Origin of the sequence: Staphylococcus lugdunensis, assembly GCF_002901705.1 — a bacterium.
GTDB classification, from domain to species: Bacteria; Bacillota; Bacilli; order Staphylococcales; family Staphylococcaceae; genus Staphylococcus; species Staphylococcus lugdunensis.
Genome location: NZ_PPPV01000016.1, coordinates 392722 through 450392 on the forward strand (window position 1 = coordinate 392722; position 57671 = coordinate 450392).

Annotated in this window: 51 protein-coding genes and 2 pseudogenes (1 of these 53 running past the window's edge); 18 read left to right on the plus strand and 35 right to left on the minus strand. The window is 34.4% G+C overall.

The genetic code is table 11. From position 1 onward, the window contains the following. Both CD041_RS12330 and srtA read right to left on the minus strand, forming a co-directional pair. Positions 1–3759, minus strand: a 3759-nt coding sequence (locus tag CD041_RS12330; protein ID WP_258027220.1) for a YSIRK-type signal peptide-containing protein, incomplete at its 3' end; no start/stop codon positions are given. 199 nt (positions 3760–3958) lie between these two features. Then, positions 3959–4564, minus strand: a complete 606-nt coding sequence (gene srtA, locus CD041_RS08745) for a class A sortase SrtA (protein ID WP_070648312.1) — start codon at positions 4562–4564, stop codon at positions 3959–3961. A 150-nt stretch (positions 4565–4714) separates the two neighbouring features. Between srtA and CD041_RS08750 the strand changes: the two genes are divergently transcribed. Further along, the gene (locus CD041_RS08750; RefSeq protein WP_080606501.1) at positions 4715–5209 is read left to right on the plus strand and encodes a GNAT family N-acetyltransferase; all 495 of its coding nucleotides are present in this window, start codon (positions 4715–4717) and stop codon (positions 5207–5209) included. 130 nt (positions 5210–5339) lie between these two features. On the opposite strand, the gene CD041_RS12335 is transcribed toward CD041_RS08750, so the two are convergent. The 10 genes from CD041_RS12335 to pgsB form a co-directional block, all read right to left on the minus strand. Then, positions 5340–5516 carry a hypothetical protein gene (locus CD041_RS12335; RefSeq protein WP_014533217.1) on the minus strand — a complete coding sequence of 59 codons (177 nt, stop codon included), beginning with the start codon at positions 5514–5516 and terminating at the stop codon, positions 5340–5342. 196 nt (positions 5517–5712) lie between these two features. Next, the gene (sdaAA, locus tag CD041_RS08755; protein ID WP_002460448.1) at positions 5713–6609 is read right to left on the minus strand and encodes an L-serine ammonia-lyase, iron-sulfur-dependent, subunit alpha; all 897 of its coding nucleotides are present in this window, start codon (positions 6607–6609) and stop codon (positions 5713–5715) included. A 13-nt stretch (positions 6610–6622) separates the two neighbouring features. Beyond that, the gene (sdaAB, locus tag CD041_RS08760; RefSeq protein WP_002460450.1) at positions 6623–7303 is read right to left on the minus strand and encodes an L-serine ammonia-lyase, iron-sulfur-dependent subunit beta; all 681 of its coding nucleotides are present in this window, start codon (positions 7301–7303) and stop codon (positions 6623–6625) included. 2 nt (positions 7304–7305) lie between these two features. Next, a complete protein-coding gene (locus CD041_RS08765) occupies positions 7306–8349 on the minus strand; it encodes a PTS sugar transporter subunit IIC (RefSeq protein ID WP_070648314.1) in 1044 nt (347 codons plus the stop codon). 485 nt (positions 8350–8834) lie between these two features. Then, positions 8835–10322 carry a xylulokinase gene (gene xylB, locus CD041_RS08770; RefSeq protein ID WP_070648316.1) on the minus strand — a complete coding sequence of 496 codons (1488 nt, stop codon included), beginning with the start codon at positions 10320–10322 and terminating at the stop codon, positions 8835–8837. Between the two features lie 276 nt (positions 10323–10598). Further along, positions 10599–12197 carry a gamma-glutamyltransferase gene (locus CD041_RS08775; protein WP_002478613.1) on the minus strand — a complete coding sequence of 533 codons (1599 nt, stop codon included), beginning with the start codon at positions 12195–12197 and terminating at the stop codon, positions 10599–10601. A 2-nt stretch (positions 12198–12199) separates the two neighbouring features. Next, entirely contained in the window at positions 12200–12361 is a 162-nt protein-coding gene (locus CD041_RS12165; RefSeq protein ID WP_002478612.1) for a hypothetical protein, read from the minus strand. Next, positions 12354–13418: a CapA family protein gene (locus CD041_RS08780; protein ID WP_002478611.1), complete on the minus strand. Its 1065-nt coding sequence runs from the start codon at positions 13416–13418 to the stop codon at positions 12354–12356. Before CD041_RS08780 ends, CD041_RS12165 begins: the two co-directional genes overlap by 8 nt. A gap of 23 nt (positions 13419–13441) precedes the next feature. Then, positions 13442–13894: a poly-gamma-glutamate biosynthesis protein PgsC gene (gene pgsC / locus CD041_RS08785; protein ID WP_002460457.1), complete on the minus strand. Its 453-nt coding sequence runs from the start codon at positions 13892–13894 to the stop codon at positions 13442–13444. A gap of 1 nt (position 13895) precedes the next feature. After that, positions 13896–15053 carry a poly-gamma-glutamate synthase PgsB gene (gene pgsB, locus CD041_RS08790; protein ID WP_002478610.1) on the minus strand — a complete coding sequence of 386 codons (1158 nt, stop codon included), beginning with the start codon at positions 15051–15053 and terminating at the stop codon, positions 13896–13898. A gap of 506 nt (positions 15054–15559) precedes the next feature. On the opposite strand from pgsB, the gene CD041_RS08795 reads away from it, so the two are divergent. Further along, on the plus strand, positions 15560–15886 hold the full coding sequence (locus tag CD041_RS08795; RefSeq protein WP_070648321.1) for a hypothetical protein: 327 nt from the start codon (positions 15560–15562) through the stop codon (positions 15884–15886). A gap of 29 nt (positions 15887–15915) precedes the next feature. Here the strand turns inward: CD041_RS08795 and CD041_RS08800 are convergent, their stop codons facing one another. Then, positions 15916–16887 (minus strand): alpha/beta hydrolase fold domain-containing protein, encoded by a 972-nt coding sequence (locus tag CD041_RS08800; RefSeq protein WP_037545355.1) that lies wholly within the window; start codon positions 16885–16887, stop codon positions 15916–15918. Between the two features lie 298 nt (positions 16888–17185). Here CD041_RS08800 and CD041_RS08805 point away from each other — a divergent pair, with 298 nt between their 5' ends. After that, on the plus strand, positions 17186–18151 hold the full coding sequence (locus tag CD041_RS08805; RefSeq protein WP_002492388.1) for an L-lactate dehydrogenase: 966 nt from the start codon (positions 17186–17188) through the stop codon (positions 18149–18151). 355 nt (positions 18152–18506) lie between these two features. Here the strand turns inward: CD041_RS08805 and CD041_RS08815 are convergent, their stop codons facing one another. Both CD041_RS08815 and CD041_RS08820 read right to left on the minus strand, forming a co-directional pair. Then, on the minus strand, positions 18507–18839 hold the full coding sequence (locus tag CD041_RS08815; RefSeq protein WP_002492415.1) for a thioredoxin family protein: 333 nt from the start codon (positions 18837–18839) through the stop codon (positions 18507–18509). A 35-nt stretch (positions 18840–18874) separates the two neighbouring features. Then, positions 18875–19279 carry an acyl-CoA thioesterase gene (locus CD041_RS08820; protein ID WP_002478605.1) on the minus strand — a complete coding sequence of 135 codons (405 nt, stop codon included), beginning with the start codon at positions 19277–19279 and terminating at the stop codon, positions 18875–18877. Between the two features lie 212 nt (positions 19280–19491). Between CD041_RS08820 and CD041_RS08825 the strand changes: the two genes are divergently transcribed. Further along, on the plus strand, positions 19492–20547 hold the full coding sequence (locus CD041_RS08825; RefSeq protein ID WP_002460465.1) for a zinc-dependent alcohol dehydrogenase family protein: 1056 nt from the start codon (positions 19492–19494) through the stop codon (positions 20545–20547). 178 nt (positions 20548–20725) lie between these two features. On the opposite strand, the gene CD041_RS08830 is transcribed toward CD041_RS08825, so the two are convergent. The 4 genes from CD041_RS08830 to cidR all read right to left on the minus strand — a co-directional run bounded on the left by CD041_RS08830 (position 20726) and on the right by cidR (position 24691). Continuing rightward, complete coding sequence (locus tag CD041_RS08830; RefSeq protein ID WP_002460466.1) at positions 20726–22465, minus strand: pyruvate oxidase; 1740 nt, start codon at positions 22463–22465, stop codon at positions 20726–20728. Between the two features lie 51 nt (positions 22466–22516). Beyond that, a complete protein-coding gene (locus tag CD041_RS08835; RefSeq protein WP_070648324.1) occupies positions 22517–23209 on the minus strand; it encodes an LrgB family protein in 693 nt (230 codons plus the stop codon). Then, positions 23206–23595 carry a CidA/LrgA family protein gene (locus CD041_RS08840; protein ID WP_002478601.1) on the minus strand — a complete coding sequence of 130 codons (390 nt, stop codon included), beginning with the start codon at positions 23593–23595 and terminating at the stop codon, positions 23206–23208. Before CD041_RS08840 ends, CD041_RS08835 begins: the two co-directional genes overlap by 4 nt. 217 nt (positions 23596–23812) lie before the next feature. Next, positions 23813–24691, minus strand: coding sequence for a cidABC operon transcriptional activator CidR (gene cidR, locus CD041_RS08845; RefSeq protein WP_002478600.1), 879 nt, complete (start codon positions 24689–24691; stop codon positions 23813–23815). 171 nt (positions 24692–24862) lie between these two features. Between cidR and CD041_RS08850 the strand changes: the two genes are divergently transcribed. Next, entirely contained in the window at positions 24863–25078 is a 216-nt protein-coding gene (locus tag CD041_RS08850) for a sterile alpha motif-like domain-containing protein (RefSeq protein WP_002478599.1), read from the plus strand. A gap of 310 nt (positions 25079–25388) precedes the next feature. Continuing rightward, positions 25389–25823: a CHAP domain-containing protein gene (locus CD041_RS08855; protein WP_002460471.1), complete on the plus strand. Its 435-nt coding sequence runs from the start codon at positions 25389–25391 to the stop codon at positions 25821–25823. Positions 25824–25954: 131 nt separating this feature from the next. On the opposite strand, the gene CD041_RS08860 is transcribed toward CD041_RS08855, so the two are convergent. Further along, entirely contained in the window at positions 25955–27244 is a 1290-nt protein-coding gene (locus CD041_RS08860) for a hydroxymethylglutaryl-CoA reductase, degradative (RefSeq protein ID WP_070648326.1), read from the minus strand. Positions 27245–27246: 2 nt separating this feature from the next. After that, positions 27247–28401, minus strand: a complete 1155-nt coding sequence (locus CD041_RS08865; protein WP_002460473.1) for a thiolase family protein — start codon at positions 28399–28401, stop codon at positions 27247–27249. A 120-nt stretch (positions 28402–28521) separates the two neighbouring features. Here CD041_RS08865 and CD041_RS08870 point away from each other — a divergent pair, with 120 nt between their 5' ends. Continuing rightward, on the plus strand, positions 28522–29691 hold the full coding sequence (locus tag CD041_RS08870) for a hydroxymethylglutaryl-CoA synthase (protein ID WP_002460475.1): 1170 nt from the start codon (positions 28522–28524) through the stop codon (positions 29689–29691). 206 nt (positions 29692–29897) lie between these two features. Here the strand turns inward: CD041_RS08870 and CD041_RS08875 are convergent, their stop codons facing one another. Next, positions 29898–30461 (minus strand): TetR/AcrR family transcriptional regulator, encoded by a 564-nt coding sequence (locus CD041_RS08875; RefSeq protein WP_002460478.1) that lies wholly within the window; start codon positions 30459–30461, stop codon positions 29898–29900. Between the two features lie 140 nt (positions 30462–30601). Between CD041_RS08875 and CD041_RS08880 the strand changes: the two genes are divergently transcribed. The 5 genes from CD041_RS08880 to CD041_RS08900 all read left to right on the plus strand — a co-directional run bounded on the left by CD041_RS08880 (position 30602) and on the right by CD041_RS08900 (position 33391). Beyond that, entirely contained in the window at positions 30602–31333 is a 732-nt protein-coding gene (locus CD041_RS08880) for an ABC transporter ATP-binding protein (RefSeq protein WP_002460479.1), read from the plus strand. Next, positions 31330–32415 carry an ABC transporter permease gene (locus CD041_RS08885; protein WP_070648330.1) on the plus strand — a complete coding sequence of 362 codons (1086 nt, stop codon included), beginning with the start codon at positions 31330–31332 and terminating at the stop codon, positions 32413–32415. Before CD041_RS08880 ends, CD041_RS08885 begins: the two co-directional genes overlap by 4 nt. Before the next feature lie 470 nt (positions 32416–32885). Beyond that, positions 32886–33017, plus strand: coding sequence for a beta-class phenol-soluble modulin (locus CD041_RS08890; RefSeq protein ID WP_037545387.1), 132 nt, complete (start codon positions 32886–32888; stop codon positions 33015–33017). Positions 33018–33066: 49 nt separating this feature from the next. Next, positions 33067–33198: a beta-class phenol-soluble modulin gene (locus CD041_RS08895; RefSeq protein WP_002478595.1), complete on the plus strand. Its 132-nt coding sequence runs from the start codon at positions 33067–33069 to the stop codon at positions 33196–33198. 61 nt (positions 33199–33259) lie between these two features. After that, positions 33260–33391, plus strand: coding sequence for a beta-class phenol-soluble modulin (locus CD041_RS08900; RefSeq protein WP_002460486.1), 132 nt, complete (start codon positions 33260–33262; stop codon positions 33389–33391). Between the two features lie 79 nt (positions 33392–33470). Here the strand turns inward: CD041_RS08900 and CD041_RS08905 are convergent, their stop codons facing one another. From CD041_RS08905 to CD041_RS08920, 4 genes and pseudogenes are all read right to left on the minus strand, one after another. After that, on the minus strand, positions 33471–33992 hold the full coding sequence (locus CD041_RS08905) for a methylated-DNA--[protein]-cysteine S-methyltransferase (RefSeq protein ID WP_070648331.1): 522 nt from the start codon (positions 33990–33992) through the stop codon (positions 33471–33473). Between the two features lie 32 nt (positions 33993–34024). Then, positions 34025–34978: a CorA metal ion transporter family protein gene (locus CD041_RS08910; RefSeq protein WP_070481619.1), complete on the minus strand. Its 954-nt coding sequence runs from the start codon at positions 34976–34978 to the stop codon at positions 34025–34027. A gap of 29 nt (positions 34979–35007) precedes the next feature. Further along, positions 35008–35487: a hypothetical protein gene (locus tag CD041_RS08915; protein WP_002478592.1), complete on the minus strand. Its 480-nt coding sequence runs from the start codon at positions 35485–35487 to the stop codon at positions 35008–35010. Between the two features lie 478 nt (positions 35488–35965). Then, positions 35966–38120 (minus strand): annotated as a pseudogene (locus tag CD041_RS08920) (MMPL family transporter); the annotation flags it as partial. A gap of 150 nt (positions 38121–38270) precedes the next feature. Between CD041_RS08920 and CD041_RS08925 the strand changes: the two are divergent. After that, positions 38271–38822 (plus strand): TetR/AcrR family transcriptional regulator, encoded by a 552-nt coding sequence (locus tag CD041_RS08925; protein WP_002478590.1) that lies wholly within the window; start codon positions 38271–38273, stop codon positions 38820–38822. Positions 38823–39065: 243 nt separating this feature from the next. Here the strand turns inward: CD041_RS08925 and pruA are convergent, their stop codons facing one another. Continuing rightward, positions 39066–40610, minus strand: coding sequence for an L-glutamate gamma-semialdehyde dehydrogenase (gene pruA / locus CD041_RS08930; RefSeq protein WP_062078133.1), 1545 nt, complete (start codon positions 40608–40610; stop codon positions 39066–39068). A gap of 285 nt (positions 40611–40895) precedes the next feature. Here pruA and CD041_RS08935 point away from each other — a divergent pair, with 285 nt between their 5' ends. Further along, positions 40896–41834 carry an NAD-dependent epimerase/dehydratase family protein gene (locus tag CD041_RS08935; protein WP_070648333.1) on the plus strand — a complete coding sequence of 313 codons (939 nt, stop codon included), beginning with the start codon at positions 40896–40898 and terminating at the stop codon, positions 41832–41834. Between the two features lie 46 nt (positions 41835–41880). Here the strand turns inward: CD041_RS08935 and CD041_RS08940 are convergent, their stop codons facing one another. After that, positions 41881–44388 carry a glycosyltransferase gene (locus CD041_RS08940; RefSeq protein ID WP_070648335.1) on the minus strand — a complete coding sequence of 836 codons (2508 nt, stop codon included), beginning with the start codon at positions 44386–44388 and terminating at the stop codon, positions 41881–41883. A 269-nt stretch (positions 44389–44657) separates the two neighbouring features. Next, complete coding sequence (locus CD041_RS08945) at positions 44658–45236, minus strand: sugar O-acetyltransferase (RefSeq protein WP_002478587.1); 579 nt, start codon at positions 45234–45236, stop codon at positions 44658–44660. 219 nt (positions 45237–45455) lie between these two features. Between CD041_RS08945 and cwrA the strand changes: the two genes are divergently transcribed. The 3 genes and pseudogenes from cwrA (at position 45456) to copZ (ending at position 48330) form a co-directional block, all read left to right on the plus strand. After that, on the plus strand, positions 45456–45641 hold the full coding sequence (gene cwrA / locus CD041_RS08950) for a cell wall inhibition responsive protein CwrA (protein WP_002460500.1): 186 nt from the start codon (positions 45456–45458) through the stop codon (positions 45639–45641). A 233-nt stretch (positions 45642–45874) separates the two neighbouring features. After that, positions 45875–48049, plus strand: a pseudogene (locus tag CD041_RS08955) (heavy metal translocating P-type ATPase); the annotation flags it as partial. A 74-nt stretch (positions 48050–48123) separates the two neighbouring features. After that, a complete protein-coding gene (gene copZ / locus CD041_RS08960) occupies positions 48124–48330 on the plus strand; it encodes a copper chaperone CopZ (protein ID WP_002478585.1) in 207 nt (68 codons plus the stop codon). Between the two features lie 422 nt (positions 48331–48752). Here the strand turns inward: copZ and CD041_RS08965 are convergent, their stop codons facing one another. The 5 genes from CD041_RS08965 to CD041_RS08985 all read right to left on the minus strand — a co-directional run bounded on the left by CD041_RS08965 (position 48753) and on the right by CD041_RS08985 (position 56354). After that, the gene (locus CD041_RS08965; RefSeq protein WP_070815493.1) at positions 48753–49751 is read right to left on the minus strand and encodes a D-lactate dehydrogenase; all 999 of its coding nucleotides are present in this window, start codon (positions 49749–49751) and stop codon (positions 48753–48755) included. Positions 49752–49767: 16 nt separating this feature from the next. Continuing rightward, on the minus strand, positions 49768–50931 hold the full coding sequence (locus CD041_RS08970) for an aminotransferase class I/II-fold pyridoxal phosphate-dependent enzyme (RefSeq protein ID WP_176746682.1): 1164 nt from the start codon (positions 50929–50931) through the stop codon (positions 49768–49770). A gap of 647 nt (positions 50932–51578) precedes the next feature. Further along, positions 51579–53387, minus strand: a complete 1809-nt coding sequence (locus CD041_RS08975; RefSeq protein ID WP_012990709.1) for an acyltransferase family protein — start codon at positions 53385–53387, stop codon at positions 51579–51581. Between the two features lie 300 nt (positions 53388–53687). Next, positions 53688–54389, minus strand: coding sequence for a transglycosylase SLT domain-containing protein (locus tag CD041_RS08980; protein WP_002460510.1), 702 nt, complete (start codon positions 54387–54389; stop codon positions 53688–53690). Positions 54390–54932: 543 nt separating this feature from the next. Then, positions 54933–56354 carry a polyphosphate--AMP phosphotransferase gene (locus CD041_RS08985; protein WP_002478581.1) on the minus strand — a complete coding sequence of 474 codons (1422 nt, stop codon included), beginning with the start codon at positions 56352–56354 and terminating at the stop codon, positions 54933–54935. Positions 56355–56497: 143 nt separating this feature from the next. On the opposite strand from CD041_RS08985, the gene CD041_RS08990 reads away from it, so the two are divergent. Next, positions 56498–56854 (plus strand): DUF488 domain-containing protein, encoded by a 357-nt coding sequence (locus CD041_RS08990; RefSeq protein ID WP_002478580.1) that lies wholly within the window; start codon positions 56498–56500, stop codon positions 56852–56854. Positions 56855–56889: 35 nt separating this feature from the next. Here the strand turns inward: CD041_RS08990 and CD041_RS08995 are convergent, their stop codons facing one another. Beyond that, positions 56890–57671: the 3' portion of a PTS sugar transporter subunit IIC gene (locus CD041_RS08995; protein WP_002460513.1), read on the minus strand. It continues 274 nt past the right edge of the window; 782 of the gene's 1056 nt are visible here — the last part of the coding sequence; the start codon falls outside the window, past its right edge; its stop codon occupies positions 56890–56892.

Below are 57671 nucleotides of genomic sequence, written 5' to 3' on the forward strand. Positions count from 1 at the left end.
AACATCACCTGTTACTGTATTGATGTATTTATCGCCATCTTTACCTTGACTTGATTGTGGATCAACTTTGCCATTCAGAACATCTTTTCCATCTCTACCGTTTTGACCATTCTCACCTTTGTCACCTTTTGGTCCTTTGATATTTCCACTTGGAACCCATTTTCCGTTTTCTTTTTTATAAGTGTCGCCAGTGTTAGTGTCGATATACGTATCGCCATTTAGACCATCACTATCTGTAGGAGGTGTTATTCCACTTATTAATTCAGTACCTTGTCGCCCATTTCGACCATTTTGACCGTTTTTACCATCAGCAATGAAGCCAGATGAAATTTCTTCATCACCTTCATCAAAAATACCGTTGTTGTTATTGTCATAATAGAATTTGACTTCATGACCTTTATCAGGATTCGCGGTAGCTGTGGCAGTTCTAAACGTTGACACACCACGTAAAATTTTCTTAATATCTACCGTTGGGGTACGACCATCTTTGATAACAGCTGTGTCGACTACGATGTCTTTGCTTGCATCAAAGGCTTGATCGCCATCTTGGTCGTAATAGAAGGTCAATGTTGTTTCATGTTTTTGATTATCACGGCTACTTGATACTCGGATAGATTTTCCATCTACACCGTTAATGCCTTGCAGACCTCTCTCACCACGTTCACCATCAGCTACGAAAGTTTTAATTGGCGTACCACCATTTGCAGGGGTAATCGTGATTTCCACACCATCTTTTCCATCATGTTGCGTACGTGTAGCTGTCACGGTTGGACTCGCACCATCAGCACCTTTGTCGCCTTTTTCACCTTTGTCACCTTTTGGAATTACCATGGTTCTATTATCAGTAAATGTTACTAATTTATCGCCATTTGCTTGTGGCGTAATAGACTTGATTCCAATTGATGTACCATCTTGACCTTTTGGTACTGTCATTGTTTTGCCATCTGTAAAATGAACGACTTTATTACCTGCTGCGTCTGTATCAATTTGGGTAATACCTATTGATGTACCATTGTCGCCTTTTTCACCTTTGTCGCCTTTTGGAATTACTACGGTAGTGTGATCTGAGAAGACAATTTTACGATCACCATTTGGTTCTACCGTATTGCTTGTAATTGTAATTGAATGACCATCGGCACCTTTTGGACCAGCTTCACCACGATCACCTTTCGCACCTTTTGGTATTGTCATTGTTTTACCATCTGTAAACGTTACAACTGTATCTCCATTTGCTTGCGGCGTAATTGTACGTATTCCTACTGAAGTACCATTACGTCCAGGCGTACCTGCTGGAATGATAATAGATGAATTATCACTAAATTGAACTGTTGTATTTCCTTGTGAATCTTTAGATATGTGTTTGACAGTAATAGATTTACCTGCTGGACCTTGGTCACCTGTATCACCTTTTGGTCCTTTAGGAATTTTAAGAGTTGTGTTATCACTAAATCTTACAATTGTATTACCATCTGCATCCACAGTTGTACTAGTAATTGTTATTGATCTACCTGCTGGACCTTGAGCACCTGTATCACCTTTGTCTCCTTTTGGTCCTTTAGGAAGACGAATTGTTCGTCCGTCACTAAATTGAACGACTCTTTCTCCAGTACTTGGATCTAAATATTCATTTGTAATAGTAATAGAACGACCATCATTACCAGGTAAACCATCTGGTACAAAGAATCGACTTACTTGTTGACCAGTTGTCGCATTCGTAATTGTTACCCAACTACCTGGTTTATTTTGATCTTGTCCACGTTGAACTGATGTAGTAAGGTTAGGTGTTCTACCATCTCGAGGAATAATAATTTTTCCAGGTTTACTTGTTTTACCTTCAACAGTTGCTACGGCTGAAATGTGGTCTCCTTCTTGCAATGTATAATTTGGCAATTGGAAATTAAATCGACCTGAATTATCAGATGTCGTTTGATAGTTTCTTCCTCCTACTGTTATTGTTACGGCAGCATTAGGACTTGTTTCACCGCTAACAATATTTGTACCAGAAAGTTGTGGTTCAAGAATTGGAGGTAATGGTCCACTGATATTAGAATCATTTACAGCACCAATACCAATTTTAATAATTTTATTAACTGGTGGTATATTGTATGTTTCTTTAACAAATCGTCCAATTGTTTGGTTATTAAATTTAACAATTGAATAAAGTGTACCGCGTTTACCTACTTGACCTTCTCTTTGAACTTCTTGTTGACCTACAGGTAAGTCTTTAGAAACCACGTATTCTATTTGGAAAGGAATATTTTCAACTTCTGACGTATCATCAGTAGTGATAATATGACGATCTGGATTATTATCTCCCTGGATGTTCATTTCGTCATAGAAGTAGTTATCATTTGAATTTGGGTTCATTACACCTTGACCAACAAGAGTAACGTTGTTGTCGAACATTAGAACCTTACCATTAAAGCTTAAATCACCATTCCAATCACGTACTGGAACACTAAAATGATATTCTACACGTCCACCACGTTGAACAAAATATCTCGTAATTGTTGGTCGACTACTCAAACCATAACCAGCTGGATAACTAGGGTGTGGACTTTTAATCATATCTAAATTATTTGAGATTGTATTACCACCATATATATTAAAACGACCGTTAATACGTTCTGGCACATTATATCCTGAACCAAAGTTAAAGCCACCTAAATCAGCGTCATGCCCAGATGCAGAAGCTGATGGATTAACTTTCCAAGTTACAGTAAAGTCCATTTTATTTGTTCTTTTATTAGGTTGAACATGTACTGTATAGTTTGCAGGAGATTGGCCTTGAGAAGTATATCCTTGACCGTTAACTGTTAAGCCTTTATTTGGATCTATATAAATACTACGCTTTAACTCTGCTACCGATCCAATTTCTGTGTTATTAACATTTACACCATCACCAGGTATAGTAGCATATGTTGTGTATAATGATGTTTGTTCTTTAGCATATTGAATACCAGCATACATTATCGCTTGAAATGCTTTTTTAGCATCTGTCTTATTAAAGTCTATATTTAAGCGATTAACAATTGCTCTAACGTCTGTTTCACTGTATGATTCAGCTAATAAATCATGCACTAATTGACTTCTATTTGTTGATTTATTGTATTTATCAATAAATTCTGCTGATGGCTCTGCATTTTCAGCAGCACTAGCATCTGAGTCGAGACTACTAGCAAGTGGTACTGAAGTTGCAGCACGCGCACGTGTCGTATCATACACTGGGGTAGTGATATTAGAGTTTGTATCTACACTATCATCAGTTTTATTTTCATCTGTTTCTTTTGAAGTCGCTTTATCATCTGAATCTTCTGATGCTTTTTTGCTATCAGAAGCTGCTTTTTCTTCTGTTTTTGCTTGTGTTTGTGCAGTTTCTTTTTTAGATTCTGTTTGCGTAGCTGTTTGATTTTGCTCTTTCTGTGGTGCTACGTGCTTAGAATCTGTTTGATTATTGTTAGAGTTAACCTCTGTAGTAGGTGTTGCTTTATCTTGCTCAGGTGCAGTTTGAACGTTTTGAGCATTAGAAGCTGCAGTTTGTTGACTGCTATCTGCCTCTTGAGAAGTCGATGCTGACTGTTCAGTTGCTACCTTATCTGATACCTTTGCTGAACTATTGCTTTGGGCGTGTGCTTCATTACTCAAACCAAAAATCAATGTTGTCCCAACAAGAATAGAAGCAGTACCAATTGTAAATTTTCTAATCGAATAATTGTTATGTCGATTGAGAAATTGAGCTGGTTTTTTGTTTGATTTCACTTTTTGTCACGTCCTCGTTGTATAATCTTGATGTATTTATCTACACTAAGAATATCAGATAATTTAGCGTATAACAATACTATTATTTTTTTATATCATTTTTTTGTGCTTTGAATTTTGCTTAAAATCATATTGTGAGAGAAAATAAAAAACACTTCAATCTATTAGTTAATAACTAACGGATCAAAGTGTTCTACAATTATTTAATCTGTTCTGCTATAAATATTTTACGCTTTTCCCAAACACCCGTCTTTTCATTATAATCATCACAAGTAATTAAAGTTAGGCGGTTTTTATCCCCTCTATGCTCATCTAGCACATCGATTTCGTCTGGATTCACATCTCGTATAGTTGTCATTTTATACTCTCTTGTTTCATTTCCCACTTTAAAATAAACCTTGCTACCTTTTTTAGCTGCTTTTAAATTTGTAAATTGATAATGTGGGCGGCCAATATATGTATGACCTGCAATTGCAATATTTTGATCATCTAAAGATTCCTGTTCTTCGGCAAAGCTAACTCCACGGTTTAATTGTTCAGGTGTCGCTGGTCCAGGGTAAACAGGTTCATTAATATCAGCATCTAGAATACGGAGATAACCAGCCATTTCTGCCTTGTCTTTAGGGATGGTTGGCTTATCATTTTTATTTGCTTTACTAACTGTTTTATCATAGTTTTCTATTTTATCGCTATTATCTTTGTCATGTAAATAACTATCAATATGAGGTTTGGCAAATAGGTAAATGGCAACTAATATAAGTATAACTCCAATAATGGTCATCAATTGGTTTGTCCATTTTTTCATGCAGTATTTCTCCTTTAAACCGTAAAATTGTTTGATAATAGTATAGCATTGATTGCTTTTTTTACCTACGACAAGTTTGTCATATTTTATTACATAAATTTGAAATCAATAGTTGAACACTATACAATAAAAAATAAAAAGGTGAGACATATGATTAGACACGCAGAACGTCAAGATTTACCGGCCATTCTATCTATTTATAATGATGCTATTATCAATACGACAGCTGTTTATAGCTATGAGTCACAAACAATAGAGGAACGTGAAGAGTGGTTTGAGAGAAAAGTTATAGCCGGAGAGCCTATTCTCGTATTTGAACAACATCAACAAGTCGTTGGGTTCGCTACTTATGGTTCATTCCGAGATTGGCCTGCTTATCTCTATTCAATAGAACATTCAATTTATGTAGATTCAGCCTATCGCGGCCATGGTATTGCTTCACAATTACTTAGTCAACTAATGCAAATTGCTAAAGATGAAGGCTATCGTACAATGGTTGCAGGTATTGATGCTTCAAATGAAGTAAGCATTCATCTACACGAAAAAATTGGTTTTATTCATGCAGGTACAATTAATAATGTTGGTTACAAATTCAATCGTTGGTTGGATTTTGCATTTTATCAAATTGATTTATTAACTAAATAATTCAAATATTAACATTTAAGTCTAATAAATTTTGTCATCACTTTGATATTAATTTATAACCGTACATAGACTCGTTACTATAGCAATAAAAGCGCTCAAGTTTCATTTCCCGAGCGCTTTTATTATTCAACTATGTCATTTTTTTAGCTTTCTTAATAAATTGGAAATAGTAAAAGAAAAATACGATTATCATACTAAGCGACATGCATTGCAATAGAAGATTCTCCCATGTACCCTCCGTTGTCAAATAGTAGGTCATCGTTGTGTTAATCGTAAAGGCTAAAAAAATCCCAAATAACCTTCGCATAACATCAACCCCTTTTGGATATTTTATAATCAAAGTTGTAAATTTGCAATATAAGATTTTAAATTTTCGGAAAATTGACTCCACTTCTATGTAATCAATTGTGGTAAATATCCATGAAAAAGGGGAGCAGGACAGAATTCATTATGAATTCGTAGTCCCACTCCCTAAAATGTTATTATCTAGGTTTTCGTAGAATTTAATTATTGACTTTTTTTTCAGCGTCTCCGAAGATTTTACGTTTAATCGCTTCTCCTGTTGGTGTTCCAGCTAAGCCACCAAGTCCAGTTTCTCTTAGAGATGCTGGTAAGTTTCTACCAACTTTATCCATAGCTTCAATAACTTCATCAACAGGAATTCTACTTTCAACACCTGCTAATGCTAAATCTGCTGAAATTAATGCGTTACCAGATCCTATGGCATTTCTCATTACACATGGAATTTCAACTAAGCCTGCAACTGGGTCACAAACTAATCCTAATAAGTTACTAATTGCTAATGCCATAGCATGTCCAGATGCTTCTGGTTTACCTCCAAAAATGGCTACAGCTGCCGCAGCTGCCATTGCTGATGCTGATCCTACTTCGGCTTGGCAACCACCCGTAGCACCTGCAACACTGGCGTTATTTGCAACAACACGGCCAAACAGTGCTGAAGTAAACAAGAAATCAATCATTTGATCTTCAGTTAAATCGTGTGTTTTTTCTAATTTAAAAAGTACGCCCGGAATCGTTCCGGAGGAGCCAGCTGTTGGAGTTGCACAGATGATACCCATTGCTGCGTTCACTTCATTTGTCGCAACAGCTCCTTTAACCGCTTCAATCATCTCATGCCCAGATAAAGCGTGTTGTGATTCATTGTATTTATTTAATTTGATTGCATCTTGACCTGTGTAACCTGTAACACTTTTTACGCCTTCACCAGTTGTGCCCTTTTCAACTGCTGCGCGCATTACTTCAAGATTTTGTTTCATAATTGCTCGAACGTCTTCACGTGATTTGCCTTGAAGTTCCATTTCTTCATTGATCATGATGTCAGCAAATGACATATCATTTTCTACTGCATAATCAATTGTCTCTCTAATTGAATCAAACATTATAAATCCCCCTCTAATTTATATAGGATACGTTTAAGTCACTATATTTCTCTCTTATTTGTTCTAACGCTGATTCTGACAATGCTTTAGATAAAGGTAATACTACTAAACATTGGTTGTCTTTCATTTCAGTCATTTCTTTGTCAATTGCAGCACCGGCTTCACTGGCAAAGTTAATGAAATGATTGACTGTGGATTTATCAGTATAACCATCCATCACTAAAATAGGTAATCCATGATTGAAGTTAACTTCTAGCCCTTCAACGTTAATACGTTTTAGTTTAATTGTTCCGCCACCAATTGAGTTACCAATTACTTCAATATGGCGACCATTTGCTTCAGCTTTAATATACGCACAGTTTGGATGTTCTCCCAAGCTTTCGCCTCTGTCTTCAATGATATCTACTTTGATACCTTGACTTTCAGCAATATTTAAAGCATCTTTAATACGGCTATCAAACGTGCTATAGCCCATCGCACCACCTATAACTGCGACATCTGTGCCATGACCTTGATGAGTTTCAGCAAATGATTCGTAATAACGAATTTCAATTTTCTGAGGTGTAACACCAAGTACACTTCCTGCTGAGTTACCGATTTTAACGGCACCAGCAGTATGAGAACTTGATGGTCCCATCATAACTGGCCCAATAATGTCAAATGCGCTTTGATAATCATAGGATTTTTTAGCCATTATTAAACACTCTCCTTAACTTGGTTGTTTTGTCCAGGAATCGTGATGTCTGTTTTTGTAATATTTAATTTGCTAATCAATTTACCAAAGATATACGCTAAAATAATACTTACAACTGCAACCACAATAATTGTAATAACTGATGGTAAAGGTTTATTAAAGCCAAACAATACAATGGCACCAGCGATTGGTGTTGCCATACCAGTTACATTTATCACTAGCCCTGCAAATGTAACGATACATGCGTTGACCACACCGATAATCGCATTCGTACCATAAAGTTGTAATGGATACTGTGCGATTAAGTCAATTTGGGTAAGTGGTTCAATACATACCGCAAATGCTTTTGATGGTCCACCAATTTTCAATGTTCTAAATAAGACAAAGTTAACAAATGAGCTGCCCATACAAGTTAATGCACCGATTGCCATTGGCACACCAGTGAGTCCTAATAAACTAGTTAAAACCATAGAGCTTAAAGGTGTCATTCCTGTAACTGGAATAACAAGTCCTAATATAATTGCTAATGCGTATGGGTTGTTATCTCCAACTGAAGTAACAGCGCCACCAATTTGTCTTAATACTGCCATAACCCCTGGTGAAATAATATGTGCTAAACCAAACGTAATAGCAGGTGCAACTAGAATGACAACAATTAAATCTAAACCTTCTGGAACTTTTTTCTCAATAAGCTTAATTCCAAAAGCCATAATGTACGCAGCAATAAATGCAGGTAATAATTTGTAATCATGTAAGACTAGCCCTACAATCACCGCAAAAACAGGTGATATATTTAATTTCAAACACGTTAAAATACCTACAGCTACGCCGCTAAGACCGCCGACTAAATCACCAATCTCTTTTAAAAATTCAATGTGAAATACGCCGCCAATAGCGTAACTCAGGAATGCTTGTGGTAAAAATGTAGCACAAGCAGCTCCGGATAAAGCTTGTAGTCCTTGTTTACCGTACGGTGCATACTTTAAAAACAGTGTCATCACTGCTAACACCAATACGAGTGTACCTACGCCTAGAATAATGTTCATTTCCCAAAACCTCTTTTCAATTTTTTCTAGCCATAGTCATCGTACACCCCTAAGAAAACGATTTCAATATAAAACAAAATTTTATTTAGTCTAAAATGTGAATATATTCACAATATGCAAATTTTCGCGTTTCTAAAATTGTGTTATTTAAATTATTGTAACGATTAAATTTATTTTTTAACATTTTACACCATGAAGAACTTGATTGCAACAAGTAAAATTTTATACATAATTCTTCATATATTTACACTAACTTTACATATCTTTATCGTAACGTATACTTAAATATTTTTGTTTTAAAATGCTCACGATTTAATCACAAAAAAGGAACGGGAGAGAATTCATTATGAATTCGTCGTCCCGCCCCGGCAAGGTCGACTAGAATTGAAAAAACTTAGTATAAGCGTATTTTCAATCCAGTCAACTGCTACCAATATAGAGTTTAGAACATAAATCATAATGATGCCCTAGACTCTTACTTAATTTTATATTTCTAAAGTCAATAGTTGTTGTGTAATCGTTCTTGTTTGTGCATATACCTGTTGATATACTTGATAAAATTGCTCGTATTGACGATGCCGTTCTGGATTAGGACGAAATTCTGCAACGATATCTATAAATGCATCGACACAGTCTTCAATACTCTCAAACCAATTTAGACCTACTGCTGCTATCATAGCAGCTCCCATGCTAGGACCTTCTTCGTGTTTTAACTTTCTTACAGTCGTATTAAAGACATCTGCTTGAAGTTGTAACCAGAACTCACTTTTAGCACCTCCGCCAATAGAAGTGACATGCGTTATTTCTTTACCCGCCGCTCTCATTAACTGTATTGAATCATATAAAGAATACGTCACACCTTCAATAACTGCTCGAGAAAAATCCTCCTTTTTATGGCTGCCACTTAAACCAATAAAACTTCCTCTAATAAAGGCATCTCCATGTGGTGTGCGTTCACCTGCTAAATAGGGAGTATAAAGTAGACGGTTCGCACCGATAGATGATGAGGCTGCTAACTTAATCACATCATCATAACTATCCGCTGCAAAAAACGTATGTTTCAACCAAGAAAGACTGTAACCTGCTGCTAATGTTACTCCCATTGCATAATAAGTATTTGGCACACTATGATTAAAGAAGTGAATGTTGTTTTGATATTGTGTATGTTCATCCTTTTCAACATTGACAATCACGCCAGACGTCCCAATGCTACATAAAGTGTCATTATCATTAACTACACCAGCACCAATTGCACCACACGCATTGTCTCCGCCTCCAGCAAATACTTTGACATTTGATGTTAATCCTAGTTCTATGGCTAATCCTGACTTAACATTACCGACGTAACCATGCGATGGTATTAATGGTGGATAAATCTCACCTAAACCAAAGGCATCTCCAATTTCTCTTGTCCACTCATGCGTTGTTGGATTAAGTAATAATGTACTTGCTGCATCAGAGTATTCCATATGTATCTGACCGGTTAAACCGTAACGAATATAGTCTTTAGGTAATACAAACGTATCCACATGTTTCCATAGCTCTGGCTCATGTTGTTGCATCCATAACATTTTAGGTAAAGTAAAGCCTTCAAGAATTGGATTACCATTTAAACGTTGCCCATAGCGCGCGATGATTTGTTCACATTGTGCTGAATTACGCGTGTCATTCCATAAGATTGCATGCCTCACAGGCCAACCATTTTTATCCAAAGGAACCAAGCCATGCATTTGTCCAGAAAATGATATCCCTTGAATTGTATGATGCTTAAGACTGTCATGCTGTGTAACGCGCTTAATCCCTTGCTTTACCGCATCTAGCCATTCATCTGGATCTTGTTCATTATATCCCGGCTGTTGCTGAATCAATGTTAAAGGCTCGCTAATTGTTACTAATACCTGTCCTTCTTTATCTACTGCGATGATTTTCACTGCACTCGTACCTAAATCAATACCTAATACGACTTCTTGCATAAATGGCCACCTTCTCTCACAAAATTAATTGTCTATCATTCCGTGTCCTCACATAGTCATGACTGTTATCATTATATAACGACATAATAAAAATGATAATATATTTTTCGCGTAAAAGATAAAATAATAATACAACTATTTTTCATCCTGACATGTGCTCATTTCTGTTATTACTTTGTATACTAATAGAAATGTAACACATGACAAATAATACAGAAAAGCTGCCGTCATTGTTTACAACAATAAACGACAGCGAATAACGATGTTATCAACATTTTAACGGTTTCCTACATCAGATCCCACTTCTACTTTTTTACTATTTTTATTGTAAATAGCTCCTTGAACACTACCAAAGTTTGGATCATTTCGTTTTTCTTCCACATTAAAGCCTAATGATTTAAACGCCTGAATGTCATCGTCACTTGTTGCATTTTCATAATAGATTGTTGAACCATCATTATAGAATCTTGGTTTATTGATTGATTCTTGCAATGTGCCATTACCTTTTAAATAATCTACGATGACCTCATTAAGCATCGTTGGAATTTTATTACCACCTGGCGTACCGATTCCCATATAAAAGTCTGGTCCTACGATGATTGAAGGTGAAGTATAAGAACGTGGCGCCTTATGCTTTTCACCGAAGTTCGGACTATTGGGATCACTTGAGAAGTTTGTTAAAGAGTTATTCATATAGAAGCCTTCTTTAACGTATTTTCCTGATCCAAAGAAACTAGACAACGTATTTGTGGTACTGACAACCTTGCCATTTTTATCTATAACAACAAAATGTGTGGTGCTCGTATTGTCCACTTGATTCTTATTAAAATTACTTGAATCAATATTAATACCATTTAATTTTTCTAGTAAATAATCTTTAGATAAGTATTGTTCATTACTGGCTTCTTGACCATTAACAATATCTCTATTGCGATACATTAAGTCTCTAGATTTAAGAATACTGCTAATATAGTCTATACGATTGTCTTCATTTTGCTGACCAGGATTGTTGCTCTCTTCAAGCACTAAGCCTTGTAACATCAGTGTTCCACCTAATGGGTTAGAGGCTGAATAAACTTTGTTATTCAAATAATTCGTACTTACAGGTTCTTTTTCTTCTGTTTTAAACGTTGAAAAGTCTTTTTCAGTCAATTTATCATCCACTTGCTTTGAAATGCTTTTACCAAGATCTTCATAAAAATAATCAGGTCCTTTGTCTTGGATACCTTTCAATGTTTTTGTCAAAGCTTCCTGTTTTACGACATCTCCTTCTCTCACCGTTTTGCTTCCTTTAAAGAATGGTGAGTCACGGTCGATATCGGAACCATAAATTTTCAAACTACGCTCTAACTCTGAATCTACTTCAAAGCCATCTTGGGCTAACGGAATGACATAATCTAATATTTTCTTTTCATCCATTTTCCCTTCTCTTTCATGCATATCATGCATGCCTCTTACAAATCCTGGTGTCCCTATCTGATCTCCTTTTTTATAATCATAAGAGGAAAGTGTTTTATATTCATACATTTTTGGAACTTCTCCATCTTTACCATTATATGTAAGCGACGCACCGCCACCGCCAAGTCCAGACGAATGTGGTTCGGTGATTGCCAAAGCATAAGATACGCCAATAGCCGCATCAACTGCATTTCCACCATCTTGCAAAATCTTTTCTCCGACCCGCTTCGCGATATAGTTGTTTGAAGCAACCCCATAGTCTTTTTTATCTTTAGGTGTTTTATGATCAGCTATTTTATTTTCATAGAGCGCATCTTTATTGGGGTTATCCTCTTTTTGAAAAAGATAAAATGTAAAGGATACTGCAATTGTTGCAATCAAAATGACAATCAAGGTCATTTTATTGTATATATTCATAGTTAGCTTGCTCCTTTTGAAAGATATTGCTCTGTGCCATTCTCTAACTCTTGCTTTTCAAATTTATCTAAACCTTCATTCGCTCTTGAAAATGTAACCATGATTAAAATAAAAAGTACAATAAGGACAACTGTTATAGCAACATAATGTTCTTTTTTATTCAAATGAATAACCCCCATCTTTTTCGGCTTTTAAATTGACATGCTCGCCTTTAATGTTGTTATAAAATTTGCGTTGTTCCATTTTACTCATTAAATCTCTAGTTATCTTACCATCGGAAGATTTAATAGGCGTCAAATGGAAACGACTTGCTTTACCAGTCCAATCTTGCTGCACAATCATACCTTTATGATTTTTTGATAGAAATTCATCTGATGTTGTATTGCCTAAACTATAGAATATGGGTTTATTTTTGTACTTATCTATTTCTTGGATGACCGAATTATGTCCGATAATAATGTCAGCTCCTGAATTTATTAAAGCTTTCGCATATTCACGTTGTCGTTCTGTAACGTTGCGTTCGTTTGGAATACCCCAATCTACATTAACAACGACGTAGTCATTATTTTGTTTTAATTTTTTTAACAGTGGCATAAAAATATTAGGATCCAGACTAATGGATGTTGTATTTTTCAATGGCCCTGTGTAATTTGACTCGACATCTGTAAACGATACATTGGCAATTTTTTTATTTTTAATTGTTTGTTGAACCGTTTTACTATTAATAGGATTAGAGCCATTACCAGTTAAAAAGTTATATTCTGTTTGGGCCTCCACTTTTTTACTTAAATCTTGAGCTTGTACATTATCAACTTCGTTATTTATAAGATTGACACTTTTAATATTCTGATCTTTTAGAAATAAAATATTTTCTAAATTCTTTTTCAAATTCTCATCACTTTTATCTGAAAAGTGATTTACATGCAGTGATGCCGTTGAAAAATCACTTTGCTTTAATGGTTGTTTTAAACTAGCGAACACATCATTGAGATTGATATTACGTATATGTGAGTTAAGGTTAATGTTGCCTAGATAAGTCATGCGAATATTATTTCCAGATTTAGGGATACTATCTACTGGCTCAACCTTTTGCGAGCTAATTGCCACAACTAATAACACAAGCGTAATTACCAGCACAATTAATGTATATAAAAAGTTACGTCGTTTATGTCGTTTTGCTTGTTTTAACAACCACTCACTTGCTGTTAACTTCTTTTTCATGATTTTGCGCTCCTTGCTCGTAATTAATTAATAAAGCTATATAAGAACAAGATGACATAAGTGATACAAGTTAATAACATTGTCGTTGATAAGGTAATTACGACACCTTGTTTTTGAATTGTATTCGCAATTATTCCTGGTATAACAACACCTATGCCTGATACTTCTACGACTTCAAACGGGGTTATTGGATAAATTAAATCAAAGATAAATTTTAATACCATTCCCGTTAAAATCATCGCTGCAAATTTTCGTCTACCATATAAAATGACCCATTTGCTTATGCCAAATGTCACAATAAAATAAGTTAAGCAGCTAATGACGAGCACTGATAATAACATGATGGGCTCATCAAAGATAAGTGCTAGGTAGCCTGGTACAACAAGCCCTGCTGGATTAATTCCAAATTTTTCAGCAAAAATCAAACTAAGCACAATTCCTACAAATAAGGAAAAATATAATTCTGAACCTATCATTTTATTCTATCCCTTCTATAAATTCTGCTATTCTTCCACCTGGTCCATGAATGTTGCCGACACAAAATACAAGGGCATGTTGTGATTCTTTAAGAATCGTTCTTTCTATGTCTGCAAACGGGGCACCTTCTAAATTCAAATAGCGTTTATTAGGTTGTGATTGCATCTTATCTGTCACCATTTGCGTACTCTTTCCAGTGCAAATGAGTGTGTCATAATCTACTTCAGCAATAAAGTTTTCAACGAATTGTCTCGTTCTATCCACTCTGTCTGAGCGACAGTTTAAAATTACAATCTTCTTGCTGTATGGATAATCGTAACTTTCCACTTTATTTAAAATCGCTTTCGTAGATTGTGGTTCGTTAGCGGCAAATGCATTAACAAAGACGTTTGTTGTGCTATTTGCTTGGAAATATTTAATTTCTACCGCACCAGGATCAGGTGGTGCGTTAAGCATACCTTGCAGTGCTGTTTGTTGATCAATACCTAATGCCTGGGCTACACCTAAAGTAATCGCCACATTATCTGGAAAGACAAGATAGTCAAATTTTCTCAAATAAGACTCTGGTACTTTTTCTTTATCAACAACAATTAACTCTGTTTTGCGCTTGCGTGCTTCTTTAGCAAAAAATTTAGTATACTTATCTTGCATTACGACTAATTTGCCGTTATATGGAATTGTTGCAGTGAAAGCTTGCGCCACATCTTGCAACGTTGGTCCTAAAACATCCATATGGTCTTCCATAACATTAACAATGACACCAATATTGGCCATAACTAAATCATTTTGAAACGTGATTTGATAATCTGGATTAACTGCCATACATTCATTAACAAGTGCCGTTGCACGTTGTTTTACCACTTTACGGATAATGTCTCTTTGTTCCCCAATATTAGCTCCTTGTGGCTTTCGAATGACTGGATATTCTTTATCTGTAAACCAATACAGCATTCTGGCATCCGTACCAGTTGTCTTACCTACAACTCTAATGTGATCTTCACGTAGAACACTGTAAACCATCCGTGTGATTGTTGATTTACCTCTTATACCGTTAATATTAATTCGCACTGGAATTTTATTAAGTCGGTTGGTATGACGCCGTTTTTCTTTAATTCCTAACCATAATATAAGCGAGACGCAAATTATAATGAGAATCAATATTATGTACCTCTTTCCTTGATTTTCTACTAGCTGTAATAAATAGGTAGATAAGTGAAAAGGCGGTCATAACTTCGACGATGTTTTTCACTTCGTACATTCCCGTTATGCCACCTATGCTGTTTTTAGTGTGTTGAACAAGTCACAACACTCTATCTCAATATGTATAGATCAACTTAATTTTCTTTTAAGATGAAAACATCTTGCATTAAGAACCCTCCCAATACGCCTAATATTATCAAACGGTTGTTGAGCGCGTTTTAAAAACTTTAATTTTTTGTTAAGTATAAATTAATATTTGTAAATTTTCAAATAAAATCGTTTCTATTTAAATTGTTTTTAAGTAAAAACTACAAAGATAACTTTTTTAATATAGTAATTAATCAAATAAAAAATATTTACTTAACCTTTACATTATCTTAAAGATGATATGTTACGTTAAACATGAGTTAAATGGGATTAGAATGATGACTTAAATTTAAGGATGAAATCTTAGGAGGAACAAAATGGCTAAGTCTAGAAAAATAGTGATTAGCATTTATCTAGGGACCGTTTTTATCGCATGTACAACTTATCTTGCATTAATTCTCATTGGTAGTTTACAAGGAAATGATATGAGCAATTCTGTACTTGATACCGATCATCGCTATATTAATCATTACAAAGAGGCAGCAAAATCTGATACATCTAATGGCACTTTTAATCACTCTCTAAATCACAGTAATCAAAACAATTGGCTTTCTCACACTATGATATCCCAAATCAATGATGATAATACCTTCAAATTAATTACCCAACCTAAAAAAGCAACTTCTTCTTATCTTGATAACTGATAGGTTGAAGTTGCTTTATAATTACATGTCTATTTGATAATTGTTTTCACTTGTGCAAAGAATTTTTCTCGTTCAGGAATTGGAAAAATCGGATAGATATGAAATAAATTGTAACCTGGATAGAAGTCATGAAGAATGCCTTGTTGATTTAACAATTTAGATAAACGTAGTGCATCAGGATATAAAGTTTCTTTAGTACCGATAAAGATTGAAATTTTGCCAAGCCCTTGTAACGTGCCATTAATTGGAGATATTTTATAATCTTTAATAGCTGTTTTTCCTGCCCACAATTTAATAAAATATTTTGTTCCATCAATGGCAACCATTGGATCTACTTTTTCATATTTTTGAGTATCTGGGTTGCTAAATGTGCCATCCAATACTGGTGATATCAAAATAATATGTCCTGGTTGCGCATACGTCGTCTCTTCTTTTAAATATTGTGCAAATGATAAGGCAATTTGTCCTCCTGCCGAATCTCCCATAAGAATGAGTTGTTCTGGATTCTTAACCGTAGTCAATAACTTACCATAAAGTCGATACAATAAACTAAATGTCGTACGATAATCACGGTGTGGCACTTTCGGATAAACGGGCATCACAACTTTAGCATTTAAACGGCCTGCTAAGGTATCGATAAAGTCAAAATGTTGTTCAAGTGGATCTTGAAACCATGCACCACCGTGAATATAAAGAATCGTTTGTTGTGTAATATCTTGATGATCATTAATGATATATACAATTGAGCCACTGTCATCTTTAATAGTAACTGAATGTTTAAATTCATACGTCGTTCCACTATATTTTCCTGCCGTTATATCTTTCATTTCTTCTATAGCTTCTTTGGCGTTTTCCACTGATTCAAAAGGTTTTCTCACTCTAGTTAAGCGCAAATATTGTTCAAATAAAAAGCTTCGATAACTTCTTTTTTCTCTAAATTTAGCAAAAACCAGTGTTCCAAGCACTGTGGAACATAATATGCTAATCAATTGTTTTTTCATTAAGAAGCTCCTTCCTATATGTTACATTTCTAGTTTAATACATTTTTGACGATTATTTTAATGAATTTCATTAGTACATGGTTTTAAGATGATAATGTGAAGTAAATAGTAGCATATTTGCGACCTTTAAAGAGATGATTCATTAATTTCAGATGTCTACCACCGTAACATGTAGTTATTGCACGATATAATAAACCAAAGTTAGTAGTGTCATATTTTATTTTTATAAAATTAATGATAAAATCGAACTAATTAACTTTATGTTATAACCATTTCAATAATGAGGAGGCTTAATTTGATGAAAAGAAATAAAATTGTCTTAATTGGTAGCGGACATGTAGGTTCTTCCTTCGCTTACGCCCTAGTATCACATGGATCAGCCGATGAACTTGCTATTATCGACATTGACACTGAAAAGGCTGAGGCTGACGTTTGGGATTTAAATCATACTACCCCTTTCAGTCACAAACCCGTCAACGTTTATATTGGTGATTATAGTGACTGTCAAGATGCAGATATTATCGTTATCTGTGCGAGCGCATCTTTACCAAAAGGGGAAACACGTCTCAAATTATTAGAGGATAATGTAGAAATCTTTGTGCCAATGGTGCAAAAAATTGTAGATCAAGGGTTTGATGGCCATATTATATTACCGTCAAATCCTGTTGATATTATGAGCTATGTCGTGAAAAAAGTATCTGGATTTCCCAAATCAAAAGTTATTGGAACTGGAACATTGCTTGATTCGTCACGATTCCAATATTATATTGGTCAAGCACTAAATGTTGCACCTCAAAGTGTTTATGCGCCTGTTGTAGGTGAACATGGTGATTCTCAAATTGCTGTATGGTCTCATGCACGCGTTGCTGGAGAACCAGTTTTACCGATGTTACAACAATGCTACGGTAATAACGTTGATGCTGAAGTACAACGAATTACTGAAATCACTAAAAACGTTGGCTATGATATCTATGTACGTAAAGGCACAACTTGCTTTGGCGTAGCACTCGGCATTTTACGTGTTGTTGAAGCAATTTTAAATAATCAAAATATCATTTTAAACGTCTCTAGCTATGTTGAAGGAGAATATGGTCTCACTGATTTATATATAGGTACACCAACACGCATCAATGGTGCAGGTGCACAACAAGTTATTGAACTCAAACTCACAGAAGAAGAACAACATCAACTACAACAATCGGCAGCTGTTATTCATGACTATCAACAACGTGCAGATGCATTAATAGAAAAATTTAAGAAATAAGGAAAGATAAATATACTGGAATATACCCCCAAATAATACGGCGCGTGACAGCATTCATTATGAATTCGTAGTCCTGTCCCGGCAAGAATAGCTAGAATTGAAAAAAGCTTGCTATCATCCTATTTTCAATCCAGTCAACGACTGCCAATATAGTGTTTATAGCCTAAAACATAATGATGTTACAGACTATATAACTATAAAAAAAGCTATGAATAAATCAATCGTCTCAGATTTATTCATAGCTCATCTTAGTATGTTTATAAATCAATACGCCGTATGATATGGCGAAAGCCATACCTGAGAAAAAGATTTTAGCGCTGCAATTTAGTCCATTACATTTATGTAACAAACTGTTTTATTTATACTCTATATTATCATTTAATTCTACCAGTTGACGCTCAAATCTTTGCATGTCTATGAAACGTGCTTGTCTATGCACTTCCTTACCTTGGAAGAAGATTAGATCTACCGGCACTGTGAATATAGATAACTGCCTAGTGATATCTTCAACTTTGTTCTGATTAATCACCCCTAATTTAACACGGGGGAATTGTTGTATTAAGTCATCTAATTGTGGCAGTACAGCATAACAGACGCTGCAACCTGACTTCATTACATGTAAGACGCATAGTTGATTAGCGTCAACAAATTTTCGGTATTCATAAATATTTGTTAAGTTTTCATACACGATGTTCACCCCATGTTTATGATGCACACAGTTACTTATTTTAATATTTTTTGAAAAACTGTGGGCATTTTAGTGATTTTCTGTTTATCTAAATCATAAAAACATCCAGTTTGGTATCCTACACAATGAACACGATCCGCAGACGCAATTTCAAATTTAAAAATCCATTTTGTGCGACCACTTTTCATAAACCAACATCGTCCTACTGGTTTATCATGAATAGTAATAGGCACTTTATATTCCACTTCTGTCTTCATTAATATTGGTGAAATACCCTGTTTCATCATTTCTGAATAATTCATGTATTGATTAATAAATATCGTACGTAAATCTTCAAACCATCTTATATAAACAATGTTACTTACGATACCCATCGCATCAATATCGTAACCATTAACTTCAATATCATTTTCAACTACTAATAAACCTTCTTCAGTCATTACACACACTCCTTAAATAATAATATATCTCTATTTTAAGTCGTCGGCACTTAAATTTCATCTACTTGAGTTTTAGTTCCAAAAAGCAGCTCACAACATATCGCAAAAGTATATATAATTTATTATATTTCACTACAAATAAATACATTTATAATGGAAAAGATGGTATAATAATTGTGAGAATTTTCACATTTTGATTGGAGGTTTTATTTATGAAAGCTTATAATTATGAAAAACCTGGTGTAGCTAAACTTATTGACAAAGAAAAGCCTGTAGTTACAGAAAGTACAGATGCGATTATTAGAATGGTCAAAACGACGATTTGTGGCACAGATTTGCATATCATAAAAGGCGATACACCTGAAGTTCCTAAAAATACAACATTAGGCCACGAAGGTATCGGTATTGTTGAATCTGTTGGTTCAAATGTTAACAACTTTAAAGTCGGCGACAAAGTTATTGTGTCTTGTATATCATCATGTGGTAAATGTTATTACTGTAAAAAAGGAATCTATGCCCATTGTGAAAATGACGGTGGTTGGATTTTAGGCCATTTAATTAATGGTACACAAGCAGAATATGTCAGAGTACCTTTCGCAGACAATTCACTATATCATGCACCTGAGTCGTTACCAGATGAAGCATTGGTGATGCTTTCAGATATTTTACCAACTGGTTACGAAATTGGTGTATTAAAAGGTAAAGTTAAACCAGGCAGCACCGTTGCTATTGTTGGAGCCGGACCTGTTGGTTTAGCAGCTTTACTAACCGCTCAGTTCTTCTCTCCTTCAAAAATCATCATGCTCGACTTAGATGACAACCGTTTAGCTACAGCTAAATCACTTGGTGCGACGCATACAATTAATTCAACGCATACTGAAGAAGCGATTAAAAAAGTGAAAGAATTAAATCATCGTGGTGTAGATGTTGCTATTGAAGCTGTAGGTATCCCTCAAACATTTGATTTATGTCAAAAATTGATTGGTGTGGATGGCACAATCGCCAACGTTGGTGTCCATGGCTTGCCAGTTCAATTTGATATCGATAAATTATGGATTAAAAATATAAACGTTACAACTGGTTTAGTATCAGCTAATACAACTGAAGAGTTATTAGAAGCATTAACAACTAAAGTCATCGAACCAGAAAAGCTTGTCACTCACTATAGTAAATTAAGTGAAATAGAAAATGCTTATGATTTATTTAGAAATGCAACGGATCACAAAGCAATTAAATTACTGATTGAAAATGATATCACTCAACCATAAATAAAAAGGGCGTGTGACTGGGATTGAAAAAGCTTGCTATCAGCCTATTTTCAATCCAGTCAACTACTGCCTATATATAATAAGAGCCTAGAACAAAATGATGACTTGCTGCCTTCAATATCTACTTTGAAAGCAACATATCAGTTCATAATGTCCTAGGCTTCTTTATCTTTACTTATTACAAGAATCGTTTCACAGCTACTGAAATAGGCGGAATTTGATCTAAATCAAGATGTTTATCTTCTGTAACTGAACGATATGCCCATTTACCATAACCAAGTGCTTCATCATTAACGATTTTACCTGGTAATGGTGCAGCGTTTGGATCTACATGCACATCAACAATTGTTGGTTGATTTTCTGCTAACGCAGCTTGGACCACATCATCAATTTGGTTTGGATCTTTTAAGACATAACCTTTACCACCAGCAGCCTCAGCAAACTTAGCATGATTCATATCTGAGAAATCAATCGCATATTCTAATTCTCCTGCAGCTTGTTGTTCATATTTAATAAATGATAATTGTTTGTTGTTCATTACAAAAATAGTCATCGGCAAATCATATTGAACAGCTGTAGCAAAGTCTTGCATTACCATTTGGAATGCACCATCACCTACGATAGCTATCGCTTGACGTTTTGGATATGCAATTTTTGCAGCAATTGCACCTGGTAAGCCACAACCCATTGTGCCGAGCCAACTTGAAATAATAAATTTATTATTTACAGAAAGATTTAAATAACGTGTTGACCATACTGTTGAAGTACCAACATCAATAGAAAAAATGGCATCGTCATTTTTATATTCACTAATCGAACGCATTAAACGTTCAGGACGGATAGGGCTGCTCTCATTACGCATATCTTGATCCATCCATTTATCCCATACGGCTTTACGTTCTAATGTTTTATCTAAAAATGCACGTTTTGGCACATGTTTAATTGTTTCAGTTAGTTGATGTAGCGCAACTTTACTGTCCCCAACAATACCTACATTGATGTCAAAACGATGTCCAATAATTTCTGGATTAGTATCAATTTGAATCGCTTTGATATTTTTCTTCGGTAAATAATCTACATATGGATAGTTTGTCCCTACCATAATCAATAGATCCGCATCTTGCATCGTTTGATATGATGTTTTCGTACCAATTTTACCTAAATTACCAATACTATATGGATGATCATCAGGAATAACTGTTTTCGCAGGTAGTGTGTGGATAACTGGTATTTTTGCTGCTTCCACAAACTCACGTAATTCTTCACGCGCATTTTGTGCACCTACGCCAACAAGCATGACTGGTTTCTTACTTTTATTAATAAGTTTAGCTGCTTTTTTAACTGCGCGAGGTTTTGGAGATGGTGCTTTTGGACGCATTGTATCAACAGCTTTATGTGTCGTATCTTTGATTTTGTCATTTAATAAATCATTAGGACAAATAACAACCGCTACGCCTTTTTTCTCATATGCCGTACGAATTGCCTCATTAACAACTTCAAAGACATTGTCTCCTTTTTGGATTTGATGACTGTAAACAGATACATCTGATACCATGTCAGTAATATTTGTTTCTTGGAATGCTTTCGTGCCTAACAAACTACTGTTTGTTTGACCTGCTAAAATTAATTGCGGTACTCCATCTAATTTCGCATCATACATTCCGTTTAGTAAGTGAACAACACCTGGACCACCAATACTTAAGGCAACCCCAATTTTACCTGTCATTTTAGTGTAAGAAGCCGCCGCTAAACTTGCAACCTCTTCGTGACGGACATGATAGAATTTAAAAGCATCTCTCACTGTACGTAAATTATCTACAACAGCATCGATTGAATCACCTGGAATCCCATATAAATGGTCAATATCCCAAGCTTGTAATGCTCTCACTAATGCTTCATTTGCTTTAATTTTCGCCATTTTTCAAAATAGCCCCTTTCTTAACTAGTATGAATAAATGTTATATTCCCTTTAATAAAACAAAATAATCATTACTGGTATTAAAATCGAACTGATAACAGCCGTTAATATCATTCCAATGGAGCTAAAAGCGCCAGATTCATGGTCTAGCTCAAGGGCTTTGGCGGTACCAAAAGCATGTGATGCATTCCCATATGTTAAGCCTTTGGCAATAGAGGTTTGAAATCCGCCAAACTTAAGCAGCATAGAACCTAAAATACTACCAATTAACCCAGTAGTTATAATAAACATAACTGTAACTGTATCAACACCGCCTAATTTTTGTGAAACTTCGATGCCTACTGCTGCAGTGATAGATCTTGGTAGTAATGTCACTATAGCTTCTTTAGAAAAGCCCAGTAATTTCAACGAAACAAAGACTAACACAAAATTTAATATGACGCCAGCCATCACGCTTGAAAATATAATTGATAAATACTGTTTAATTTTATGTCTATTTTCATATAGGGGATATGCGAGACAAACAACTGTAGCATTTAATAGATGATTAATCCATTGACCACCGATCATGTAAGACTTATAATTCATTCCTAAAATTAATAAGATAGCAATAACTCCAATTGAGCCAATAAGTGCTGGATTTAAAAACGGATTATTATTAAACCGATGTTGTACCCATTTAGCTCCTAAGTACATAATAATTGTAATTAAAATCATTGCAGTTGCTTGAAAAAATGTTGTCATTTACTATTTCCTTTCCCGGTCATGGGCTTTTTGACCATGGTCTCTGCAATATAGCCTGAGATTAACGCAACCAAACTTGTTCCTATTATAATAACGAAGAAAAAGATGACATAATTAAAGTTAATATTAGACACGATATCCATAATACCGACTACAGAGGGTATAAAGAAAAAGACCATTGATTTAAGAAAGAAGTCTGACCCGTCTTTCACCCATTGTAATTTAATAATTTTGAACTGAAGTAAAAAATAAAATAAAATGAGGCCTACAATACTGCCTGCTAAAGGAATATGAAATAGTTGTTGAAGAACATTACCTAAATAACTGACTCCCATTATAATAGCTATTTGAAGCAATAACTTGGCCGTAAAATATGCATAATTCACTTTCATCATTCCTTTCTATAAATTTGTCTAAATTGTTACAGCAATTTTTGCTCATATAATTAATTTTAATTCAATTTTACCTATTATAAAAATATTGTTTTTATATGTTATGTATTACTTTTTTCTATGGAAGCGCTCTCTATATACTGTTTATTTAGTCACAATAAAAAACGCACAGAGCCCACTTTAGCTCCAATGCGTTTCGTAAGTTTTCATATTATTTTAAATGTGCTTGCATAAAATCTACCCAGCGTTTAGTTGCATGACTAAGTGTCTTATCTTTCATCCAAATTACACCCAATTCCCAAATCATGGTAGGATTTTTAATATTAACGCTGCTAATGCGATCACTCAACATATTTACAATACTTTTCGGTAAAATACTTACTCCCAGATGTGCAATTAATAAATCTTCAATAAACTTCCATTGCGAAATGTTAGATATTGCATGTGGAATAAAACCATTATTTTTAGCCGCTTCAATAATTTTATCATTCAAATAAAAATCCTCATTAAATAAGATAAAATCTTCATCCTTTAAATCACTCATCAAAACAGACTCCTGTTGTGCAAAGGGATGATCTTTACTAACAACTAGAACGAGTTCTTCTTTGTACAGTGCCAATGAATTGAATCTATGTGCATCTACAGGGAGGGTGGTAATGCCGATATCCAAAGTACCTTTATCTAAATTTTCTTCAATGTATTTGCCACCATGTTCATTTAAATTGTATGTTACGTTCGGATAGAGTTGATGAAACTCTCCTAAAATACGAATAAAATGGTTAACGTTCATTACAGCAGACATGCCTATATTAATATGTCCAGAATCTAGTTGCGATAACCCTTTCATCTCCGCGGGAATTGTACTATATAAATTAAGAATTTCTTCACTTTTTTTATAGAAAATTTGCCCAGCATCAGTCAAAATAAGCTGCCTATTTTTACGATCAAACAATGGCATTTCTAATTCTGATTCAATATCTTTAATGGCCTTACTAATTGTTGGCTGTGCAATAAAAAGCGCTTTAGAGGCGTTAGTCATCCCACCTTGCTTCACTACTTCAACAAAATATTTCATATGCTTAATATCCACTATGCAACCTCCCACTATCATTTAAGCCTATTATACATGAAACAACATTCTAAAATAAATGCAACTTTATATAGTAGTCAGTCATAATTTTTCAATTTAAAATTGTTGTGTTTCAGTTTGATAAATCATGTTATACTCAAAAAGGCTCAATTTGAAAATCGAGGTGATGTATTGAGCTTTTACGAATTTATGCAAAATTTTGTTGGTGATGACACACCATTAGGTGAATTGGTTGCTTGGATGAATCAAGATACCGAATTTCCTAGAGACGTGAAGAGCCAATTAGTAATTATGTCATATTTTCGTGAAAATCCGTGTCCTGAAAACATACCTGTGACAAGTATAAAACGGGCATTATCTGTTTTTAACCAATTCACTAATGTATGATTTCTATATAACATGGAAATATTCATCTCACCATGCAAAGCTGGGATCTCAATCCCAGAATAATAGCACAAAGATGATTTGACCTAAATCATCTTTGTGCTTATTTTATAAGCTAAGTACACACATTATTTGTAAATCTTAAATGAAGTATGAAGTTAATTTATTAATACGATTACAGGATGAAATATAATATTGCAGAGACATTACATTTAGTTATATAAATGGTTTCTTATATTGTCTTATACCTTTTAAAATAATATGATAATTACGGTTAATAAAAACTATTGTATATTAGGAGACGCAAATAAAAATGAATTTCAAAAAATTATTCACAAGTATTGTCTTATCTACAAGCATTTTATTTGTTGGTACTTTCACGTACCAAAGCGTTGAACAAACTCACGTTTCACATGCTGCATCATATAATTATTACAATAAACATCAATGTACATGGTGGGCTTTCAAACGTCGTGCGCAAGTTGGTAAACCGGTTTCTAATCGTTGGGGGAATGCGAAAACTTGGTACAAAAACGCAAAACGTTCTGGATATGCTACAGGTCATAAACCACGTCGATACGCAGTCATGCAATCAACTGCAGGCTATTATGGGCATGTTGCCATCGTAGAACGTGTTAATCGCAACGGAAGCATCGTTATTTCTGAATATAACTACAATCGGCCACTAGCATATGGCACTCGAACTATTAGTAAAGGGTCAGCACGTCATTATAACTACATCTATTAATACGTGAATACAAGCTTATTAAGGACACAACTACAGTTACAATAATAAGAACGGCAATTTCTATTGAAATCACTTAGAAATTGCCGTTCTTATTTTATCTATTATGATATTTTACAACATCATGTGCACATCTATTTCAATTCATCGTTACGACGTAATTGCTTTAATATTTGTGTTGCAACAGTTGTATTAGCACGATCTGTCTTTTTTAGTTCATTTGCAACTTGCTGAATTTCATCACCTTTAGCTCCTACAACAATAGCCAATGATTTATATTGCAAGCTCATGTGACCTTGTTGAATACCTTCTGATACTAATGCGCGACATGCCGAAAAGTTTTGCGCTAATCCTACTGCAGCAACCACATGTCCTAATTCTTGAGCCGAGCCAACATTCAATAATTCCAATGATGCCTTAGCAATAGGTAGTACTTTGGTGCCACCGCCTACCGTTGCCAATGTCATAGGTACTTCTATTGTTCCAATTAGCTTTCGACATTCTCGATGATATTGCCAAGTCGCAACACCTCTATATTGTCCGGCACGACTTGCGTATGCGTGAACACTTGCCTCTGCGCCACGAGTATCATTACCAGTCGCTAATACAACAGCATGTATGCCATTCATGACGCCTTTATTATGTGTTGCAGCACGATGTATATCTACTTGTGCCAAGACTGAAGCACGTTCCATACGCTTAGCAACTTCTTCACCACGATAATCACCACGATTTAAATCTTCAACATCAATTTCACCCTGTACCTTTACAACAGATGCTGTCGCATGATTAGATAAAATGCTCATCAAGATATCATGTTCTGGAAATTCATGTTTTAAATAATTCGTGATACCTTCTAATATCGTATTCAACATATTAGCACCCATAGCATCCTTAGTATCGACAAATATTTTTAAAGACAAGAATCCATCTTGAGGGAAAGTATCAATATCAAGTCGGCGATAGCCACCCCCTCGAGCAATCATTGAAGGATAAGATTCATCTGCAATCGCTTTAATCTGAGATTCTAGCTGTTTAATCGCAGTGGCTAAAGAAGCGGTATCTTTAACGTTATCGAAGACAATTTGACCAATCATCAATCGTTCACTGATTATCGTTTTAAATCCTCCTGTTCGATTGATGAGTTTAGCGCCATAGCTTGCTGCTGCAACAACAGATGGTTCTTCTACCATCATAGGCACAACATATTCCTTATCATCCACAATAATCTTAGGCAAAAGACCTACAGGTAAAGTTCCCTGTCCTATCATATTTTCTATTAAACTATTTGCTATATCCTCATCGATAAGTGGATGATTAAGCAGAATATCATGTGTTTCTGATGTTATCCAACCATGTGTTTCTAACTGATTTAACTTCTGTGATCGCGTTAAATGTCGAAAATCTTTACTTAAGCTCGTCATGCTTATGATTCCCCTTTTTCAATCATTAGCGCAATACCTAGGCCGCCACCAATACAAGCAGTAGCTACACCCGTTTGCTTTTCTTCTTGCGCCAATGCGTTTACCAATGTTGTCACTAACCTTGCACCACTTGCGCCAATCGGATGACCAAGTGCAATTGCACCACCATATATATTTAATTTATCATCCGGAATATGCAAATTATCTTTAACTGGAATACTTTGTGCTGCAAACGCCTCTGTCATTTCTACAATATCTACTTGATCAATATGACGCTGAGTTTTTTCTAATAATTTTTCAACAGCATAGAATGGAGCATAGCCCATATATTGTGGATCGCAACCAACTTCAGCGTAGTCACCTATCAAGCCAAGTATCTCGAATCCATGTGCTTTAGCATAACTTTCTTCCATCAAGATAAGTGCAGACGATCCATCATTTATACTAGAAGCATTGCCACCTGTGACCGTACCTTGCTCTTTAAATATTGTTTTTAACGTAGCTAATTTCTCAACACTACTATTAGCACGAATACCTTCATCTGAAGTCATTTCATTACCTTCAGCATCGATTAGAGGCACTATTTCATTATTAAATTTTCCATTTATTGTAGCCTGATGCGCCTTTTGTTGTGATTGATTAGCGAACGCATCTTGCATTTCTCGACTAATATGATATTTTTCTGCAATGTTTTCAGCAGTCACACCCATTGGAACATAATGGAAAGCATCGGTTAAACCATCATGCATAAAACTTTCTACAGGGTCTTGTCCTTCTTTTAAAATCAACTGTGGTGCATTTGTCATACTTTCAACACCACCAACTGCCACAACTTTTGCTTCGCCTAATTGTATTAATTGCTTGCCTAAAATAATTGCTTTAAGGCCTGAACCACATACCTCGTTTATTGTCATTGCCGGTGTCGTGTTAGGTAACCCAGCTTTAATAGCAATTTGACGTGCTGGATTTTGACCAACCCCACTTTGAAGAACGTTACCAAAAATGACTTGTTGAATTGTACTTGGATCAATATCAATAGCTTCTACTGCTGCTTTTAAGGCTGCTGTTCCTAGTTCAACTGCTGAATAGTCTCGTAACTTACCTTTGTATCTTCCAATTGGTGTGCGTTTAGCACTAACGATTGCAATATTTCTCATGTTATTTTTCTCCTTATATGTAGATATATATCTTTGCCATTCAAATCGTCAATTTGGTATGATAATGATTAAATATGGCTACCATTTTAATTAAATTAATCGAAAGGATGTAATGCCCATATGAATATAGGTATCGATAAAATTAACTTTTATATTCCTAATTATTTTATAGACATGGTTAAGCTTGCACAAGCACGCCAAGTTGATCCTAATAAGTATTTAATTGGTATTGGACAAACACACATGGCGGTAAGTCCAGTTAACCAAGATATTGTATCAATGGGAGCTAATGCTGCTAAAGATATTATAACAGATGATGACAAAAATCATATTGGAATGGTCATTGTAGCAACAGAGTCCGCTATCGATTCAGCAAAAGCGGCTGCCGTTCAAATACACCATCTTCTTGGGATTCAACCCTATGCACGTTGCTTTGAAATGAAAGAAGCTTGTTATGCTGCCACACCAGCGATTCAACTTGCTAAAGATTACTTAGCAACACGTCCTAATGAAAAAGTATTGGTTATTGCTAGTGATACGGCACGATATGGTCTTAACACAGGCGGTGAGCCAACTCAAGGTGCTGGAGCTGTAGCAATGCTCATTTCACATAACCCACGTATTTTAACATTAAATGATGACGCTTTAGCATATACTGAAGACGTTTATGACTTCTGGAGACCAAGCGGTCATCATTACCCACTTGTCGATGGTGCTCTATCTAAAGATGCCTATATTCGTTCTTTCCAACAAGCATGGAAGACTTATGCATCTCGCCAACATAAATCATTAGCTGATTTTGCTGCGTTATGTTTCCATGTTCCTTTTACTAAAATGGGTAAAAAAGCATTGGATTCTATTTTAACTGATACTGATGAAGCTACAGCTGAACGCTTAGAAACTGGTTATCAAGCAGCTACACATTATAATCGCTATGTAGGTAACATCTATACAGGTTCGTTATATTTAAGCTTAATTTCATTGCTAGAGCATCATGACTTACACGCTGGGCAAACAATTGGTTTATTCAGTTATGGTTCCGGTTCTGTTGGAGAATTTTTCAGTGCTACTTTAGTTGAAGGTTTTGAACAACATCTGAATCATAAAGCGCATCAAAATAGTCTTGATCAACGCATCGAACTTTCTGTAGAACAATATGAAGATTTCTTTAATCGCTTTGATCAATTACAGTTTGATCATTCAAAAGAAGCTGCGAGTCAACAAAATCAAATATTCTATCTTGAACGTATTTCTGATAATATTAGACATTATCACACGCCACAACAGTGACCTATAAAATGGGGAGCGGGACAGAACTCATAATGAATTCGTAGTCCCGCCCCGGCAAGGTTGACTAGGATTGAAAAAAGCTTGGTATCCAGCTTATTTTTCAATCCAGTCAACTACTGCCAATACATATAGTTTATAGCCCAAAACATACTTATGTCTCAAACTGTTTTTCCATATAAAATGTTAAAAATTTCTCCATGGCTAACTCAATCAAATACTGTAGTCAAAATATGATTCATAATCATAGCGACTTCTTTCGGCTTTTCTTTTCTTCCTCTCTGCACCCAATCTTGTAATACACCGAAAATAGCATTACTCATAAAAATAATTAAAAAATATTTTTCTTTATGTGTTAAGGTCTGTGTCTTTAAAAATGGAATTAAACGCACTTCAATATTCTGTTGCAAATTGCGTTTAATATCTTGATGAATCATATGCGCACCTTTATCCTCAATCAGTTTTAAAAAAATACTCCCCTCTTGTTCCCAAAAGTTTAAGACATTTTCAAAGAATTGTATTTTATTATCAAATTGAACCTTTAAAATACGCTTTTTAATGCTTTTGATAACCTCTTGCTGGTATGTCATAATAAAATCTTCTTTATCTTTATAATGCAAATAGAAAGTAGCACGACTTACACCACTTGCTTCACAAATATCTTTAACCGATATATCATTATAATGTTGTTCTTCTAGTAGCTGTAACATCGATTCACGTAAACGTTTTTGAGTACGCAATACGCGCTTATCCATCAACTGTTCTTGTTTCATATGGCACCGCCTCTTTAATTTTTTCTATACAAAACATAATAGTGTGTCTAGTAAATCAACAATTATTGTTCTACCTTATATCAATTGGTTTATATTTAATATATAGAAATTAGACACTGTGTCAATAAGGAGGAGAAATTATGACAAAAACACCTATTGCACAACTATCACGAGCTGAAAAATCATTCAATAAAGAGCCTGTACTTAATCAAATTAGTCTCACTATCAACCAAGGTGAACTATTAGGTTTAATCGGACCTAGTGGTTGTGGTAAAACTACAACAATTAAATGTTTACTTGGTATGGAAAAGCTTAACTCTGGTTCAGCAACTATCTTTAATCAAGCAATGCCTAATCGTAAAGTATTAAGTCGTATAGGTTATATGGGACAAACAGATGCACTATATGAAAGCTTAACAGCACGTGAAAATTTATTATTTTTTGGGCGTTTGGCTGGCTTAAAAGGCGAAAGCCTAACTGATAATATGTTGGAAGCCATGGACTTAGTAGATTTAATGCATGCCATTGATAAACCTGTTCACACTTTTTCTGGAGGAATGAAGCGACGATTATCATTGGCTATCACCCTACTTTCTAAACCTGAGTTGATTATTTTAGATGAACCTACAGTCGGTATTGACCCAAAATTGCGACAACATGTTTGGCAACAGCTTAAAGACTTAACTCGTAAAGGACAAAGTGTAGTAGTTACAACACATGTCATGGATGAAGCTGAACGTTGTGATAAGGTAGGACTAATTATTGACGGACAATTAGTTGCGCTCGATACGCCATCAGCATTAAAGCAACAATTTAACGCGCAATCTATTGAAGATGTTTTTATTAAAGCTGAAGAGGGGCAAGACATATGAAACTTATCGCAATCATCCAACGTGTAATTAAAGAGCTTTTACGTGATAAACGTACGCTCGCATTGATGTTTCTAGCACCACTGCTTATCCTAACACTTATGTATTTTATTTTTAATGGCAATGATGATGATACGTTAAAAATTGGCGTGGCAGATTCTGTGAAGTCAAACATCACGAGCCAACTCGAAACCAAACATACTGACATTCAACGCTTTAGCACGAATAAAGATATAAAAAATAAGATTGAACACCATGATTTAGATGCTTTTGTTTATCAGACCCATCACAAACTTCAAGTTATCTATAAGAATGAAGATCCAAGTAAATCATCGGCAGTAAAGCAAATGATTGGCAAAGCTATTCAACATAATAAAATGTCAGAAGTAACTACAATGATGCATAAGCTGCCACAATCTCAATTGCAGAAAACGAGTAATACATTAACAGTTGATGCCCATTATTTATATGGTTCAGCAGATAGTACCTATTTTGATAAAATGTTCCCAATCCTCATGGGCTTCTTTGTTTTTTTATTTGTATTTTTGATTTCAGGCATTGCTTTGCTACGAGAACGTACAACAGGAACATTAGAACGCTTGTTGGCAACATCTATTCGACGCAGTGAAATCGTCTTTGGTTATCTTATTGGATATGGTGCATTTGCTATTGTACAAACTTTAATTATTGTACTGTTCTCAATTTATTTATTACAAATAAATTTAGCTGGACATCTTGGGTATGTCTTGCTGATTAATATATTATTAGCTTTTACAGCTCTAGCTATGGGTATTTTCATTTCCACATTTGCAAATTCTGAATTTCAAATGATTCAATTTATTCCTATTGTCGCTGTACCACAAGTATTCTTTTCAGGTATTTTCCCACTAGAAAATATGCCTCAGTGGTTAAGTAGCCTTGGATACTTATTCCCACTGCGCTATGCTGGCAATGCATTAACCAATGTCATGATTAAAGGCTTGGGTTGGCAAGATATTTGGTTAGACTTGACTATTATAGTTATCTTTATGCTTGCCTTTATATTGCTAAATATAATTGGTTTAAAACGTTATCGCAAAGTTTAACAATGTGACATCTCGTTACACTAGATTATAAATAAACATATGTAGCACAAAATTCATTATCTATATTTATTTTTAATTATAATTGCTTGCAACTCTTTTCGTCTTTGCACACACATTTCCAAAGTGTTGCATTTTTGTGCTTTTTCGTTATTTACACTAGATTTACAATCACGCTAAACCTTTGATATTGAGATAATTACAGCGATTTTTACTATATTCCTAACTGTTATAAGGTTGACACTTTTGTACTGATAAACATAACTTAGGCACAATTTCACTAAATCTACAAAATCTACTCTATAATTTTAGATAGTAAGAGGCACACAATAAAGGAGGTAACTACAATGATGATTGCAGATATTATTGGCGGTATCATTAAGTTGATTAAAACTTTAGTTGATACATTCCGCAAAAAATAGTTTTTAAATAAGGGAAATTAGGACTAATACTATATAAAGGAGTGGATTTACATGTCAGGTATCGTAGATGCAATTACTAAAGCAGTACAAGCAGGTTTAGATAAAGATTGGGCTACAATGGCTACAAGCATTGCTGATGCAATCGCTAAAGGTGTAGACTTTATCGCTGGTTTCTTTAACTAAAATATAAATTGAGACTTTAACAATAATCGTAAAAAGGAGCGTTTACAATATGTCAGGTATCATTGAAGCAATTACTAAAGCAGTACAAGCAGGTTTAGATAAAGATTGGGCTACAATGGGCACTAGCATTGCAGAAGCACTTGCTAAAGGCATTGACGCAATTTCAGGCTTATTTGGTTAATCTCAAATATAATAAATAATACTATTTAAAATAAAAATATTTTTAAAGGAGCGAACATATCATGGACGGAATTTTTGAAGCAATTTCTAAAGCAGTACAAGCAGGTTTAGACAAAGACTGGGCTACAATGGGTACTAGCATTGCAGAAGCACTTGCTAAAGGTGTAGACTTTATTATTGGATTATTCCACTAATATAATGTTCTAAATCTTTGAAAGACCATTCAACAAGCACTTTAACTTGTTGGATGGTCTTTTTATGCCTTTGAGATAGTTAAGGCTTTGTGCTGTACTTAGGTCGGTAAAGTGCCGACATGTTGACGCCTTCAAGTTGTAATAATTTTATTTTATTATCAATCGTGCCGCCAAAGCCAGTTAAGCTTCCATCTTTACCAACTACACGATGACATGGCACAATAATAGAAATGGGATTCCTTCCTACTGCACCACCGACTGCTTGTGCTGACATATGTGACTTCCCAAGCTGTTTCGCTATCTTTGTTGCCAGTTCTCCATAGGTTACAACGTGGCCATATGGAATTTCACTTAACAATTGCCAAACCTTTTGCTGAAATGGTGTCCCTTCTGGTTTTAATTTCAGTGAAGACTGTGGCTTTTCCCCTGAAAAATAACAATCTAACCATGCTTCAGCTTGTTGCAAGATAGGAACGTTGCCAGTCTGTATCATTTCATCATAGCAAGCTTGATTAGCAAATAAAACTTGGGTTATTGATTCACCGTCTGATAGAATTGTTAACGGCCCTACTGGTGCATCATATTTCATAGCGTATGTCATCAGCATACCTCCTTCTCACTAGCATCACTGCGTCATAGCCAATCTTTCTTTTTAAAAAATAAAATTAACGTTATAGTTACTATAAGCGAAATACCGATAAAAGCAAAGTAACTATAATGCCAGTTGAGTTCGGGCATATATTTAAAGTTCATCCCATACCAACCTGTTAAAAACGATAACGGGAAGAAAATCGAAGAAATGATAGTTAAGACGTTCATCACACGATTAATTCGATTAGAACGATAAGATTCATTATTATCTTTAATATCGTCCGTAATTTGTTCGCATGAAATTAACGTATCACGTTGATGTTGTAACCGACTGTGAATATGTTTAAATAACCAGCGCTGTTGTTGTGCAATCGTATACATATCCTCGTCAACAACTTGTGCTAATAGTTGTTCCATAGGAATTAGCACTCGTTTTAGCTTTATAATTTCAGAGCGGATATCATAAACATCATCCATCAACTTCTTATTGTTAGTACGGTCAACATTTTGATTTTCAAATGAAAAAACGCGATCCTCTACTTCATCAATAAATCGAAAATAATTTTTAGTAATAATATCTATGAGCTGAAGCGCCAGATCATCTGTTGATGTAATATCCAACTGCTGATGTTGCCATGCATTTTGTAACTGGCTAATCGCATCCAGCTCCGTACGATGAATGGTAATCATCCACTGTTTATTGACATGAATACTCATTGGATGCGCTGAAAAGTTATGATCATCAATCGCATGCAATAATACATATGTACTTTGCTGTTGCTCATTTAAAATAAATTTCGGCCGACTCATTAAATATACGGATTCTTCAATATGACGCTCAATTAATGCAAAACGTTCTGTGATTAGCTTTTTTTCTTCGGCTGTTGGATTTACTACATCCATCCATTTTAACGATGCTGCTGATGGGACATTTTCCCAATTCGTCGTGCTCACGCATTGCTGCTGATCATTTTTATAATGTATTGTTATAGTCATAATTTTGTTCCTCTGTATATTATTCTGTGCTAATCTAGATTAATATCATAATAATTGATTAAATGATAGCCTTTATTCTTGGCATACTCTATTGCTAAAAATTCTAAAATATTAATGAATGCGGGTTCATTTTTAACATTAATATATTGAAATTTAAGATTAAGCGCTTCGGCTGTAATTAGCGACGTGTCAGTAACATCTAATGTTTTAGTTGCAGCAAGTCCTTTTTTAAATTTAGCTGTACCAACACCAGATTTTAAGTTAAACTGTCCTAGTTTATAAGCTAAATCTCGTGTAATAGGTTGGTATCCTGTAGAATAGCCACCTGATTGTCCAACAAAGATTGGTGTTTTATTATCAAATATGACAAATACTCCATATTTATCCGCTACTTCCTCACGATCTTCCTTTGAAAATGTGAGTGCCTTCTTTTTATCATATTTAAATAACTTTGAAAGTTGTTTATCATTGTCTTGCAACATTTTGTCTATTTGTTTTGTGCCTTTCATCATGCGTCCCCCTATTATTTGACTACTTATATTCTGATACCCTTTATCATTACCATCAAACGCTCTGTGCTTCTCGCATAATAGAAACCCTTCAAATCTGCATATGATTTAAAGGGTTAAAATTGCTATTTTTTATTTTGTTTTAGTTGTTGTGCTATAAGTTCGTTTAATTGTTTTATATTATCACTTTGTGTCTGTAACAATTGTGTTATCTCTAATTCACTTTGATTATACCGACTGTCATCAAAATGATCTGTTTGCTGTTGTTGATAATTTTTTAGCGCACGATATAAGAAATGTGTATCATGTGTATGTTGCTGAATTGCGTGATACAACTCATACGTCGGCTGGTCTACTTGAATCGTACGCATGGATGATTGATTTAATTCTTGTGATGATGCATTTGGAGTAGACGCAATATTAAATGACTGTGTATAGTTTTCTGTATGGCGATGTCGTTGATAACTATCACCACTTGGTGTTTTCATACTTTCTAGTGCATGACCTTCAATGTCTATGTGTGGAATAATGCGGCTTAACCAACCTGGTAAATACCATGATGCCTTACCAAATAATTGAGTTAGTGCTGGAATAATCATCATACGCACAACAAACGCATCAAAGAGCACACCAAATGATAGTGCCATACCCATTGATTTAATCATTACATCTTCTTGGAATACAAATGCAAAGAATACACTAAACATAATGAGTGCTGCTGCAATGATTACAGGTCCGCTTTCTTTTAATCCCACTTTAATGGAATAGGCATTATCACGTGTTTTACTATATTCTTCATGAATGCGAGACATTTAGAAGACCTCATAATCCATTGCTAGACCGAATAAAATACCTATTGTGATAACCGGTAAGAATGCTAACATTGGCCCCGTTGTTTCAACACCGAAAAGACCTTTCATAAAGCCGTCTTGCATAACGAGTGTCGTAAATCCTAAAGTGGCCATTAAGGATAGTACAAATCCAAGAACTGCTTTTAATGGGATAATGATAGATCTAAAGACAATCATTAACAGTACAAATGCTAGAATAACAATCACACCTGCAAAGAGTGGAATAGCTTCGTTTAATTTCTTAGACATGTCTATATTAATGACACTTTGTCCTGAAATTTCTGTTTTAAAACCATACTTATCTTTGGCGTCTTTATTATAATCGCGCAAATCTTGTACTAAATCATTCGTTGCTTCAGTATTTGGACCTTTTTTAGGAATCACTGCCATAAGTGCATAATCATTGTTTTTACTCATTTGAGGTTGTGATACAACATCAACATTTTTCATGTCACTAACGTCTTTATACAGTGCTTTTAAGTCTTTCTGCAATTGCTGAGGGTTATCTTTTTGATCTTTTACATTGATCAACATTGGTATTTGGCCATTGAAGCCTTCACCAAATTTATCTGAAATAATATCATATGCTTTTTTCTGTGTCGTGTCACTTGGTTTGACACCATCATCAGGTATCGCTAACCGCATATGGCTCACAGGTATCGCTGCTGCCACTAAAATAATTAAACCTAATAATACAGCAGCTAATGAATTGCCAACTACAAACTTAGACCATGGTGTGTCAACATGATTCTTAAATTCTGATTTGGTTGTTTTTGTCTTGATTTGATTATGAAAAATACTAATCAACGCTGGCAATAAAGTCAATGCGCTAAACACAGCAAACGCGACACTTATTGCAGACGCAAATCCCATGACAGATAAGAAATCAATGCCTACTAACGATAAGCCACAGACCGCAATTATAACTGTCACACCAGCAAAGATAACTGCACTACCCGCCGTGCCAACTGCTAAACCAACACCTTTGATATAATCTGTTTCCGTCTTCATCACTTGACGATATCGGAAAAGAATAAATAGCGCATAATCAATACCCACTGCTAATCCAATCATTACCGCCAGCGTCAACGTTACATTAGGTATATTAAATGCAAATGTTAATAAACTAATAATACCTACACCACTACCTAGACCAATTAATGCACTGACAATAGGTAGACCTGCTGCTATAAAAGAACCAAATGTGATTAATAAGACAACGAAAGCCACAATCACACCTACAAGTTCAGACGAACCGCCAACTTCATTTGTTTGCATGCCATTACCAGTGAGTTCTGTTTGTACATTATGGTCATCTCGTAAATCTTTTAAATGATCTTTCACGTTATCGCGTGATTTATCCGATAAAGATGTTGCTGATTTGTCATAAGTAATTTCGGCAATTGCCGTCGATTTATCTTTACTAATTTGTTTTGTTTGATATGGATCTGATATTTTATCCACATGTTTATCGTCATTCTTAATATCTTTCAGTGTTTTTTTTATATCTTTTGTCATACTTTTTGAGACGATACCATTATCACTTGAAGATTTTAAAACTACACGTATGGATGCCTTTTCACTATCTTGGTTAAAATGTTTTTCAATTTTATCATTAGTATCTAGTGATTTTAGACCACTCATTTTAATATCATTATCAAATTTAGGTGCGTTAAACGATAATGGAATCATAATTGCCGCCAAGATAACAACCCAAGCTATCAAACTTGACCACTTGTGCTTCGCTACAAATGTGCCTAATTTATATAAAAATTTTGCCAAAGTATTGCCCCCTTCTAAAATCAACGTTATAGTTTAACTATACATTGTAGATTATTTAACATGCCAATATGTTACATTCTTTTGCTCTGTATTTAAAGTCATAATTAATGATATATGTATAGATAAACTACGGTTTGGAGTGAATTGTATATGAACCATAATGATTTGAGAGTTATAAAAACGAAAAAAGCATTATCTCAGAGCTTATATGAATTATTAGAAAAGCATATGTTTACAACGATTTCAGTCAACCAAATTTGTGATAACGCTATGGTACATCGCACAACGTTTTACAAGCATTTTTATGATAAATATGATTTACTAATCTACTTAATCAAATTATTAACTAAAGATTATCTTGCAACGGATATTAAAGAACGGCTCAACAATCCTTTTAAAACCATTTACACAACTTTTCAAAATAAAGCCGAATTGCAACGCATTCAACAAAAGCAACAAGATGATAAAGAATTTGAAAAAGTTGTGTCGAAATTTATTATTGATACTTTAAAAAATGATATTAAAGAAAATCAACATCGCATTATCGTCGATCGTGCTGTTCCAGAAAGTTTAATTTTTTATATTTATGACTCGACGTTAGCAGGTTTTGTAGAATGGGCTAGATGTGAAAATCCCAATATGGATGCGGATAAGATGGACAAAATATTTCATAAAGTTGTCAATTTAAAAATCCGTGATTAAAATTGAAGCTTCTATTAATAACGTATGTTGCATCATGTTATCATTATTATACATAAGGCACCTCGTTCATTTAGTTTAGTGATATTTATTAAATGATACGAAACTGCCTTATTTTTTAAACATTTAAAGGTGAAATTACATGTTAATACGTAGTATTGAATAAAAAAGAAGCGCTCAGATGAGTTGAATTCAATTCATTTGAGCGCTATTTTTCTGGGATTTATATCCCAGCCTGTTTAAGTTTTAAAACATTTCTGAAACAACTTTTTGTTCTAAGAAGTTTAATAAGTAATCTGGACTACCAGTTTTAGCATCCGTACCTGACATTTTGAAACCACCAAATGGATGATAGCCTACTACCGCTGCAGTACAACCTCTGTTGAGATATAAATTACCTACGTCAAATTCATTAACTGCTTTCATCCAATGTTCACGGTTATTCGTAATCACAGCACCTGTTAAACCGTAATCTGTATCATTGGCAATGTCTATCGCTTCATCAAAGGTATCAAACTTTGTAAAGCCAACAACTGGACCAAAGATCTCTTCTTGCATAATTTGATCTGAAGATTTCAACCCTGAAATAATGGTAGGTTTAATGAAGTAACCTGTTGAATCATCTGTGTCGCCACCGATTTCAATTTTTCCTTCTTTACTACCTATTTCGATATAATTTTTAATTTTATCGAATTGCTTTTTATTAATCACAGGACCCATAAATGTGTTATCTACAGTATTACCGACTGTTAACTCTTTTGTTAATTCAATCGCTTTCTCTAATACTTCATCGTAAACAGAACTGTGTACGATGGCACGTGAGCATGCGGAACATTTTTGACCAGAAAAGCCGAATGCTGAAGTGACAATTGCTTCTGCAGCCAAGTCAGTATCAATATTCTCATCTACTACAATGGCGTCTTTACCGCCCATCTCTGCAATCACACGTTTCAAGAATGTTTGACCTTCATGAACGACTGCACTGCGTTCGTAAATTCGTGTACCTGTTGCACGTGAACCTGTAAATGTGATGAAATGCGTGTGAACAGAGTCTACTAAATCATCACCAATTTCTTTCGGATCACCAGGTACAAAGTTTACGACGCCTTTAGGTAAACCTGCTTCTTCTAAAATTTCGATTAATTTATAAGCCGTTAGGACAGTGTCTTCCGCTGGTTTTAACAGTACTGTGTTACCGGCAATCACTGGCGCTAATGTCGTACCTGCCATAATTGCAAATGGGAAATTCCAAGGTGGGATTGTAACGCCTGTACCGATTGGTTTATAGAAGTATCTATTATGTTCACCTTCACGGTCTAATACTGGTTTACCGTCAGCTAAATCCATCATTGAACGCGCATAATATTCGATAAAATCGATACCTTCAGCAGCATCACCTACCGCTTCGTCCCATGGTTTACCTGCTTCATAGACCATTACTGCTGAGATTTCTTCCTTACGTCGACGAATGATTGCAGCTACACGTAATAATAATTCAGCACGATCTCTATGTGACCACTTGCTCCATGATTTATAAGCTTTATTTGAAGATTCGAATGCTTTTTCTACATCATCTTTAGTTGCTTTGGATACTTTTGCAATTAATTCTGATGTATTAGCAGGATTGATTGAATCAAATGTATCATCTTTAGTGATATGCTTCCCATCAATAACGATTGGAAGTGTTTGACCAAGTTCACGCTTTACCTTTACTAATGTTTTTTGAAATCTTTCAACATTTTCTTGCACTGAAAAGTCAATTCCAGGTTCATTTTTGAAAGGTACTACCATTCTTAATTACCCCCTAAGTTTATAAAAGCTTTAAATTAAATCGTATTTTGTCTTACATAAAATGATATTTCATATCATTAAGTTCATTTTACTATTACATCCCCCATTTTTGCAATCGCTTACACAATGTTATCTGAAAAGTCTTACCTTTCTTTAAGTAACCTACATTTAATCATTCTAAGCAGCGCGACACAAATGTTATATAGAGGATTAATTTTATAATAGAAATAAAGTATAATATAATTATCATATTTTTAACGACATCATGAGTAAGGACGTGGTACTATGAAAGCACTTATTACGGGTGGAGCTGGATTTATCGGTTCTCACGTAGCAGAAAAATTTTCAAAAGAAGGTATCGAAGTATTTGTAATAGATAATTTAAGTTCAGGATTTCTCGACAATATCCCTTTTATTGATAAAGAACATATTTTTATTAAAGATTTCACTGATTTTAACTTTGTAACTGAATTAATAAAAGTATATCAATTTGATTATGTTATTCATTTAGCAGCTATGGTTAGCGTAGTTGAAACCGTTGAAAAACCAATAGAATCTAACCAAGTGAACATAGATTCTACGATTAATTTATTAGAGGCTTGTCGAAAATGGAATTCCAATTTGAAGAAATTTATCTTTGCTTCATCGGCTGCCGTTTATGGTGATTTACCTGAATTACCAAAATCAGTTTCGCAGTCTTATATTTGTCCATTGTCTCCATATGCTATTCAAAAATTTTCTGGTGAACAATATGTCAAAATTTATAATAGCCTCTATAATGTGCCAACGTCTTGTTTAAGATTTTTTAATATATATGGTCCTAAACAAAATCCAACTTCAGATTATTCTGGTGTATTGTCTATTTTAAATAATAAATTTTCACATAATCAAACTTTTACATTCTATGGTGATGGTGAACAGACACGCGATTTTGTCTATATTGATGATTTAGTGGCAGCGTTATGGATGGTATTAAATCATTCATGTACGAATGGTTTAATCTATAATGTAGGAACTGGCCATCAAACAACTTTAAAGGATGTATTTAAAGCTTTTGAGAATAGTTATGGCTACAGCATTCCTGTTCGATATGAACCACCGAGAGTTGGCGATATTAAACATTCATTAGCTGACATAAAGCCGCTTCAGCAACTTGGTTACACACCCCAATATACTATTTCAACAGGTATCGCAGCTTATTTAGATTATAATAAACAACAATAAATAGAGAGATCTGAGACATTTATTTTCATCTCAGATCTCTCTTCAACTATTTAAGTAGCTTATAAAATTCATTAATTGCTTGCTTATTATATGAAAGATAATCAAATGTTTCATATACGTCATTTTCTTTTTTGATAAAATGTTCAATCGCCTTAGCTATATCTTTAATATCGTGACTAACAAGTTTACCAAACTTGCCATCATTTAAGACATATCGATTTGCCTCAATATCAGACGCTAAAATGTTCATACCTAATGTTAAAGCTTCTAATAATACCATTGATTGACCTTCATAGTAAGAAGTCAAAGCTAATAAATCAGAATGTTTCATGATATAAAATGGATTGCTACGTTGTCCTAATAAAAATACATTGTCTTCTAATTTTAATTGCTTAATTTGCTTTTGTAATTGATTTCTAAGTGCGCCTTCTCCTATAATATAAAGCTTTACTTTAGGATAGTGTCCCACTAATTCAGATACTGCTTCAATCAATAAATCAAAGCCTTTTTCAGGTGATAATCTACCTACTGTAACTATTTTAAAATCTTCATCACTAAATCGAACAGAGTGAACTTTATTATCTCTCACATTAACTAATACAGATTCACCATGCTTTTCATATTTATCAGAATCATCATTTTTCAGCTGATTAATTTTAGTAATATTAATTGTATTTCTAGCAGTAGCAAATTTCTTATTTAAGTTCTTTTGATTAATCTTCTCTTTATTTAATTGTTTCGTCGCATCGGATACACTGATTAGTTTATCAAAATACTGATATGTCGAAATAGCACCTTTCACATTTAAATAATGCGGTCTTTTACCATTAATTGTGCGCTTCATATCTGCTTTCATATCACTATGTAAAAAGATGAATTTGCGTTTCGCATGACTTGCTAAAATAAGATTAGCCCAAAACATAGAATACCCGCTAAAATCGATAGCGTAGTCAAATTTGCTATTACCAAATACTTTACGGAAATCACGTTCGTAAACTTTTTTAGGATAAAGCCATTTTTCAAACGTTTTATTCAAACCTCTTTGCCTAATAAAATTGACAATATACATTTCTTTTAATGATGCAAATAAAGGTCCTCTTCTCAAGATAATTCTGACATTTTCATTTACATTATTTAAATTATTTAAAACTTCTGCATTATTAGTACGATTAAGAAATATCGTTACATCAAAACGGCTATAATCAAGATTCTCTAATAAGTTGATGGCCGAAGAAGTAATCCCGTTATTCTTCATGCCACCCGGATAAATGAGGATTTTCTTTTTATTTACAACATTTGTTACTGGATCTATCACTTTTTTACCTTTAAATACATAATCAATGAGCGTTTGGGTAACGCTACCATTATCTAAATTGACATAGGTTTGTTTGAAATGTTGATAATTCTTTAGATATTTATCTGAAAAGTAGCTTTGTTGTTGAATAGCATCGATAACTTCTTCGATGTGGTGACAAACTGGTCCGGGTAAATCATCTATTCCTATATACATGCCTCTTGATGTTTCATATTCTTCATAATCTGGTGTATAAAATATGATGGGTTTATCTGTAACTAAAAAGTCAAAAAAGATACTTGAATAGTCCGTGATTATTAAATCTATCGCTGATAATAGCTCATTTGTATCAAAATAATCTGGTATTAAATACGGGAGTAATGCTTTATTTTCTAATGCTTCTTGATATGCATATGGATGAACTTTAACTAATACTTGATAGTTAATATGCTTTTCCAACTGTTTAATTTCATCTAGAATGTTGTTCAGACTTTCAGTTGGATTGTTAACATCCGATCCTCTCCATGTTGGACAATACAATGCTATTTCTCTGCCATCTAAATTAATATGTGTACTGATTTTACTTAATATGGATGGTTTACTTGTATTAAGTGTTAAATCGATTCGAGGATATCCTATTTCAAGTATTTGTCCTCCATATATCGTTTCAAGTGCAAAAGCCCTCTTGAATATTTCTGTAGTGTGCTGATTGGGACTAATTAAATAATCACTTTGTAAAAAGTTTTTAATAATGTTTTGGGAACCTCGAAGACTATCTTCAATATCTAAGCCCATACATTTGAGAGGTGTACCATGCCAGGTATTCACGTAGATTTGATCAACTTTTTTAGTATAATAAGCTGGAAAAGTTGAGTTATTAAATAAATATTTGCATTCTGCTAAAGCTTTTAAATAATCATCAGATTCTTTAATAATAAATTCAATATTCTTAAATTTAGAGAATTTTTGTTTATAGAAATTGAGCGTAGCTTCATTGTCTACTACCCATTTATGAGTATACTTTCTATATTTTTTATTGTTTAATAAACTTTTAAAAATAGCATAGGGGCTATCTGTAATACTTTTTCCATCTCTCACTTGATATAAAATCAAGTTATTCTTTACTTTCAATCTATCGTAATATTTAGCATATGTCATAACTTTACTAGTATATGCCGATTTTTTCTTATTCTTAAGAGGAGTTGATATAAATTTGAACTTCCTTTGAATTTGATTAATTATAAATTTCTTTAATGCCATATTAATTTTTCCTTTCTAAGTTGTACTATTTAACATTATTTCTAGTTGCTTAAAAATTAATTCTATTACTACCACTATAGCTAAAAGGTTCAATTGGCAATAAAACAGAAAGTAATATAAGATCACTTCATTATATCATTTTTTTATTATATAGTGTATATTATGCGTGATAAAGTTACGTAGCTCATTGAAATGTTTCTCAACAAAAAACCTTTAATGACTTTTCTTATTTAAAGCCATTAAAGATTTGTTATTTCTGTTAACAGTATTTATATTTTCGGTGAATCACTATCATCAATGACTCTTACTACCTTGGCAGGAATACCTGCCACTAAACTATTGGGTGGAACATCTTTCGTAACTACAGCTCCAGCTGCTATAACTGAACCGTCTCCAATTGTTACCCCTGGTGTTACTACTACATTACCACCTATCCATATATTATTTCCAATTGTAATTGGAAGTGCTAATTCTAATCCTATATTACGTTCTTGATGCGTCAATGGATGGTGCGCTGTATAAAATCCACACGATGGTCCTATAAAGACATTATTACCTATAGTTATACCTCCACCATCCATAAAGTAACAATTGCTATTCACAAAAATATTTTTCCCCAATTTAACGTTCCAACCATAATCCATATCGAGAGGACTATTAATAACTACATTTTCAGTTTCATAACCTAACAACTCACTTAGAATCTGAATACGTTTTTTTGAATCACTTGGTCGCGTTTGATTGTAGTCATAACATAAATCCTTTGCACGTAATAAATCTTGATGTAATTGTGTATCATAATTAGCATCATACCATTGATGAGCAAGCATTTTTTCTTTTTCTGTCATTACAATCTCCTCCACAACATCATTATTAGTTTCATTTTAATGACTAATATTCACTTTAACAACCGTTATTGTTGTCGGCTATATTCCACCCTTAATATCTCTATTATTTTTTCACTCATTACTACTTTAGAACCAGATAAAATCACTGCTCAAGTCTCATGAAATTGCTATTTATTTTTACTATACTTATACCATGACATAGCAAAGGAGATTACAATTATGAAAGGAATTTTAAAAGGTGTCTTTATTATATTAGTCATATTGGGCCTTGTTCGAACGTTTGAAAACTATGCAATTATAGATGACGTATCTAATTATTATCACGAAAACTTTGCTGAAAAGGTTAATCAATTTCAACATCATTCTAAGCAAACTGAATCGTTGTCCCCTTCTGATTTCTTCTAAACCTATGTTAACTTTTGACACTTCTTTTAACTGAACCTATAAAAGTTGCGAAAATGAACTACACATATGCTATATCGTACTTTATAAGTCCGTTAAAACATTAAAGGATTGAAATTTCTACCACTACGGTTGATTTCAGTCTTTTTTTATATGCAAACAGAATGATTGACCTATATACCTAGTAGGGGTATATTAATAAGTAATATAAGGGAGGTTTGCATATGTCCCATACCAAATCTACTACATTAACTGTTACAGGTATGACTTGTGCTGCGTGCTCAAATCGCATTGAAAAGGTTCTAAGTAAACAACCTGGTGTTAATCAAGCCAACGTTAATTTAACGACTGAACAAGCATCAGTTGATTATTATCCAGGACAAACCGACGCAGATACACTTATCCAACGAATTAAACAATTAGGGTATGGTGCCCAGCTAAAGCAAAATGATGAAACACAGCACAAGCGCAAAGCGCAAGCACTCGCACATAAAAGAAATAAACTCATCGTATCAGCTATACTGTCTGTTCCTTTAGTATTAACCATGTTGATTCATCTGTTTCATATGAACTTGCCTCATATTTTAATGAATCCATGGTTCCAATTTCTGCTCGCCACGCCTATCCAATTTATGATTGGTTGGCAATTTTATGTAGGTGCTTATAAAAATTTACGCCATGGCGGTGCCAATATGGATGTACTCGTTGCTCTAGGTACTAGTGCTGCATATTTTTATAGTCTTTACGAAATGATAAAGTGGTTGTCTAAGAATACGTATCAACCACATCTTTACTTCGAAACGAGCGCGGTTCTTATCACGTTAATTCTATTTGGAAAATATTTAGAGGCACGCGCCAAATCACAAACCACATCCGCTTTAAGTGAACTGTTAAATCTGCAAGCTAAGTCTGCACGTCTCATTCAACAAGATGGCACTGAAACGATGATCCCTCTTGCCAAAGTACAAGTCGGTCAACATTTCGTTGTTAAACCCGGAGAAAAGATTCCTGTTGATGGCGTCATCACTTCAGGGCAAACCGCAATTGATGAATCCATGCTAACTGGTGAATCATTACCTATAGATAAAACAATTGATGATGAAGTCATCGGTTCAACAATGAATCAGCAAGGTGTTATTACAATGAAAGCAACAAAAGTTGGTGAAGATACTGCCTTAGCTAATATCATTAAAGTTGTAGAAGATGCACAAGGTTCTAAAGCCCCTATTCAACGACTTGCTGACATCATTTCAGGTTATTTTGTACCTACTGTCATTTCTATAGCAATTCTAACATTCAGTATTTGGTTACTATGGATCCATCCTGGCTCCTTTGAAGATGCTTTAGTTGCAGCCATTTCCGTCTTAGTTATTGCATGTCCATGTGCACTCGGATTAGCCACACCAACTTCTATCATGGTAGGTACAGGTAAAGCAGCAGAAAACGGCATTTTATTTAAAGGCGGTGCGTTTGTTGAAACTACCCATAATATTGATACGATTGTCTTTGATAAAACAGGAACTATCACACATGGCAAACCACAAGTTACAGACTATATCGGCGATTCACGCACCTTGCAATTAGCCATGAGTGCTGAGCATAGTTCAGAACATCCACTTGCTACTGCCATCGTGACATATGGTCAAGGGCAAAAACAGACATTAACAACTGTACAATCATTCACTAATCTGCCCGGCCATGGTATTCAAGCTACCGTAGATCATGAGCACGTGCTCATCGGTAATCGTAAATTGTTATCTGACCATAATATAGCTATAGATAAATTTGATGCGCAATGTCGTCAATTAGAGTCTGAAGGTAAAACCGTTATGTTTATCGCAGTGAAAAATCAACTAACTGGCATGATCGCAGTTGCAGACACAGTGAAAGCTACTGCAAAGCAAGCGATTCACCAGCTGCATGTTATGAATATTCAAACTGTTATGCTTACCGGTGACAATGAACACACTGCGAAAGCCATTGCTCAACAAGTTGGTATCGATAAAGTCATCGCACATGTTTTACCTGAAGACAAAGCGTCACATGTTGCAGATTTACAACGAGAACAGCATCAAGTTGCAATGGTGGGTGATGGTATCAATGACGCACCAGCACTAGTACAAGCAGATGTTGGCATTGCCATGGGCACAGGTACAGAAGTTGCCATTGAATCAAGTGACATCACTATTTTAGGTGGCGATCTTTCCTTATTACCAAAAGCGATTATCGCCAGCGAAAAAACAATTCATAATATTAAACAAAACCTATTCTGGGCTTTTGGTTATAATATTGCTGGTATTCCAATTGCCGCATGCGGTTTACTTGCGCCATGGGTGGCAGGTGCAGCAATGGCATTGAGTTCAGTTAGTGTTGTTACCAATGCGTTACGTTTAAAACGTATGAAACTATAAAAACTTCTCTTTATATGGTAAAAAATATTATAATACGGGTAAATACTAAATATAAAAAATGTGGAGGTTTAAATATGAAAATAGATACTTTAAATGTAGAAGGTATGAGTTGTGAACATTGTCGTAATGCAGTAGAATCTGCTCTTGCAAAACTAAATGGTGTTTCATCTGCTGAAGTTGACTTAGATAAAGGTCAAGTAAGAGTAGGTTATAGTGAAGATAAAGTTACAATAGCTCAAATGAAAGATGCTATTGAAGACCAAGGTTACGATGTAAAATAAATCGTTGTGTTAAGAATCTGAGATATAAATCCCAACATAATGCAGTTTGGGACATAATTCCTAGAAAAATAGGGAGCGGGACAGCATTCATTATGAATTCGTAGTCCCGCTCCCTTCTTTATTTACACTTTTTGTTGGTTCACTTGCTAATAGAACCGTTTTAACCACCCAACTTGCTTTACTTGTTGAAATGCGTCTCGCATTTCTCACTGTTGGGGCCCCACCCCAACTCGCGTTGTCCGTTGGCTTTCTTTTTGAAAGCCTCTTTGTTGGGGCCCCACCCCAACTCGCGTTGTCCGTTGGCTTTCTTTTCGAAAGCCTCTTTGTTGGGGCCCCTTTCAGCTTGTTCTGTTTGCTCGAGAGTCTCTTTTTAAAATAAGGAATTTTTGTTTCATTTAATAAACGTTTTAATTGTATTATTATTAATTTACGCGTAAATGAGTAGTTCCGGTATTTAAGACATCTAATGTTGCATCTAACGCATCAACAATAAGGTTTTTAACTGCTGCATCAGTGTAAAATGCGATATGAGGCGTTAAAATAATATCTTCACGTTCAATTAGTTCATCCAGTAATGCATCATTGAGTTCTTGACCTTGATGGTTAATTGGGAAGACACCTCGTTCGTATTCATAAGTATCTAGAGCAGCACCTTTAATGTGCTGTGAATCAATATTTGATAATAAGGCTTTTGTATCAACGAGTGACCCACGAGCCGCATTAATAAATACTGCACCTTGTTTAAATTGTTTAAATAAATCGTCATTAAATAAATGATGATTATATTTTGTAGCTGGCACATGGATTGTTACAATATCTGCTTGACCAACAGCTTCTTCCAATGTTTCGGTATATGTAACATACTCAGCAACATGTTCATTTGGAAATGGATCATAAGCTACCACCTTGCTACCGTATCCCTTAGCAAATATTTCTGCCGCACGACCACCAATTCGCCCTGTACCAATAACCGCTACTGTTAAATCACGAATAGAACGTGATAAAATACTTGGTTGCCATCGAAAATCATATTGACGTACATTGTTTTGAATTTGGTTGGCATTTCTAATAAGATTAATCGCTTGTGTCACTGCAAATTCAGCAATTGACGTAGGTGAATATGATGGCACATTAGATACAATTAAATCGTACTTAGTAGCTAATTCTAAATCAAAGCCATCATATCCTGCACTACGTTGTGCAATTTGTTTAATCCCAAATTCATTGAGCTTAGCATATATGTTTTCCGATAAAGGTAGCATTTGTGATAACGATAAACCATCAAAACCTTTTACGGTATCTACATTTTCTTCGGTGAGCTGTGCAGTATCTAAATCTACTTCAACATCATTATTTCGTGCCCAATCTTCAATAAAAGGGATATCTTCTTCACGTACTGTCATGATTTTAATTTTCGTCATTCGAATTCCTCACATTCTAATTATTATTGGTATATAAATGCGTCAACGTTGCTAAACGTTGTGCTGCCTCTTCAAGTAATTGATCATCTAATGCTAAAGATATACGTACATAGTGCTTACCATTTTGACCAAATGGAATACCAGGTGCCACCAAAATAGACAATTCTTGTAATAAAAATTGTTCAAATGTCTCACTATCATATCCTGGGGGCGTATGCAACCATTCATAAATACCACCTTTTGATGATACAAATGGCAAGTGTGCTTCAAGTAATTGTTGTTCAAAATAATTTCTACGACGCTTAAATGTTTCATTTTGTTGATCTAAAAAGTCATCATAGTTATTTAGTGCATAGGTAGCAGCATCTTGTAATGCGCCAAACATCCCTGCATTCGTATGCGTTTGATACTTTTTAAGCGCTTGAATCATCTCTTTATTTCCTACTGCAAAACCAACACGGAAACCAGACATATTATAGCCTTTAGATAGAGAGAATATTTCAATTGCAACATCCTTACCATGTTCAGATGCTAATATACTTGGGTTTTTAGCGTCAAAACCAAAGGCACTATATGCAAAGTCATGAACAATTTTCGTCTTAGTATCCTTAAATTGATTTATCGCTGCATCAAATACAGCTTTTGTTGCAGTTGAACCAGTGGGATTATTTGGATAAGTTAAATAGACAAGTGCTGTATTTTCTAAAATATGTGGTTCTACTTTATCCCATTCAGGTAGATAATGTGGTGGTTCTAAATTTAATGGAACGGGGTTTGCATCTGCAAGCATAACGCCCGCCAAGTAATCCGTATAGCCAGGGTCAGGAAGCAAAACATGCTCTCCAGGATTTACAACACATGTAGGTAAGGCCACTAAGCCGTTTTTAGTGCCATACAAGATACACACTTCATCTTCTGGATCTAATAACACATCATAATGTCTATGATAAAAATCAACGATAGCTTGTCTAAATGAGGCTTTACCATGAAAAGCACCATATTTTTGATTTTCTGGGATACTTACGGCTTGCGCAAAACAATCCACAATCCCTTTAGGTGTTTCCCCGTCAGGGATACCTACTGCCATATTAATCAATGGTAACGGGCCATGTTCTATTTTACGTCCCATCGTTTTCCCAAAATAGCTATCTGGTATGCTATCAAGTCTTTGAGAAATAATCATAAGTAAACCTCCTTAAAAAACTCTATCCTACTTAATTTAGTCATATATCACATCTTTGTCTAATCTCTACATTTCAATGTTCCACTTAATATATACATTCTATTGTAATTGAGTGAATAATGTCAATATTCTAACAATTTATGGGTTATGTACTTTATTAGCAAAACATAACACATTATGGGACATAAATATAACGGAAATTAAAACGGCAAAGCCCTTTCTTTGAGTATAGTTAATACAATATCATTTGAAAGTATTAAAACTGGCATTTCTATTTGTAGCGTATATGAGTGCATCACATTATTGTTTTTATTCATAAGGCAATTTGTTTAATGAAGTTTATTTATTGATGCGAAAGTATCTTAACTTTTTCAAAACATGTTTAATGTACAATCATATTTAAATAGGCCATATCTTGGCGAGAATAAAACAATATGACGAGACCCCAACAAAGAGAAATGCGAAAAGTATTTCAACAAACAAAGCAAGCTGTCCTTAAGCAAGTGAGCCAATAATACAAAGCATTGCAAATAAAGAAGCCAGCAAATGAATTTGCAAGAAACGCATTTACTGGCTAAATTTTTAGAATTTATGTTCAGTGGTTATATGACTTAGTTGATATTTATCTCTACCGAAATAAATTATTATTTATTTTTCTCTTTTTCTGTTTGTTCAATGGTTTTTATAATTTCATTTGATAAGGCTTTACATCCACTATACTCTAAATGAATGCCGTCATAAGCAAAGTACTCTTGATGTCCTGCTGAAGCGCTATACCAGTCAACTAAATGTACATTCTTTTTATTTTTAGTTATATCTTTCATTAACTTATTATTATTTTGTTGATAATCTCTTGGCACACGTGTATTAACTAAATAAATATCAGCCTGACCAAATGCATCAACCAATTCTTTAAGTTGATCTTTAGTAAACTCACCATTCGTACCTAATTCCAATACCACAATTTGTCCTTTTTTATTATATTGTTGGTATTTTCCTTTAGCTAAAGGCGCAGCTTCAATTAACTGACGTCCAACTTTACCATCTATATTAGCGTTTGGTACTTTATCGGCGAATACTTCTCCGATGTCAACCATCACTGAATCTCCTAATAACAATGGTGAAGATTTTTTAATATTAAACTTAGTCTGTCCTTTATTTTGATCCGGCTGTGGTTTCGGCTGCTTTTTATGATTAGTATTAAAAGAAGTCTTTTTCGAATGTTGTTTTGCTTCGTGTTCTTTACCTAAACTATCAAATACACCAGTAAACGCTATTAACGTTGGAATTAAAAATACTAAAATGAGTACTGTTCTGATGATACGTTTGACATGTTTTGGGTTGAATGTAAATGCTTTGAACCCCTTTTTTCTGATTGGATTTTCTATAAATTGATATGAAAATTCAGCCATGACAAACATTAATATAACTTCAATGATGTAGACATATGCAGGAATTTGACCTTGTACATAATAACTATTCATTAAAACAATAATTGGAAAATGCCATAAGTATAAACTATATGATCGCTTTCCAATATAAGTAAATAATTTAAAGCTGAGCAGTTTCGCTAATATAGATGATGGGTGCACTGCACTGGCAATAATAAATAATGTCATGGCAGAAATTAAATAGAACCCGCCTTGATAAATCCATTTATCTTGGTCACTAATAATGAAGAAAAAGCTGACTAATAAAATAAAGGCAATAATTCCAGATAAATTTATACCTAAGTAGGACATTTTATATTTTGTCTTTTTAAGTCCAAATGGGTTCCACACAAACGCAAGAATACAGCCTAGCAATAGCGTTTGTAACCGTGTATCTGTACCAAAGTACACGCGAGAACTATCCCCTGTCACACCAAAAATAATTGCCATCGTTACCAAAGATAATAGAGAGACAATCCATAATATAAGTGTGATTTTTTGCGGTTTAAAACGTTTAAACAAGAAGAAAACCACAATTGGATAAAAGACATAAAATTGTTCTTCTATAGCTAATGACCACAAATGTTTCAATGGAGCTATCGCAAATTGATTAAAGTAATCAACATTTTGTGATATATACCACCAATTGGAAACATACAAAAATGCTGCTATAGCATCTTTTTTGATTTCAATGATTAAATCCGGTTTAAAGAGCAATATAAAGACAAGTACGGCAGACACCATAAAATACACTGCTGGAATAAGCCGTTTTATTCGTCTAATCCAAAATGCTCTTAAATCAATTGTACCTGTTCGATAATATTCAATGATTAATAAGCTTGTAATTAAATAGCCTGAAATAACAAAGAATGTGTCAACACCTAAGAATCCACCACTAAGCCATTGGGGATTAAGATGATAGATAATGATACCTAACACTGCAATGGCTCTAAGGCCGTCTAGTCCAGGCATATATCTTAACTTGTAGTTCCGATCAATACGTCTTAAATCTTTTTTCAACAATAGCCACTCCCACAACTTAAATGTTCACAATTTTCACAATACACCATGTTAATTTTTTTGGATATTGTTTGTAGATATTATATTCCCAGTAGAAAAATACTATTAACATTCATATTTATATTTGATTATGTAGTACATCTACTAATATGAACGAATACTGTACCATTATAGCAAAGTTTTATTAAATTGATGACATTTTTGTTGTGACAATGTTGTAAGAATATTTAAGTACGTAAAAAAACACCCCAAAGCATAGGCTTTGAAGTGTTTTTTTAAGTTTATATTGTAGTAATGTTTATCTTACATTCCCCAAGCAGATAAACCTTGAGCTTTGTATGCTCTAACTGCAGCATTGATTTGATCGTTTACTGTAGCAGTTGAACCCCAACCTGGCATAGTTTGGAATAAACCTGAAGCACCAGAAGCGTTACGTGCATTTGCTTGACCATTAGATTCACGTGCAATGATTGCAGACCATGTTGATGCTGGAACGCCAGTACGTTGAGCCATAATTGCTGCTGCTGAAGAACCAGTAGCACCTGCAGTGTTTCCGTTAGATAATCTTACTGAACTGCTGTAGCTTGAAGTAGCTGGAGCTGAGTAAGAAGTTGTTGATGTTTGGTAGCTTGATCTTGGTGCAGAAACTGCTTGTACATTTGTGTTGCTAGCTTGTGCATTTGAACTAACTGCTTGTGTAGAACCTTCAGTGTAACCTTGAGTTGAAGGTTGGCTGTCTGCTTCACCTGTGTAGATATATTTCCAAGTAAAGTTTTGACCATTTGAAGTGAATGTATATCTAAAACCATCTTTCACGAAAGAAAAATCATATGCGCCAGCTTTTACTGGGTGTGCATTTAATTCTGATGGATTATGTTGTGCTAAGTTAGCTAATTGATCATAGTTAGTAGTTTCAGCTGCGTGAGCTTCATGACCTGAAGTTAATGCATAACCTGTTACTCCTAAAGTTACTGCTAATGATGATGCTAATACTGTCTTTTTCATAATAATAAATTCCTCCAAAAAATTGTTGTATATTTTCGTTTACTGTTCTCTAATGTTCTAAAAAACGTATTGAGTTGTTACCTCAAATTCATGTTTAACTTTTGACACTAGAAACTATAACATAAAATTTGGCGATTTATATTACACCTATCTTACAAAAAATTACAATAATAGACATCATTTGTAATGTTGAAACATAATTGTCTTTCAATGTAACACACAATTTCGTATCTATAAGTAAAAAATTTCATCTTAAACCCTTTATTTACAATAGAATATTAAAAAATTTACACATGGATGACACCACCTGAATTATTACAAATTGCAGCTCTATTACAAATATGTAATACATTACACATATTTATCTATTTATAAAAATAGGGAGCGGGACAGAATTCATTATGAATTCTTAGTCCCGCCCCGGCAAGGTTGACTAGGATTGAAAAAGCTTGGTATAAGCGTATTTTTCGTCCAGTCAACTGCTGCCAATATAGAGTTCACAACTTAAAACATAATGATGTCCCAGTCTCCTATAACTTTATATCAATGTTTAACTCCCCAAAGTGCGTGTTCACATTGTTGAATAATATATTGCATTACTTTCAATCTAGATGTTTTCTTATGATCTGCTGGAATAACATACCATGGTGCATGGTCTGTATCCGTGCGTTTAATCATGTCCACACTCGCTTCTAAGTACAGATCCCATTTGTCACGGTTACGCCAATCTTCACTGGTAATTTTCCACTGTTTGTTCACGTTATTCTCTCTATCTTTGAATCGTTTAAGTTGTTCTTTTTTATCCAAAGTCAAGAAAAATTTAAGTACAATAGCACCCTCATCCGTCCACATCTTTTCAAAAGCATTGATTTCATCATAAGCGCGTTGCCATTCCTTCGTTGTTGCAAAGCCTTCTACACGTTCAACAAGTACCCTACCATACCAACTGCGGTCAAACATTTCAATATGCCCTGTACGAGGCATTTCTTTAGCAAAACGCCATAAATAATGATGTTGTAGCTCTACGTCTGTAGGTGCACTTATACCATTAACCTCATATCCTGTAGGATCTAACTTTTCTCTAATTCTTTTGATATTTCCCCCTTTTCCTGCAGCATCCATACCTTCAAATACTAATATCAAAGGAATTTTTCTATCATATAAAGCAAATTGTAGTTCACGTAATCGTTTTTGTAAGTCAACAACTTGCGATTTATATTCTTTTTTAGATACTTTATCAAGTGTTTGATTAAAAAAGTCTGTCGTATAATCTGATGTAAATAACCCGTCATAATTGTGCGATTGTCGTTGATGTTTCTTAATTGCCTTTTCTAAACGTTTAATAATATGCTCATACATCTTCTCTATAGCATGTTGACGCTCTGTATAATCAATCACTTTCCAATCTTTATCTCGTTCAATAAAACCATGCATATCTCTTAAATAAATATCACTATCTAGAACTTTCTCATATTCTTGTACTTTCCATTGCATTAATGGATTATTATTCGTTTGTCGAATATGTTCTTGGCGTTTCTCTTCATTTATTTCAATAAAAAACTTAATGATTTCATAATGATCTTGTATAAGCATCTTTTCAAAAGAATGAATTTGAGATTCTAACACTTCATAGTTAGGGTATTGTAATGATTTAATAGCATTTTCTCTATAATCTAAATAATGTGAATACCAGCTACGGAAGTAAACATTAATACCCCCTTTTTTCGGTAAGCTATTCCAATATTTTTGTAGAAATTGATATCTCAAGTCATTTTCTTTTGGAGATTGTGTTGTAATAAAGCGTGTATATTTAGCGTCAAAATTTAATAATAGTTCATTTGATAAACGTGTCTTTCCTGATGCTGGAACACCTTCAAATAATATCATCACTGGAATACCTAATTCATGAGTTTGTCGCGTTAATTTCGCAGCTTTCAGTGCAAGTGTTTCGATATTTTTGACCATGTGTGTCATCCTTTACTTATTAAATATTAATGCACAGGCATGCATTATTTGTTACTTATTACTATACGCTATCTGTCAGCGTTTTTACATATGCTTTATAACATCTATTTCAGGGAACATATGTAATATGGAGGAGATTTACTATGACTGTTAAAATTGCACGTATTTATGATGATCCTATCCCAGAGGGTAAAAGAATTCTTGTCGATAGAGTATGGCCTCGAGGCATCTCCAAAGCACACGCACAACTTGATGAATGGTTGAAAGACATTGCTCCTAGTACAGCATTACGACAATGGTTTAATCATCAAGATGACTTATTTAAGCAATTTAAAGAAAAATATAAAAAAGAGTTACAAGATAATGATGAACAAGCACAGGCGTTTAATAAGCTTAAACATATAATAGAAGAAAGTCATCAAGATGTCATCCTGCTCTATGCCGCAAAAAATACCAAATATAATCAAGCCATAGTACTACAAGAACTATGTACAAAATAAAAGTCACAGAACTCTCGGAGCCTGTGACTTTAACTTTATCCTAGGAATTTAAAGATATTTGAATCATATAACTTCAATACTCTTCTAAATAGAATATCTAAAGCATATGCAACTGCTAATGGAACAATAAAGAAAGCTAAAACAATCAAACCTAAACTAATCCATGCAGAATCAACATGTAAGAATTTGAAAGCACTGATAGGTCCTATCATACCGATAAAACCAAATCCTGCAGATTCTTTTGTTCCGGCAATACCAATCAAACTTCCTACAACACCTGATATTGCAGCATTCACTAATATAGGAAGCATGATAATTGGATAACGAACCATATTTGGCATCATCATTTTGACACCACCAAAGAAGATTGAAATCGGTACAGCAACACGATTCACTCTACTTGTGCCTATAAGTAATACTGCTTCTGTCGCAGAGATACCTATTGATGCCGAACCTGCTGCAAGTCCTGTGATACCAATCGCTATCGCAATGGCTACCGTTGATAATGGCGAAATGATAATGAAACTAAATACCATCGAAATCAACATACACATTAATATAGGTTGTAATTCGGTAAAGCTGTTTACCATATCACCAATAGCTGTAGTAATTAAATGTACATAAGGTAATATTAATACCCCAACAAATGCTGATAAACCACCAACAACTGTTGGATAAACGATTAATGCCATACTGCCAACACGTTTTTCTATTAATAAAATAAATAAAACTGTAATTGCAGCCGTAATCATTGTATTGATTAAATCACCAATGCCGGCAATAACCCAAACGCCATGTTTAAATTGTGCGGCACCGC

Coding starts and splice junctions, on each gene's coding strand:
- CD041_RS08910 (WP_070481619.1), bottom strand. CDS start 34,978: ATGACTATAACAATACATTATAAAAATGATCAGCAGCAATGCGTGAGC.
- CD041_RS08885 (WP_070648330.1), top strand. CDS start 31,330: ATGAAACTTATCGCAATCATCCAACGTGTAATTAAAGAGCTTTTACGT.
- CD041_RS08935 (WP_070648333.1), top strand. CDS start 40,896: ATGAAAGCACTTATTACGGGTGGAGCTGGATTTATCGGTTCTCACGTA.
- CD041_RS08890 (WP_037545387.1), top strand. CDS start 32,886: ATGTCAGGTATCGTAGATGCAATTACTAAAGCAGTACAAGCAGGTTTA.
- CD041_RS08805 (WP_002492388.1), top strand. CDS start 17,186: ATGAAAAGAAATAAAATTGTCTTAATTGGTAGCGGACATGTAGGTTCT.
- CD041_RS08875 (WP_002460478.1), bottom strand. CDS start 30,461: ATGAAACAAGAACAGTTGATGGATAAGCGCGTATTGCGTACTCAAAAA.
- CD041_RS08925 (WP_002478590.1), top strand. CDS start 38,271: ATGAACCATAATGATTTGAGAGTTATAAAAACGAAAAAAGCATTATCT.
- srtA (WP_070648312.1), bottom strand. CDS start 4,564: ATGAAAAAATGGACAAACCAATTGATGACCATTATTGGAGTTATACTT.
- CD041_RS08895 (WP_002478595.1), top strand. CDS start 33,067: ATGTCAGGTATCATTGAAGCAATTACTAAAGCAGTACAAGCAGGTTTA.
- CD041_RS08795 (WP_070648321.1), top strand. CDS start 15,560: ATGGCTAAGTCTAGAAAAATAGTGATTAGCATTTATCTAGGGACCGTT.
- xylB (WP_070648316.1), bottom strand. CDS start 10,322: ATGCAAGAAGTCGTATTAGGTATTGATTTAGGTACGAGTGCAGTGAAA.
- CD041_RS08965 (WP_070815493.1), bottom strand. CDS start 49,751: ATGACGAAAATTAAAATCATGACAGTACGTGAAGAAGATATCCCTTTT.
- CD041_RS08915 (WP_002478592.1), bottom strand. CDS start 35,487: ATGAAAGGCACAAAACAAATAGACAAAATGTTGCAAGACAATGATAAA.
- CD041_RS08870 (WP_002460475.1), top strand. CDS start 28,522: ATGAATATAGGTATCGATAAAATTAACTTTTATATTCCTAATTATTTT.
- CD041_RS08750 (WP_080606501.1), top strand. CDS start 4,715: ATGATTAGACACGCAGAACGTCAAGATTTACCGGCCATTCTATCTATT.
- CD041_RS08865 (WP_002460473.1), bottom strand. CDS start 28,401: ATGAGAAATATTGCAATCGTTAGTGCTAAACGCACACCAATTGGAAGA.
- CD041_RS08775 (WP_002478613.1), bottom strand. CDS start 12,197: ATGAATATATACAATAAAATGACCTTGATTGTCATTTTGATTGCAACA.
- CD041_RS08945 (WP_002478587.1), bottom strand. CDS start 45,236: ATGACAGAAAAAGAAAAAATGCTTGCTCATCAATGGTATGATGCTAAT.
- pgsC (WP_002460457.1), bottom strand. CDS start 13,894: ATGATAGGTTCAGAATTATATTTTTCCTTATTTGTAGGAATTGTGCTT.
- CD041_RS08905 (WP_070648331.1), bottom strand. CDS start 33,992: ATGACATACGCTATGAAATATGATGCACCAGTAGGGCCGTTAACAATT.
- pruA (WP_062078133.1), bottom strand. CDS start 40,610: ATGGTAGTACCTTTCAAAAATGAACCTGGAATTGACTTTTCAGTGCAA.
- CD041_RS08780 (WP_002478611.1), bottom strand. CDS start 13,418: ATGAAAAAGAAGTTAACAGCAAGTGAGTGGTTGTTAAAACAAGCAAAA.
- CD041_RS08980 (WP_002460510.1), bottom strand. CDS start 54,389: ATGAAAAAGACAGTATTAGCATCATCATTAGCAGTAACTTTAGGAGTA.
- CD041_RS08860 (WP_070648326.1), bottom strand. CDS start 27,244: ATGACGAGCTTAAGTAAAGATTTTCGACATTTAACGCGATCACAGAAG.
- copZ (WP_002478585.1), top strand. CDS start 48,124: ATGAAAATAGATACTTTAAATGTAGAAGGTATGAGTTGTGAACATTGT.
- CD041_RS08880 (WP_002460479.1), top strand. CDS start 30,602: ATGACAAAAACACCTATTGCACAACTATCACGAGCTGAAAAATCATTC.
- CD041_RS08990 (WP_002478580.1), top strand. CDS start 56,498: ATGACTGTTAAAATTGCACGTATTTATGATGATCCTATCCCAGAGGGT.
- CD041_RS08830 (WP_002460466.1), bottom strand. CDS start 22,465: ATGGCGAAAATTAAAGCAAATGAAGCATTAGTGAGAGCATTACAAGCT.
- CD041_RS08985 (WP_002478581.1), bottom strand. CDS start 56,354: ATGGTCAAAAATATCGAAACACTTGCACTGAAAGCTGCGAAATTAACG.
- sdaAA (WP_002460448.1), bottom strand. CDS start 6,609: ATGTTTGATTCAATTAGAGAGACAATTGATTATGCAGTAGAAAATGAT.
- CD041_RS08855 (WP_002460471.1), top strand. CDS start 25,389: ATGAATTTCAAAAAATTATTCACAAGTATTGTCTTATCTACAAGCATT.
- CD041_RS08820 (WP_002478605.1), bottom strand. CDS start 19,279: ATGACTGAAGAAGGTTTATTAGTAGTTGAAAATGATATTGAAGTTAAT.
- CD041_RS08900 (WP_002460486.1), top strand. CDS start 33,260: ATGGACGGAATTTTTGAAGCAATTTCTAAAGCAGTACAAGCAGGTTTA.
- CD041_RS08825 (WP_002460465.1), top strand. CDS start 19,492: ATGAAAGCTTATAATTATGAAAAACCTGGTGTAGCTAAACTTATTGAC.
- CD041_RS08765 (WP_070648314.1), bottom strand. CDS start 8,349: ATGAACATTATTCTAGGCGTAGGTACACTCGTATTGGTGTTAGCAGTG.
- CD041_RS12335 (WP_014533217.1), bottom strand. CDS start 5,516: ATGCGAAGGTTATTTGGGATTTTTTTAGCCTTTACGATTAACACAACG.
- CD041_RS08800 (WP_037545355.1), bottom strand. CDS start 16,887: ATGAAAAAACAATTGATTAGCATATTATGTTCCACAGTGCTTGGAACA.
- cwrA (WP_002460500.1), top strand. CDS start 45,456: ATGAAAGGAATTTTAAAAGGTGTCTTTATTATATTAGTCATATTGGGC.
- CD041_RS08835 (WP_070648324.1), bottom strand. CDS start 23,209: ATGACAACATTTTTTCAAGCAACTGCAATGATTTTAATTACAATTATT.
- CD041_RS08940 (WP_070648335.1), bottom strand. CDS start 44,388: ATGGCATTAAAGAAATTTATAATTAATCAAATTCAAAGGAAGTTCAAA.
- sdaAB (WP_002460450.1), bottom strand. CDS start 7,303: ATGGCTAAAAAATCCTATGATTATCAAAGCGCATTTGACATTATTGGG.